This is a genomic window from Flexibacter flexilis DSM 6793 (genome assembly GCF_900112255.1).
Classification (GTDB): domain Bacteria; phylum Bacteroidota; class Bacteroidia; order Cytophagales; family Flexibacteraceae; genus Flexibacter; species Flexibacter flexilis.
Genome location: NZ_FOLE01000007.1, coordinates 57672 through 115342 on the forward strand (window position 1 = coordinate 57672; position 57671 = coordinate 115342).

Sequence of the window (57671 nt, forward strand, 5' to 3'; positions counted from 1 at the left end):
GCACGAGACTTTTTAAACATATTACACACACTTCACTAAACTTAAACTTCTGTAATAACCACAAAAACAGTAAGTTAGTTTCGGTGCAGTCAAAATTATTTTACTTCTTCGTAGTTTACGTCCGTAACGTCCGAATCGGCGTTTTGCTGTGCACCGCCCGCTTGTGCACCTGCACCTGCGTCAGCACCACCCGCATTGTACATTTCTTGGGAAGCAGCTTGCCAAGCAGCGTTAAGGGCTTCCAAAGCCGTGTCAATACCTGCCACGTCTTGCGCCTGATGTGCTGTTTTAAGCGTAGCTACTGCGTTTTCGATAGCCGATTTGTTGCCAGCCGAAAGTTTATCGCCGTATTCTTTCAATTGTTTTTCTGTCGTGAAAATCATTGAATCAGCAGCATTTAACTTCTCAACTTTTTCTTTTTCGGCACGGTCTGTCGCTTCGTTTGCTTTCGCTTCGTTGCGCATACGTTCAATTTCGGCATCGCTCAAACCGCTTGACGCTTCAATACGGATTTTTTGCTCTTTGTTCGTGCCTTTGTCTTTGGCCGAAACGTTCAGGATACCGTTCGCGTCGATGTCAAAAGTTACTTCGATTTGAGGCACACCGCGTGGCGCAGCAGGAATGCCGTCCAAGTGGAAACGTCCGATCGTACGGTTTTGGTTAGCCATTGGGCGTTCGCCTTGCAACACGTGGATTTCTACGGACGGTTGGCTGTCGGCTGCCGTCGAGAACACTTGCGATTTTTTGGTCGGAATAGTCGTGTTCGATTCGATGAGGCGCGTCATTACACCACCCATTGTTTCGATACCCAAGGAAAGCGGCGTTACGTCCAAAAGCAACACGTCTTTCACTTCACCTGTCAATACACCGCCTTGAATGGCTGCACCGATGGCAACTACTTCGTCAGGATTTACGCCTTTAGAAGGTTTTTTACCAAAGAATTTTTCTACTTCTTCCTGAATGCGCGGAATACGTGTAGAACCACCCACCAAGATTACTTCGTCAATTTGCGAAACGTTCAAACCTGAGTTTTTCACCGCGCGGCGGCAAGGCTCAAGGCTGCGTTGAATCAAATCGTCGCACAATTGCTCGAATTTGGCGCGAGTCAGTTTGCGAACCAAGTGGCGTGGCACGTTGTCCACTACCGTGATGTATGGCAAGTTAATTTCTGTTTCAGAAGAACTTGAAAGTTCGATCTTCGCTTTTTCGGCTGCTTCTTTCAAGCGTTGCAAAGCCATTGGGTCTTTGCGCAAATCCATTGAGCCGCCTTGCTCTGTTTTAAATTCTTCGGCCAACCAGTTAATGATTTTTTGGTCGAAGTCATCGCCGCCCAAGTGCGTATCGCCGTCAGTAGATTTTACTTCAAATACACCGTCGCCGAGTTCAAGGATAGAAATATCGAAAGTACCACCGCCCAAATCGAATACCGCGATTTTCATGTCGCTGTCTTTCTTGTCAAGGCCGTAAGCCAAAGCGGCTGCGGTAGGTTCGTTAATGATACGTTTCACGTCCAAGCCTGCGATTTGACCCGCTTCTTTGGTGGCTTGGCGTTGTGCGTCGTTAAAATACGCAGGCACTGTGATAACAGCTTCTGTTACAGTAGTTCCCAAATAATCTTCGGCAGTTGATTTCATTTTTTGAAGTACCATTGCCGAAAGTTCTTGTGGTGTGTAGTGGCGGTCGCCGATGCGCACGCGAGGCGTGTCATTAGCACCTTGTTCTACTTTGTAAGCTACGTGTTGTGCCTCGTTAGCTACTTCCGAATAACGACGCCCCATAAAACGTTTAATAGACTGGATAGTGTTCGTAGGGTTGGTAATAGCCTGACGTTTAGCGGAATCACCTACCTTACGTTCGCCATTTCCGTTGTCTAAAAAAGCAACAATCGAAGGAGTAGTTCTGCGACCTTCGCTGTTAGGTATTACAACTGGTTCGTTGCCTTCCATTACAGCCACACAAGAGTTAGTGGTTCCGAGGTCAATGCCTATAATTTTTCCCATTTTAATATTTATGATTTGTTAATGATTATGTTCAAAAGTCTGCAACATATTTTGTTGTCTGAAACTACCTTTACAAGCCTTGTGCCAAGTGTGGATAAATTTTTAAGCAAAAAAAATAACACACTGATTTGTAGTGTGTTATGAGCGTATTGAGTAAAAATGAAACTATGACAACTTGGCAGTTTTGCAAAAGACTGCCGCCAAATAAAAGACATATTGTTCGTTAAGATATTCAAATTCTGTCATTTTGGAAGTTCGGTTTGTGGCAATACAATGGTAAAGGTTGAGCCTTTGTCTTTGCCTGCGCTTTGTGCCGTAATCGTTCCGCCGTTTCTTTCCACTATATTTTTACACAAATACAAACCCATTCCCAACGATGGTTCGCCTGCCGTACCCACGCGCGAGGCCTTGAATTGCCCGAATAATTGCTTGCTTAGAGCCTCATCAAACCCGATGCCTTTGTCTATGACCGAGATATAAATATGGTTATTGGCGGCTTTGGCCACAATATTTATTTCAGTATCTGGTTGCGAAAATTTGATGGCGTTTTGCAGCAAATTAACCAAAATATGCGCCAACAAATCTTTTTCAAACACAACCACCAGCAGTTTGTCTTCTTGCGTTACGGTTATTTTAATATTTTTCTTCTCGATATTGATTTTGAGGTTATTGCAAGCCTCTTCGATAACGGAACTGATACCGATAAGCTCAGTAGGAAGCATGGGCGCATCCAATCCATTTCCCAATTTCATTTGCGTGATAATGAGGTTAATGAATTTTTGCTGTTGCAATGTTACAGTTTTGATGTGTTGTGCATATTCCAAAATCGGTTCTTTGGGTTTTTCGGCAATAATGAGTTGCGCCATAGATTGTGCGCCTGCTATGTAGTTACGTAAATCGTGGGTAAGCAAATAAATAAAGTCTTTCTTTTCTGTAAGTAGGTTTTCTATTTTTAAGGTAGTGTGCTGAATGTTTTTCATTAAAACACCGATTTCGTCCGTATATTCTGTTGGCAAATTCGGTATCGTTCGGTTTGCGATATAGTCGGCTAAGGCTTTATTGGCCAAATGGACAGGCAGCAACAATTTTTTGAGAATAAGCAAAGCAATGCCCGTTGCCACAAGCGTAAAAAGCAACGTGAGTAAAATAATAGACCACGTGGAGAGCGTATGCGTTCCGAAAGACGTATATACGATGATGCCGATTAGCGGAACATGAATCCCTACAAATGTGATAGACAATACTTTAAGTGTATAACTATCTTTTAAATACTTAATATTGGAGAGTGTTTTGTAAACTTTCATTAGTCTGTAGTAATTTGGGGTGCTGGTGTTTCTGTTTGATAGATAAGATGGGAATTAAAATATATTTAAGTGTTATGTTGTAATAAAACAAAGTTCCCTAACGTGAAGATATTATAATAATCGCTACTTTGTATCAAATACTTTTTGAGATATGTTTAATCTAAGAACAAAACGGCTAAATATTCGTGAATTTCTTGAGTCCGATACCAAATTTGTAATCAATCTGTTGAATAGCCCTACATGGATAAAAAATATAGGCCAAAGAAATATTCAAAATGAAGCCCAAGCCCAAGTCTATATCCAAATGTTGCGGCGCAACTATCAGGAGCAGGGTTATGGATTTTACTTGGTAGAACGCCATGAAGATCAAGTACCTGTGGGAATGTGTGGCCTGATTAAGCGCGAAACATTGCCCCATACGGATATTGGTTTTGCTTTTCTTCCCGAACACGAAGGCTGCGGATATGGTACGGAATCAGCCCGTACAATGCTCGCCTATGCTCAACAGAGCTTAGGATTAGAAACTATTGCAGCCATTACACTCCCCGACAACACGCAATGTATCAGGCTTTTAGAAAAAATTGGATTTGCATTTCAACAACAAATTATTCATAATAATGAACAATTATTGCTTTTTATTACACACTAATATTTTTGGCTGTTATACAACAAAAATTCAAAAACAATGAGTTGTATTTTCTGATTATCCGCTTTTGTGCGTTATACTTGCAGGCTTTTTCGAGTGTAAAAAATAATTGTTGTATTATACTTCTTTTTCAATGAGAGTTGTTTCAAAAATATTCTGGGTAATCTCTTGTGTGGGCTTTTTGTTTGCCTTGTTTACCTCTTACGGCAATGCCGCCGAAAAACTTTGGCTGGGCTTTGACGAACTTAATCAATTTGCAGTAAGCCGTAATGCTTACTTTTATGGAGCAGTTGCCATCTTTTTGTTGTTTAATCTGCTCTTTGTGGCAGTAGCCAACTTGGTGATTGCCTTGCCCAAAGCGTTTCTTTTTATCCCCAAAAAAGATTTTTGGTTAGCCAATCGCGACAACCGCAAAGACCTAAACACGATTTTGCAAAGCTGGGTTTATTTTTCGGCATGCGTACTCAATACTTTGTTGATAACGGTTTGTATTTATTTTGGAGAAAAAAACCACGCCAACTACTTAGTTACTTTTGAAAGGTATTGGCTTTTCAATGTGGTTTGGATAATGGCCTTTTCGTTGATTTTGCCGTTTTTTAGGCTCTTTATCCCGAAAGGAAATCTACTGGACAACAGCGAACAATAAAACAAAAAAGGCCTTGCAAGTTTGAAGTTGCAAGGCCTTTTTTTATGGGCTATTTATTCTCAGCCAAATTGTTGTTTTGTTGTTGCGCAGCTGCTGCTGCCGCTGTTCGGATTTGTTCCAATAGCTTGGCGGCTGCGGCTTGTTCGGCTTTTTTCTTGCTAAAACCGTTGCCTGTCATGGCTGGCTCGCCGTCTATCAAAATCTGTATAATAAATTCTTTGTGATGATTGCTTCCTTGTTCGGCTATGACCTCAAAGCGCACTTGTTTGTTTTCGCGTTGCGCCCATTCGATAAGTCGGCTCTTGTGGTTAAGTTCTGACTGAACGATTTGTTCTAAGTCAAAATGATTGGCTATCAACCTATTGAGCACAAATGATTTACATTCATAAAAACCTCTATCCAAATAATATGCTCCTACAAATGCTTCCATGGCATCGCCATACATAGACTTATGCGAGTAATGTACGCGGCGTTTGGCATCAAATTCGATGAGTTCGCCTATACCGATTTTGCGGGCTAAGTCGTTGAGCGACTCCCGATTTACGATTCTGGAGCGAATTTCCGTAAGGAAACCTTCGTCTTTGTAAGGAAATTTTTTGAAGAGGTATTCGGCCACGATAGCACCCAAAATAGCGTCGCCCAAGTATTCGAGTCGTTCGTTGCCATTTTTGCCCGAACCCGAAACCTCAGCGGCGGAGGCGTGCCGAATGGCCAATTTGTATAGCTTGAGATTCAGGGGTCTGCGACCCGTAATCTGTAAAATGGCAATAGCAAGCCTTTTATCTTTTTCATTATAAAAGCGAAAAAGGCTTGCTATTTTTTTAAGAACTGAAGGCACTATTCTTCAAATTTGCGGAAAATGATAGAACAATTATGCCCACCGAATCCGAATGTGTTGCTCAACGCTACATTGATAGTACGTTGTTGTGCTTTGTTAAACGTAAAGTTTAGGGCAGCATCAAAGCCTTCATCGTCGGTGAAGTGATTGATGGTAGGTGGTACAATTTGGTTTTTAAGAGCCAAAATCGACGCGATACCTTCAATAGCACCAGCAGCACCAAGTAAGTGGCCAGTCATGGATTTGGTAGAACTGATATTGAGTTTATAGGCTTGCTCGCCAAAAACGCTTTGAATCGCTTTCACTTCGCTAACGTCGCCGAGCGGGGTAGATGTACCGTGTACATTGATGTAATCTACTTCGCTTGGGCTAATTTGTGCATCAGCTAAGGCATTTCTCATTACGTTGAGTGCACCCAAACCTTCGGGATGTGGGGCGGTGATGTGGTGAGCATCAGCCGACATACCTCCACCAATCATTTCGGCATAAATTTTCGCGCCACGCGCTTTTGCGTGTTCGTATTCTTCCAATACGATAGCTCCAGCACCCTCGCCTAACACGAAACCATCACGGTCTTTGTCGAACGGACGAGAGGCAGTGGAAGGGGAGTCGTTGCGTTCTGAAAGGGCTTTCATTGCATTGAACCCGCCAATACCAGCTTCTGTTACAGCCGCTTCCGAACCACCCGACAAAATAGCGTCGGCTTTGCCTAAGCGGATATAGTTAAAGGCATCTACCAAAGCGTTAGTCGCTGAAGCACACGCCGATACCGTAACAAAGTTAGGACCACGGAAACCATACTTAATAGAAATATGTCCTGCGGCTATATCAACAATCATTTTAGGAATAAAGAACGGGTTGAAGCGTGGCGTACCATCTCCTTTGGCATAGTTGACAACTTCTTCCTGAAAAGTTTGAAGTCCACCAATACCCGAACCCCAGATAACGCCAATGCGGTCTGGATTCACTTTATCGGTAAGCAAACCCGAATCCGCTACGGCTTGGTCAGCTGCGACCAATGCGTATTGGGTGAAAGGGTCTATCTTACGCGCCTCTTTTTTGTCTAAATAGTCGGTAGGATCAAAGTTTTTTAGCTCACAAGCAAATTTAGTTTTGAACTTGCTGGCATCAAACCTTGTAATGGGCGCAGCTCCACTCACTCCGTTTATCAAACCGTTCCAAAAATCAGGAACGGTATTGCCCAACGGAGTAAGTGCGCCAAGTCCTGTTACTACAACTCGTTTTAAATTCATAAAAGAATTTGTAAGGGAAGTGATAGGCTTATTTTGCGTTTGCTTCCAAGTAGGCAATAGCTTGACCTACAGTAGCAATGTTTTCAGCTTGGTCATCAGGAATAGAAACGTTAAATTCTTTTTCGAATTCCATGATAAGCTCTACAGTATCAAGAGAGTCTGCGCCAAGATCGTTAGTGAAACTTGCTGTTTCTACTACTTCTGACTCTTCAACACCCAATTTTTCGATGATGATACTTTTAACTTTTTGTGCAATTTCCGACATTTTAGTAAAAATTTTAGTTTAGAACACAGCCGCAAAGAAATACATTTACTTCAAAATTATCAAACAAATTATTGATTAGTCCCTTAATAAAAAAAATAAAAGCCTCATTAAGAGGCTTTTATTAAATATTAAAGATTGCTGAATTAAGCATCAAATCCTTTTTTTATCTTAGAATTGCGCAATTGCACAGGGCGTTTGGAGCGTTTGCGCACTTGCATATTCAACAATTCAACTATCAAACTGAAGGCCATGGCTACATAAACATAACCTTTTTCTACGTGGATTCCGAAGCTGTCGATCACCAACAAGAAGCCTATCATAATCAAAAATGAGAGTGCCAACATTTTGATAGAAGGGTGTTTGTTTACAAAATCACTGACGTTTTTAGCAAACAACATCATCACAACCATAGACAATACAACGGCCATAATCATAATGATAATTTGTTCGGGTGGTACAAGGCCTACCGCCGTCAGAATTGAATCAAAAGAAAAAACAATATCAATCAGCACTATTTGGAAAATAACTTTCGCCAACGCATCTGATGTTTTAGGCTTATCAGAAGTATCTTCTTCCTCGCCTTCTAATTTTTCATGAATTTCCGAAGTTGTTTTGGCTATCAAAAACAAACCACCAGCCAACAAGATAATGTCGCGACCGCTAAAACCATGTTCCATCAGTGTAAAGACTGGTTCGGTCAGGCCAATAATCCACGTAATACCAAAAAGCAAACCTACGCGCACCACTAAGGCAATAAGCATCCCAATACGTGTTGCTTTTGTTTGCTGATTTTCAGGAAGTTCGGAGGCTACAATAGAAATAAAAATAATGTTGTCGATGCCCAACACGATTTCCATAAGCGTTAGGGTAAGCAGACTGATAAGCCCCGCCGACGAGAATAATACGTCCATAGATTTGTTTTAGTTTAAAAAAATTTGAGTAAATATTTCGCAAATAAATGAAATTTTAAAATATGCTTGCCGTATTTGACAATATCATAAAAAAATAATGTAGTAATAATAGAATTTAAGTGAGGCAAAAATGATAGCAACCACCGAATCCGTATTTTTTGGCTACCTTTGCTCCACAATTTTAGAATAATCAATCGGTAGAGATGATAGTGATAGAAAATACCATCGTGAGCGATGATATTGCCGAAAAATTTTTTGTGTGCAACATCGAAAAATGTAAAGGTGCTTGTTGCATAGAAGGTGATGCGGGTGCGCCATTGCTGGCCGAAGAACGCCAAATTTTGGAAGATATTTATGACACGGTTGCGCCATTCCTGACGGCCAAAGGCCGCGAAGCCATCGAAAAACAAGGTACTTGGGTCATAGACCAAGAAGGCGATTTTTCTACGCCAACCATCGGTGGCCGTGAGTGTGCCTATGCCCTTTACGATCAAAAAGGCGTACTCAAATGCGGCATAGAACTGGCGCATAAAGCGGGCAAAATTGATTACAAAAAACCAATTTCTTGCCATTTGTACCCGATTCGCATCAAAGAATACGAACATTATCAGGCAGTTAATTACGATTCGTGGCATATTTGCCGCGATGCCTGCCATTTGGGTAAAGATTTGGGCGTGCCTGTCTATCAATTTTTGAAAGAACCGCTTATCCGAAAATATGGCGCAGAATGGTACGAACAACTCGAACAGGCCATTGCTTTCAAAGACCGAAAGTAGCTTTTTGAAATCTTTAGCTTATTTGTATCTTTGCTCAACTATTTAAGTTAAACGACTTATTTACAACATTTTATCAACTATATGAAATACAAGCGCATACTCCTCAAACTAAGCGGCGAAGCTCTTTTGGGTAAGAAAAAGTTTGGTATAGACCCCGATATGCTCCAACTCTACGCTGGCGAAATTAAGAAAGTAGCAGAGAAAGGCGTACAAGTAGCGGTGGTCATTGGTGGCGGCAACATTTTCAGGGGTGAAGATGCCGTAGAAGCTGGCATAGACCGCGCACAAGGCGATTATATGGGCATGCTTTCTACGCTCATGAATGCCATTGCCTTGCAAAGTGCTTTGGAAAAAGAAGGTCTTTTCACGCGCCTGATGTCTGCTATCAAAATCGAGGAAGTTTGCGAGCCATTTATCCGCCGCAGAGCTGTCCGACACCTTGAAAAAGGCCGTTTGGTGATTTTCGGGGCAGGTTTGGGAAGTCCGTATTTTACGACCGACTCAGCGGCCAGCCTTCGCGCCATCGAAATCGGGGCAGACGTAGTGCTGAAAGGTACGCGTGTGGACGGTATTTATAACGCCGACCCAGAAAAAGACCCAATGGCGATTCGCTACAACAACATTTCTTTTGATGAAGTGTACAAAAAAGGCTTGAACGTAATGGACATGACCGCTTTCACGCTTTGCAAAGAAAATGAGTTGCCGATTATCGTGTTCGATATGAACAAACCCGACAACTTGTTGCGCTTGGTAAGCGGCGAGGAAGTGGGTACATTGGTTACAATGTAATCGTTTGGAGGTTTTAAAAATTATAACATTAGCGCAATTTGCCTTTGGGTGAGTTGCGCTTTCTTTTGTTTTACACTATAACTATATGTGCCAAGTTTATGCAAACAAATATATTTGGTGAGCCACACAGTAACGGACTGACCATAGAACAAGCCGCATATAAAGCCAATGTTTCTACCGCCACCATTCGCAACTGGATAAAAACAGGCTATTTGGAGCAAGCGGGCAAAGGGCTGATAACCAAGCAATCGCTTGAAAATTTCATGTGCAACGTGGCTGGGAAAGAAAAATTAAATGCAAGGGCAAACAAGCATTTAAAGGATAGCCATCAACATGAATTGTTACAAAATGTTGTTGAAAAGTTGGCGCAAGAGCATGAAGGCGAGCAAATTGGTATTGCCTATGAAAAAAAGCTTTCAGAATCGTACAAAAATCAGGAAGGCATTTATTATACACCTTCGTGGATTGTAAAAGATATGTTGGCCAATATTAAAATCGAACCACATTACACATTTTTAGACCCATGTTGCGGCTCTGGCAATTTCATTTTGGAGGCTTTACGATTGGGCATTGCAGTTGAAAATATTTATGGTTTTGATACTGATGAGAATGCCGTTTTTATCACCAAAGAGCGTATTCGTCAAGAGTTTGGCGTAGAGGCAAGCAATATTGTTGTGGGTGATTTTTTAGAAAATGCGTCGGCATTTTATGATAAAAATATGAGCTTTAATTTAATTTTTACCAATCCGCCTTGGGGTAAAAAAATAGATAAATCTGCCAAAGAAAAATATGCACAAATGTACGAAACGCATAAAAGTGTAGATACAACTTCACTTTTTATGGGAGCGTGTTTAAAAATAATAAGCCCAAATGGTTTGTTAGGATTTCTTATTCAAGATGCTTTTTTTAATATCGCTACTTTTGAGGATATAAGAACAAAAGTACTGGACAAAAAAATATTAAAATTAGTGGATTATGGCAAAGCATTTAAGGGGCTAATGACAAAAGCGCAGGCCATTATTTTAAGCAATAATACTGTTGAAATAACTGGAAATATTGAATGTAAAAATAAAGAAAATAGTTTTTTTAGAACACAAAAATCATTTCAAAATAACCCTAAAAAAATCCTTAATTTTGGTGCACACCAGCATGAGGCAGAGGTAATAACGCAATTGTATTCAGTTGAACATACAACCTTGTCAGGGAAGGCAAAATGGGCTTTAGGTATTGTTACTGGCAATAACCAAAAATTCTGTAAAGATACTTTAACCGAGGGTTATGCACCTATTTTAAAAGGTACTGACATAACTAAACATGGAATAAAACAGCCAACTACATTTATTCCCTTAGATTTTTCAAATTTTCAACAAGTAGCACCTTTGGAGATGTATTTAGCTCCTGAAAAAATAATTTATAAATTTATTTCGTATGATTTATGTTTTTATTGTGATAACCAGCAACAATATGTTTTGAATAGCGTTAATTTTTTTATTCCTTTGGAGATAAAAATTACTAATAACCAATTAACAAATTTGCTGAATAGCGAAATAATTAATTGGTTATTCAATAAATTATTTGCAACACATAAAATATTGCGTGGAGATTTAGAATTACTACCTATTCATACATCTTATTTTGAGCAATATTCCGAATTTTCAGAAGAATCATACTTACAATTTTTAAACTTAATAAAATTACCTAATAGAACTTTTAGAGTTAAAAACTAAAATTATTGAATCATTTTATAGAAATATTTTTAAAATACATTACAAATAATAATACCTTAAAATAAGCTATTAATTAAAGTTTTTTATAAAAAAAAATGAACACCGAACAGTTACGTGTTTTTTTGGACGAAAAAGCCGCACAATACAACCGTCCCGCGTTTATCGAAAACGACCCTATTTCAATTCCGCACCGTTTCAGCCGTTTGCAAGACATTGAGATAATGGGGTTTTGGGCGGCTATGTTAGCGTGGGGGCAGCGGCCTGTTATTATCAAAAAATCGTTGGAATTGATTGCGTTCATGGACGGTGCGCCTTACGATTTTGTCCGCAACCACACCGAAAGCGACCTAAAACCATTTTTAAAATTCAAACATCGTACTTTCAACGACACGGATACGCTTTATTTCTTGGCTTTTTTTCAAGATTATTACCGAAAAAACGAATCACTGGAAACTGCTTTTAGTCAGCATATTAGCCCCGCAGACGCGGACATCGAAAAAGCTTTAATCGGTTTTCATCAACAGTTTTTTGCGCTGGATTTTGCACCAGCACGCACGCGCAAACACGTGTCCACGCCAGCGCGAAAGTCGGCGTGTAAACGGCTTTGTATGTTTTTGCGGTGGCTTGTGCGCCGCGACGACAAAGGCGTAGATTTTGGTTTATGGAAAAATATTAGCCCCAGCCAGTTGGTTTGTCCGTGCGATGTACACGTGGACAGAGTCGCGCGAAATTTGGGATTGCTCAAAAGGCAGGCTACTGACTGGGCAGCGGCACAAGAACTGACAGCTTCATTGCGACTTTTTAACCCGCAAGACCCTGTGTTGTATGATTTCGCGCTGTTCGGTTTGGGCGTGGAAGGGGAAATGTAGATTAGCTTTGTTGTTGGCGCAATAGCTGTATTTGTTCAACTGTGAGGCCTGTTCCTTGAGCAATAGAACTATTGTCTAAACCCATTGCAATAAAGTTTTTCGCAATCTCAACTGAGTTTTTGAATTTCTCGTCTTGGCGTATTTTGTATTCGGCCTCTATTTTGAGCGAAAGGGCTTCGCTGGCTTTCACGTGCAAATAGTCCAAATAGCGATTGTAGCCGTATTGTTGCTCCTTGTTGAGGCGCATGATGTCTAAGGCTTCTTTGGCTTCGGCCAATCCTTTGGCCTTGAACTCGTCTTTTACCTCGCTATTTTTCAGAAAATAAACCCATTCGTCCAGCGTGTCATTGGCCACGTCGTTGAACTGATTTACTTTAATGATATAATATTCAGGGAAAATATCAGCTACATTTTGCTGCGAAAACGTGTCTTTTTGCTTGGCCGAAAGTTGTAACACATCTTTTTTATGTAAGCCCAAAAAATTCGTAGTGCCCTGATAAACATAATCTTGGCCTTGCCCCAAATCAAAATACACGATATTAACCGAGATGATTTTCTTTATTTCAGAATAAGACTGTCCCAAACTTAAATTTTCGGTCAGGGCTTTGGAAACGCCATAAATCATGCGATGAAAATAATCTATCTCATAAGTATTTTGTATTTCGATGATAACCAATTCATTTTTACTGTTTTGGGTCAAAATGTCCACGCGATTGTATTTGTCTTCGTCGTGTTCCTGATTGCTTTCACTTTCCAAAATCTTTTGGATTTTGATGTCCTCAAACAGTAATTCCGACAAAAAGCCTTCCAGCACCACAAAATTAGTTTTGTTGCGAAGTAGCTTTTTCACGGCCCAATCAAAACGAATTAGTTTTTTGCTCATATACTTGCCTGATGCTCAACATAGTAAAGGTATAAAAATGGGCGCAATTGCCTGCGCCCAAGTTCGTATTTTTAATGAATTTCTTTTTCCTGAAACACAATACCCATACTGGCCAGTTCCGCCAAAATAGGTTTGTAAAATTCCTGACTTACAGGCACAAGTACGCCACGTGCTTTTATTTTATCTTGCAAAATAAGTTTGGCCGCAATGCCCAACGGTAGCCCAACAGTATCGGCCATTGCCGTATAAGTTTCGTCTTGCCCGATAGTTACCAACGACGAGTGGATTTGTTTGGTTTGGCCGTTTTGCTCATACTCGAATTGGTGTTGCATCACAATCATGTCTTTGTCGCCTGCTTCGAGTTTCCATTTTTGCTCCAATAAATGTTGTAACACTTGCGCAGGTGTGGCGGGTTGCGTCAGGCCGATTGGCGTTTCGTCCAGAATACCCGTCCATTTGATTTTGCGGATAATCTCGGCACTGCTAATGCACTGGAACACACTGGCCAAGTGCATGGTAAGTGGCGTTTGTGGGTTTTTCTTTGGCAAAAAGGACATGATAAAATCCGCGTAAGTCATTTCCGCGATATTTTCTATCAGATAAGAATCGTCTGTAATGCCCAATTGCACAAAAATATTCCAAGCCTCGCAATAGCCAGCTTTGCGGAGTGTTCCGCGCAAAATCGTCGGGATATTGTCCAGCCCGTACACCTGCCTGTACGACAGCGAATCGCGGTTGGCGTAGGCATCAAATTTGCCAAAACCTTCTATTTCTACGCATTCGGTTTCGGCAAAAAGGCGATGATATGGCAAATATTTATATTGATTATCAATGAGATACTTTACTGTTCCTTGTCCTGCCAAAATTACGTTGCGCGGATTCCAGCTAAATTTGTAGCCCCACGGATTGTTATCGGATTCGGGAGCAACCAAGCCGCCGCAATACGATTTGAACGAAAGCATTTTGCCGCCTTTGGCGTGAATTTCGTCGATTACCTGCATGGCGGACATGTGGTCAATACCTGGGTCTAAGCCGCATTCGTTCAAAAAAACCAAATTTTTAGCTTTGGCTTCTGCCTCAAAACCTTTCATTTCAGCACTTACATACGAGGCCGTAATCAAATGTTTTTGGTGTTTGAGGCAAAGTACTGCCGCTTTTGGGTGAATAAAAGCGGGCAACATCGAAATCACCAAGTCGGCGGCTGCGATGAGTTTTTCGGAGGTTTCCGTATCGTTTATATCAAAAGCTACTGCCGTAACGCCTGTAAGTCCTTGTGTTTTAGCTTGCGCTAAATCCAACGAAGCATCCGCAACGGTAACGCTCCACTGTTCTTGTGCGGCGTTGGCGTGCAGGTAGCGGATAAGCGAAGAGGCCGACCGCCCAGCACCGAGCAAGAGAATATTTTTCATGTTTTTGATTGTAAATGGTTATCTATGAAGGTGTATTATCTGAATTGAGGTATCAGGCTTTCGGCAATGCGACGCGCTTGCGCATCACTTTCCACATAATCCTGATAAGTGGGTTTGGTAATAAAATCGGCTTTTTGCATGGTTTCGGCAATAAGGTCAGAAATTCCCAAGAAAGAAATTTCGTCTTTCAGAAACGCCGCTACCGCTATTTCGTTGGCCGCATTGATAATACAAGGCATATTGCCGCCTTGTGCCAAGGCCTTAAACGCAATTTTGAGATTTTGGAAAGTTTCCGTATCGGGCTGCTCGAAAGTAAGCGAACCGTATTGACTAAAATCAAAACGCGGGAAATTGTTGGGCAAGCGATGCGGGAAACCCAATGCGTATTGGATTGGCAAACGCATATCTGGCAAACCCAATTGAGCCTTTAAACTTCCGTCCGTGAACTGCACCAGCGAGTGAATGATAGATTGCGGGTGAACCACCACGTCTATTTGTTCGGCGGTCAGGTCAAAAAGCCATTTGGCCTCTATTACTTCCAGCCCCTTGTTCATGAGCGTAGCCGAATCAATGGTGATTTTTGCGCCCATGCTCCAATTTGGGTGTTTGAGGGCTTGGGCTTTAGTTACGGTTTCCAAAAAAGCGCGGTCTTTGCCTCTGAACGGGCCGCCCGAAGCTGTCAGGATTATTTTTTCGATAGGATTATGAAATTCACCGACCAAACATTGAAATATTGCAGAGTGTTCAGAATCAACGGGATAGAGGTTTACGCCTTTTTCGGCAGCCAAAGCCGTAACCAATTCACCCGCCACTACCAACGTTTCTTTGTTGGCCAAAGCAATGTGTTTGCCTGCTTCGATGGCGCGTAAGGTTGGTTGCAAACCTGCGTAACCGACCAAGGCGGTAAGCACCATGTCTATTTGTTCCATTTCCACTACCGAAGCCACAGCGTTTGAGCCTGCGTACACTTTGATGGGATAAGCGGCTAAAGCCGATTGTACTTTGGAATAAAGGTCTTCGTTGGCAATTACGACGGCGTTGGGCTGAAACTCAACTGCCTGATTAATAAGCAAATCCGCGTTGTTTTGAGCGGTAAGAACTTCTACGATAAAGGCTTCGGAATTGGCCCGAACCACGTCTAAGGCTTGTGTTCCGATAGACCCCGTAGAGCCGAGTATAGCGATATGGCGCGACATTCTATTTTTATAATTTGATTTTTGCAATAACAGATTTCTGGTGCATAGCGCGGCGGGCACTTTGCACAAATGGCAATAATCGTAGTTCTGTGGGGCAATTGCAAGAAATAATCCCGAAAGATTTGGGTTTCAACGAAAAGCAATCGGGCGGCCTTGCAAAGCAAGGCCGCCCGATATGAGTTTATGCTACGAAAAACGTAACCAACAAGATTATTTTTTCTCTTCTGCTGGTGGTGTCGTTGGAGCAGGAGTAGCAGGTGTTTCTGCTGCTTTTGCAACCTTTGTTACTTTAAACTCTGTACGACGGTTTTTCTGATAATCTTCTTCTGTAGCAGCATTTTCGATAAGAGGGTGAGTTTCACCATAACCTTTAGCTGTAATACGTGTAGCTTCTACGCCATTAGAAACGATGTAAGCCACCGCCGATTCAGCACGTTTTTGCGACAAGTTTTGGTTGAATTTGTGGTCACCACGGTCATCGGTGTGTGAGCTCAACTCGATACTTACGTTCGGATTGTCTTTCAACAACTGTACCAACACGTCAAGTTCTGGTTTGGCATCGTCACGAATATCTGCTTTGTTGAAATCGTAATAAATGTTATTCAACACGATTTCTTTATCCACTTTGATTTTGTCCATCAACACTTTTGCGTCAAGTGTAACGGTCGTATCGCGGCGCAATTCTTCTTGAGCAGGTTGTTTACCAATAGTAGTGATTGCATCACGTTTAGTAAAATACTCTGGCTTCTCAGTAAGAAGGTTATAGTTACGTGAGCGGTCTAATGGGAAAGAGAATTTGCCATCTGCGCCAGTTGTAACTTCAGCCAATGTTTTGCCGTCGTTGTCTGTAAGAGCTACTTTAGCATTCGAAACGACTACTTCTTCGCCTTTATCGTTTTTCTCTACGGCAGTACCAGCCAATACGAAACTTACATTTTTCACGATAGATTTAATATCAGAGAATGCGTAAATATCGTCATCGCCTTTGCCGCCTTCACGATTAGAAGAGAAATAACCATCCAATGGGCTGCGGAATGTAATACCGAAATCGTCGCCAGTAGAGTTGATAGGTGCACCTAAGTTTTCTACCGTTGTTTTCTTGTCTTTGTCGCGCGTCGCTACGAAAACGTCCAAATTACCCAAACCTGGCAATCCGTCTGAAGAGAAATATAGTTTACCATCTTCCGATACATACGGGAACAATTCGTCACCCGAAGTATTGATTTGGTCGCCTAAGTTTGTGATTTTCGACCAACGGCCATTAGCATCCAATTGTGCGCGGTACAAATCCACGCCACCTTTACCGCCTTCGCGGTTAGAAGCGAAGTAAAGCGATTTGCCATCTGGTGAGAAAGCTGGGGACGAAGTCCAAGCATCTGGCTTGTTGATTTCTGTCAAAGGCTCAGCATCTGTCCATTTGCCGTCTTTGTAACGCGAAACGAACAAGTTTACTTCGCGCAAACCTTTTTTACTACCATCATTACTACGAGCAAACACCATTGTTTTGCCGTCGCGTGAGATAGTGGCACTTGCGTCGTGTACGCTTGGGTCGTTGATCGCTTTGTCTAATGGCGTAACAGTTCCGCTGTTTTTGCCTAAGCCATCAAATTTTAATTTATAAATATCTGTAAAACCTGTTCCTGTGCCAGCATACATTTTGCTTGCGCCACGTGATGAGGTAAAATACAATTCACCGTTTTGGAGTGATGGGCCATATTCTGCAGCAGAAGTGTTAAGGCTATCCACGTTTTGTACAGCGTAAACAGGCTGCTTGCGCAAAATTTCTTCTACTTTTCCGTAGTTGGCTACTTCGCGTTTTGCTCTTTCTACCAAAGCTGGTTTTGTACCATTTTGGGCGTATTGGCTAAATGCGTTTTTCGCTTCCTCGTATTTGCCTTTCGATTTGAGGGCATAACCGTAGTGGAAAAGCACTGAATCCGCTTTTACGCCAGCGTCAATAGCTGCTTTGTAAAATGGTTCAGCATCAGCCACTTTATTTGATTGCCAGTAGCTTTCGGCAATCTGATTGTTCAAATAACCAGCATTGCCATTTTTGGCGAGTGCTTGTTGATAGTATTCAACGGCTTTTGCGTATTCGCCTTTTTTGAATGACTTATCACCTTTTTTCGCGTATTTCTGAGCTGGCGAGGCACAGCTACCCAACAGAGCAGCTAAAGCCAAACATTTTAAAAAAGATAGGTTGTTCATCACAATTATAAGATAGGTATTGGGTTTTTCCATTAAGGGCTGCAATCTAATTAAAAAAAGAAAAAAGTCCTATGAATTTTGAACTTTTTACACACTAACGGTATCAAAAAAACGTTTTGCCCACGTATTTTTAGCCGCATTGCGCCAAGAATTACGCCAAACCCCCAAACTGACACAAGTATTATCAAATAAAACAGTGTCGGGTTGTACTGCGCCTTCTGCAATTTTTTGCTTTAACCCCGCCAAACTTACCGTTTGTACTTGGTCGTTGTGCAGGTATGCCACTTGGCTGCGGTCAAGCAATGTTACGCCTGTTTGCTTTTCAATTTCGCGAATAGCACCCACCGATTTGTCTATCGAACAGCCCGAAGCCGCCGTTACGGTTTCGTCGGCACTAATGATAATAAATTGATTATGTTCTATACTGAAAGAAGCCAAAATGCCTTTGCCATGGCTGTCCCAAGTGTTCGCGAAGTCGGTAAGTAATTGATTTATAGTTTGTAGCTCTGTAGCCGTAAACGCTCTGTTGGCCTGATACACCCATACGCGGGCGTGGTCGGGCATCGTCTGAAAGCTTTGATACATAGTTTTTAAATGTTTTGCTTTGGGTAAAAATAAAAGAAAAAACCTTTACTCCGTACTAAACTTACAAGCTCACACACTGTTGTTTATCTTTTTATTGTGGGATAATAACAATGTGTGAGACTTGGTTTCTGTCTTTTTTGCAAACACTTTTCTTCCGAAAAAAATTTGCTTTTAGGCCACTGCGCCTGCTTTACTTTTGCCGTATTCCAATATTTTGTCAATGAACTGGTAAGGCTTGTAGCCGTTGATGGCGCATTGATGGAAAATACAAGTGGCTGGTGTCATGCCGGGCAGCGAATTGATTTCGATAATGATGGTTTCGGCGCGTAAATCGTCGTACACACGTACAAACGCATCTATGCGGCAATAGCCTTCTACGTTCAGAATCTTGGCCACGCGCTCCAGCTCGGCACGCACTTGCGCCGAAACTTTTTGTTGTGCGGCAGCGTCTTTGTGGAAACGTGCAGGCGTAATGTTTTGGCCTTCACCTGCTAAGAATTTTTCTTCCAAAGAAAGCACTTCGCCCGAAGCAAGTGTTTCCGAAGGCTCGAAAACCTCGTACACACGCTCGCCGTTGCGGTTGTGCGTAAGCATTCCGCCCGTAATTTCTAAGAAATGTGCTGCGCCATTGGCCGAAATCAGCGTTTCAACCATGAAATAACGTTTTTGTGGAAATTCCTCATTGGGGCGAAGGTTTAGCACTTGCGCCACCGACGATTCCAATCCTTCTATTTTGCGGAACATCAAAGCGGCGAAGGCTTCCAATTCTGCACGATTTTTAATTTTTTTCACCGCCGAACTGCAACCGTCATCGGCTGGCTTAGCGATAAATGGGTACTGGAATGTTTTTTCCAGACGCGCCACTTCTGCGGCGGTGTCGGCTTGCCACGCGGTTTCGTGTACCAACGTGTGTTGCGCTACCAAGATGCCGTGTTGCGCCAAAATCTCGTTGGTTTCGTATTTGTTGATGGTGATTTGCGAACTGCCCACGCCCGAACCGTTGTAAGGCAAACCTACTTTTTCGAGTTGTTGCTGTACAGCTCCGTCTTCCCCTGGGCGGCCATGCAGCGCAATGAACACTTCATCTACTAAGGTTGCTAACTTTTTATAGGTAATTTCTTCGGCTTTGCTGATGTGGTTGGACACGTATTTGCCCGTAATGTTTTGGGCTTCCTCGCGAATCTGTACCAACGCTTCATGCGGTTTGTCTTTGCTTTTTACTTTCTCGCGAATGTCGTCGGCATTGTCTTTGAGCATGATATTAATTGGCATTACATAAAGTTCATGCTTTTGTTCGCTGCCCGTCAGGAATACGGGAACGGGTTCATATTTGCCCGAAGAAGCCAATTTTTCGTAAATGTTACGGCCACTTTCTACTGAAATATGTCTTTCCGAAGAAAATCCGCCCATGATAATGGCCACGCGCGTTTTGGCGGTTGGGTTGTTGTGCAAATGTTCTAAAGCACTATCCAATTTGTTCAAAACTTGTTTGAAAACCGCTACTTTTTTGCCTGTACGAATACGCTCCGCCAACGAAGTGCGAATAATATAAGTCAGGAACTGCGACGGATTCAGGCCGATTTCGGCAGCCTGATGGAAAAAGAACGACGATGGCAACATTCCAGACGTAGTGTTGGGGTCGTTGAGGAACACGTCCCCTGCTTCGTTAATAAAGCCGTCGATGCGTGCGTAAACACTGAATTGTAATTTATTAAAAAGCTCAATACATTCTTCTTTGATGCGCTGAATGTAAGGCGTTTGGATATTGATAGGTGTAATCTTGCGGCTCATGCCTGGCAAGTATTTGGAACGATAATCGAAAAGCGTTTGGCGTTTGACAATCTCGGTTGGCGGTAAGGCGATGGCTTGGCCGTATTCGTCTTGCACCACGATACACGAAAACTCGCGGCCTTCAATGAAGCCTTCCATAATAATCATTTCTTCGCTGTCGGTGCTTTCTAAGAGCAAAGACGCGCCATAATTTTCATTATCCAAAAAGGCTAATAGTTCGCTTGGGCTATAAATGACATGGTTGTCGAACACGCCGCCGCGCACGGTTACGGGCATTCCGATACCTTCCCGAATGTCGGTAAGGGTACGGATAAAGTTTACTTTTTGCTCACGCGAAAGGGTTTGCCATTGGCTGCGCTCAATGTGTTGCAAAAAGAAGCTTTTGTTGATGGCATCGGTGAAGGCTTGGGCGTTTTTTTCTTGCAAAACCGTTACGCCAATAGACGAACCTTGGCACGGTGCTTTGATGACAAAAGGAAATCCAACAATGGCACTGGCCTCAATCAGCAACGTATTTACGTCGGTGGTTTGTAGCCATTTATCTTTGGAAAGTGTTAGGCTTTGCGGGCGTTTGAAGCCCGTTTGGGTCATCAAATCTTTTTGAATAAGTTTGTTGATGCCGATAGCCGAAGGCAAAATACCCGAACCTGAGTACGGGATTCCGTACCATTCCAAAATGCCCTGAATGTTGCCATCTTCGCCGTAAGGGCCATGCAAAGCCAAGAAAGCAAAATCGAAAAGGCTACCGAACTCGTCGGGGTTGAGGCGGCAACCCACTTGGCTAATGAGTTGGTCTTGCTCTGTGCGGCTCATTTCGCCCAAAGACTCTATATAAATTTGAAATTCTGCATTTTTGATGTCCAGTACGCTGGCAGGTGGATAGAAATCCCGAATCGTGCCTTTGTAGATAAACTCCCAATTGAGCAAAATAAAATTGCCCAAACTGTCCACAAAAACAGGTACGGCCTCAAACAAATCTTTGTTGAGGTTGTCATATACAGTGCGGCCACCCGCAAAGGAGATTTCGCGCTCGCGCGATTGTCCCCCAAAGAAAATACCGATTCTAATCATAGATGTAAGCGAGTTAATCGCTGTTACTGGGTAGGGATAAATTCCTCAAAACTCGCGACAAAGATATAAGGTTTCGTATCAAATCGGAATAGGGGCAAAGATTCGTGATACAATGTTTGTTGTGTAGGAATTGCGAGGCTTGGATATTTAAACCCCTCCTAAATCCTGTGTTTCAAAAACCCCTCCTAAATCCTCCCCAAGGGGGAGGACTTGAACAGAAGTCGCAGGGAGGATAACAGGAATTGCGGGTCGGATAACAGAAGTCGCGGGTTGAATAACAGGAATCCACAAAGCAATAACAGGAATCCACAAAGCAATAATAGAAATCCACAAAGCAATAACAGGAATCCACAAAGCAATAACAGGAATCGCAGATGGGAAATATTAAAACCCCTCCTAAATCCTCCCCAAGGGGGAGGACTTGAACAGAAGTCGCAGGGAGGATAACAGGAATCGCAGATGGGAAATATTAAAACCCCATCTAAATCTTCCCCAAGGGGAGGACTTTAACAGAAGTTGCGGGTCGGATAACAGGAATTACAGGTGGGAAATATTAAAACCCCTCCTAAATCCTCCCCTTGGGGAGGACTTTTGCAGAAGTTGCGGGTCGGATAACAGGAATTGCAGGTGGGAAATATTAAAACCCCATCTAAATCCTCTCCAAGGGGAAGACTTTAACAGGAATTGCAGGAGCAGAATATTCAAACCCCTCCTAAATCCTCCCCAAGGGGAGGACTTTAACAGAAGTCGCAAGTAGGATAACAGGAATTGCAGGTGGGAAATATTAAAACCCCTCCTAAATCCTCCCCAAGGGGAGGGCTTTTGCAGAAGTTGCGGGTCGGATAACAGGAATCGCAGATGGGAAATATTAAAACCCCTCCTAAATCCTCCCCTTGGGGAGGACTTTAACAGAAGTTGCGGGTCGGATAACAGGAATTGCAGGTGGGAAATATTAAAACCCCATCTAAATCCTCTCCAAGGGGAGGACTTTTGCAGAAGTTGCGGGTCGGAGAACTCTTGTTATACAGAAGAGATATGAACTTTCATTGGTCGCTACACTGTATATAGGTGGGCGGTGGCTCAGGGAGCAGTTTTTTATCCGCTAAATCCTGCCTACTTTCGCAAATTGATTTTTACCAACCCTAACTTATTATTTTAGTTGTCGTTATGCCACACCAACAGGCCAGCCCCAAAGATTATTTGCACTTGCATTTTTTAGTATTGATTTGGGGATTTACGTCCATTTTGGGCGCGTTAGTCAGTATTCCGAGTGTAGAATTGACTTTTTATAGAACTCTTACCGCTTGTCTGCTCATGCCTTTGGTGTTGGTTTTGCGCAAAGTTTCGTTTCAGTTGCCGCGCAAAGCGATGTTGCAAATGATGGCCGCTGGCGTGCTGATAGCCATTCACTGGATTTTGTTTTTTGGTGCGGCGCGTGTGTCGAACGTGTCCACGTGTTTGGCGGGTATTTCTACGAGTTCGTTGTGGACGAGTTTGCTCGAACCGCTGATTACCAAACGAAAATTTTTGTGGTTCGAACTCATTATCGGCGTGGTGGTAATGGCTGGGCTATACGTGATTTTTTATTATGAATTTGATAAAGCGATTGGTTTGGCGATGGGCATTGTGTCGGCACTTTTTGCCACGATATTCAGTATCTTGAACGGTAATTTTACCAAACATCATAACTCTTTGGTGATTACGTTTTATGAGATGGCGGGTGCGCTGCTGGGGATTGTGTTGTTTTTGCCTGCTTACGCTTACTTTTTTGCTGAAAACCAAATTTTACAGCTTGTCCCGACGGCGACGGATTGGGTTTGTATCCTGATTTTGGGCGGCATTTGTACGGTGTATGCCTACGCGGCAGCCGTGAAGCTGATGCAAAAGTTTTCGGCTTTTGCTATGAACCTGACAATCAACTTAGAACCTGTGTACGGAATTATCTTGGCTTTTCTTATTTTTGGAGAAAAAGAGAAAATGACATCGGGCTTTTATATCGGTACGATGATTATTTTGGTGTCGGTGCTTTCGTACCCCGTCATTAACCGCCGCCTTCGCAAACACGAATTACTCAAATAACAAAACAATTTGTAGGTACAACGAATCGTTGTGCTTGCAAGATAGTTTACCTCGTCAAAATAACCTTTAAAGATATGCTCAACTTATTGACCATGATAAGTTTTTCGCGCCAAAAAATGTATTTCTGTTTGTTGGCTTTGGGCTTGTTTTTTGGACAAGTTAATGCCCAAACAGTTTACGAACTTCGTTGGGAAAGTGCGCGTGCTGTGCCGCGTGTGGAAACGGCTACATTAGCTCCTGCGCTTACGTTTGAAAACAGCGTTAATTTGCCCGAAAACCAATATTTACCCCAAAAAAGCATTACGCTCAACGGAAAAATACAGGCTGCAACGCTTCAAAAAGCGGTTTACGCGCCACTTTCGACGGCAGAAAAAGCAAGTTCGGATACGGCATTTATTACTTCTGAGCCAGCGATTAGTTACGCCGTAGGCATAGAACGCGGCCAACATAAAACAGATGTTCGCATTGTGCCGCTGCGCCGTAATACCACCACGCACAAGCTCGAAAAACTCGTGCGCTTTGAGCTGAAAACAACCGTTATTCCAACCAAAAAAGCAAGCTATAAAACCGCCAAAACCTTAGCGCAAAGCAATTCGGTATTGTCGTCGGGAACGTGGCATAAGTTGGGTATTACGCAAAAAGGACTTTACAAAATAGACCGCAGTATGCTGGCCAATATGGGTTTTAATGTGGGAAGTCTTGACCCTCGCAAAATTAAAATCTATGGCAACGGAGGCGGTTTGTTGCCGCAATCTAACGCGGCGGCACGTGCCAACGACCTGACGGAAAATGCCATCGTGGTAGTAGGGCAGGAGGATGGCTCTTTTGATTCTGGTGATTACGTGTTGTTCTATGCGCAAGATGCCTATCGTTGGGCGTATAATTCTGCTAATAAGATTTTTATGCGCGAAAATAATTTCTATGCGGATACGGCTTATTATTTTCTGACGGTGTCGGAGACGGAAGGTTTGCGCGTGCAGCCGCGAGCAACCGAAACGCTGGGAACTTCGCACATTAACAGTTTTGACGATTATCAGATTTACGAGCAGGATAAATATAATCCGTATAACACGGGGCGTGTTTGGTACGGCGAAAATTTTGACCTCACAACGCAGCGCGATTTTAGTTTTTCTGCCTCAGGTATAGATGGTACGCGTTCGGCCAAAGTGCGTGTAGCAACGATGGCGCATTCGTTGAATGTTCCGACTTCATTTACGGTGAATATTAACGGGTCGAATCAAAGCAGCCTTCTGAACTTATCAGGATTTGCCAATAGCGATTATCCTGTTTATGGCGTAGATGCAACAGGTATTTATACATTGAATTTGCCCGACGGTTCGGATAATGTAGCCGTAAAGCTTTCTTACAATAAAAATGGCAACAGCTCCGCCATTGGGTATTTGAATTACATAGAAGTAAATATGCCTCGCAAACTGGCTTTGTATGGCGAACAAACCGCCTTCCGTCGGGCAAGCACACTGGGAAGTAATGGCGTGCTTACTTATGCTTTAAAGGCGGCTTCAGGCTCAGTGATTTGGGATATTACCAGTCCTCAAACAGCTGTCGGCCAAGAATATGCAGCGAATGGAGATTCGTTGTTATTTGCCGTAAATAATGAAGGCTTGTTGCGGGAGTTTGTGGTATTTAATAAAAATGCCTCTATTCCTGCACCTACTTGGGTGGGGCGTATCGCCAATCAAAATTTACATTCCTATACTACGCCTGATTTGGTGATTATTACACCCCCCGTTTTTTTGAGTGAAGCGCAACGCTTGGCCGCTTTCAGAAATAGTAATGACGGTTTGGACGTACAAGTAGCCACTACCACAGCGATATACAATGAGTTTTCGTCTGGGGCGCAGGATTTGGTGGCCTTGCGGGACTTTGTGAGAATGTTGTATCTGAATGATTCGGACAAACTCAAGTATGTCTTGCTGTTTGGAGATTGCTCTTTTGACTACAAAGGACGCACGATTAACAAAACTAATTTTGTCCCAACCTATCAGTCCAACAGTTCTATTGCGCAATTGTACAATACTTTTTGCTCGGACGATTTTATTGGCCTCATGGATTCTACGGAAGGCACTTGGACAGATGCCAGCAACGAAAGAATGGATTTGGGTGTTGGTCGTTTGCCTGTTAGGTCGCAGACGGAAGCCAAAGCCATGGTAGATAAGTTTATTAGCTATGCCACCAATAAGAAAAGTTTGGGAACGTGGCGCACGCGATTGGCTTTTGTGGCCGAACAAGACAAAGCCGCGAATATCAACTTTTTACAACAAGCCGAAGGCGTGGAGCAACCTATCGAAACGTCTAAGCCTGCTTACAATCTGATGAAGGTATATCAGACGAGTTATCCAACGGTGGCTACTCCTTCTGGCCAACGCTCTCCAGCTACGGCAGCCGCCATCAACGAAGCAGTAGAGCGTGGTTCTTTGATAGTCAGTTATTTAGGGCATGGTGGTGAATTGCAGTGGGCTAACTCTTACATCTTGACGCTCGACCAAATCAACGCGTGGAACAATCCAGACAATATGCCATTTTTTATCACGGCAACCTGCGATTTTGTGGCACACGACAACCCTGCCATTACCTCAGGCGGAGAGTCTATTGTACTGCACCCCAACGGTGGCGGTATTGGTATTATCGGGGCGAGTAGGCCTGTGTTTTCAAGTTCTAATGAGTCTTTTAACAATGCTTTTTATGCTACTATTCTTCAAAAAATAGAAGGCAAATACCAGCGTTTGGGCGATGTGATGCGCACGACCAAAAACAACAGTATGGCAGGACTCTATAACAAGAGTTATGTGTTAATGTCTGACCCGTCGGCGCGTTTGGCTTATCCGTCAGAAGATATTGTCATTACAAGCATTAACGGCAAGCAGCTTACCACTACGACTAGCGACACCATTAGTGGCTTGGAAAAAGTTACGATAGAAGGAGAAGTGCAGAGCCTTGGTACGAAAATGAATAACTTTAACGGAACAATTTATTGTACCGTGTACGACCAGCCAACGACCATGAACGGATATGATGGCATTAGTACACCTATCACCTACAAGGTACGACGCGACATTATTTTTAAAGGAGAAGCCCACGTGAAAAATGGCGCGTTTTCTTTAGAGTTTATAGCACCCAAAGACATTAGTTATAATTTTGGTGATGGGAAAATGAGTTTTTATGCCAAGCAAGATAGCAGTATGACAGATGCGACTGGGGCAGCGGCAGGCCTGACCATTGGCGGTAGTGCCGAGGCTATTACAGACGAAAATCCACCTGTCGTAGAATTGTTTATGAACGATACTACATTTGTGAATGGCGGTATTACAGATGCCAATCCTTTGTTTTTGGCCAAGCTCACCGACGACAATGGCATCAATGTTTCTACCAAAGGCATTGGGCACGAAATGACATTGGTGATAGATGGAGATGATAATAATTTGCTCATTGTCAATGATTATTATCAAACGGTAGCAGGTACTTACCAAAAAGGATATGTGCGTTATCCGCTTTCAAATCTTTCGGACGGTACGCACACGGCACGTTTTAAGGCTTGGGATACGCATAACAATTCAGCGGAATCTGTCATTCACTTTGTCGTAACTAGTTCGCCAAATTTGGTAATAGACGAGCTGTTTAGCTATCCAAACCCGTTTACTGACTTTACTAATTTTGGGTTTACGCACAACAAAGCAGGCCAAGACCTGACGGTAAGTGTAGAAATATTTGATGTGATAGGGCAAAAAGTAAAACATTTGGAGACCACTCTTGTAGCAAGCGATGCGCGTGTGGGACTTAGTTCGCAGTTGCGTTGGAATGGCGACACAGACAATGGCTCAAAACTGCGGTCGGGTATGTATGTGTATCGCCTGAAGGTGAGCACCAGCGACGGAAAATCGGCGCATAAAACCGACAAATTAGTTTTAGTCCGATAAATTTTCTATCTATGCCTCTTTAAAAATAGCGTGTTTGGTGGTTGTAAAAAATTATTACGATACAAACAACTATTTGCATATCTATTCGTTAGTAAGCAATATTACCTATATTTGTAGCCTCAATTTTTTCATAAAATGTATATGTCAAATAAATCAGTTTTGGGTTGCCTTTTCTCGTCGGCCTTACTACTCTCCACTTATAGTGCAACGGTTGCACAAAACGAAACAAAGACTATTACAACAGCAGTACCATTCTTGACAATTACGCCTGACTCGCGTGCTGGCGGTATGGGTGAGGCGGGATCAGCTCTTTCGGCTGATGCCAATGCAATGTATTGGAACACAGGCAAATTAGCCTTTAATACACAAGATTTTGGGGCAGCAGTTTCTTATACGCCTTGGCTCAAATACTTAAATATGAATGATTTGTTTGTTTCGTATTTGAGTGGCTACAAAAAATTACGCAAAGAAGATGCTATTGGCATTTCGATGACTTATTTCAGCTTGGGCGCACTTCACCTAACAGACGAAAGTAACAACCCGTTAGGCGATGTCAATTCTAATGAATATGCAATTTCGGCAGCATATTCGCGCCAATTGAGCAAAACATTTGGTGTGGGTGTAGCACCTAAATTTATACACTCCAATTTAGCAGGCAACGGCAACTATAACGGTAGCTCAATTCGCCCCGCCAATACCGTAGCCGTGGACTTGTCGGCTTTTTATACGAAAGAAATAAACTTGAATGGCCGCCCTGCACAAATGAATTTGGCAGGCTCTATCACCAATTTTGGCCCTAAAGTGTCGTATTCGGACAACAACCGCCGCGACTTTATCCCAACTACTTTGCGTTTGGGCGGTAGTCTTACTTCTACGCTTGATGCCTACAATACCATTACGTTTTCTTTGGATTTGAGCAAACTCATGGTGCCTTCTCCAGACTCGTCCAAAAATCTGAATGATAAGAGTTTTATTAGTGGCGCGATGGGGTCGTTTACGGATGCTCCAGGTGGCGGCAAAGAAGAGTTGCAAGAAGTAATGATTGGGGCAGGTGTAGAATATTGGTACGACAAACTTTTTGCGTTGCGTGGCGGCTATTTCCACGAAGCTAAAGAAAAAGGTAATCGTAAATATTTCACGGCAGGTTTAGGCCTTCGTTACCAACGTTTTGGCGTGGATTTTGCGTACCTTGTTCCTGTGGCACAAAACAGCCCATTGGCCGAGACCTTGCGTTTTAGCTTGTTGTTCGACTTCGAGAAAGCGCAAAAAGTCGTAGAATCTGTAACAGACTAATTTTTAATAAAATACATTATAAAGTAAAAACCCCCGCAGAGTTTTAGCTTTGCGGGGGTTTTTATTTATTTAGAAACTCTTCTTTGTCTTTTTATCGTATCAATATAAGATCTTGCTTAGGTGCTACCATTATTGGTGCTTTTCCTGTTTTTACAATTGTTTGAAGTATAAAATCAAGTGCTTTTGTTTTAGGTTTGAGCGATATATACGGAATATCAACAAAAGAACTGTCTCTTATATCACCAGGAATAACGGGCCATTCTGTATAGTCTGTAATTGGTGTGCCTTTACTATCTTTATAAAAACATTTTGCTTCTATAGGAGAAGAACTTTTATTAGCAAAAATATAATAACGAGCCCCTTTATTTCCAACAATTTGGGTTCCGTGGGAATAGCTTGGCATAAAAATTTTTTTTCCACTTATCTCGTTAATATAAATAACACATGGTGGTGAAAAAAACTCTATTTTATCTCCTACTTGTAGCCCCCCTTTAAATGTTTTGATTACTTGTAATTGGACTACCTGCCATTTTGATATTTTATCTGGTTTGAATTTTGTTTCATTGGATAATACTATTCCCTCAAACACATAATTACTGCTGTTGAAGTTTGATTCTATATCTTCCAAATCTGCTTTGAAATTGGGCGATGTTAACTGCTCCTTTAAAAATAAGTCAGCCGATTGAGCATAAGCCATCTGAAGCAGGCATAAGAGCAGTCCGCTTAGAATTATTGTTTTTTTTATCATATTTCTTTGTTTTAGGTTTGAATTAAACTAACATCTAAACTCTATTGCAACAATTTTATTGTTTGATAATCAGTAAAATACATTCCAAACAAAACCCCCGCAGAGCTGATACAACTCTGCGGGGGTTTTGTTTGTTTACTATCGAATATTTTTAGCCGTTAAGCCACTTTTCAAGTTGTTGGTCGGCGTATTCTTTCAGTTCTGGAATCGAGATTTTTTCCAAAACGTCGGCAGCAAAGGCATGAAGCAACAAGGCGCGAGCCGTGTCTTCGCTTAGGCCACGCGCACGCAAATAAAATAGCGGCTCTTCGTCCAATGTCCCGACAGTGGCACCATGCGAACATTTTACGTCGTCGGCAAAAATTTCTAATTGCGGCTTGGTGTAAGCGTTGGCATCGTCGGAAAGCAAAATATTTCGGTTCGACTGAAACGCATTTGTTTTTTGCGCGTCGGGTTTTACAAAAATTTTACCATTAAAAACGCCCGTTGCGCGGTCGCTCAAAACGCCTTTATAAAGTTCGTTGCTCTCGCAGTTCGGGAAACGGTGGTCGGCAACCGTGTGGTTGTCTATCAGGCTTTTACCTTTCCCCAAATACAAACCGTACATGTGGCCTTCGCAATGTGGACCATTAAGCAAAAGTTGCAAATTGTTGCGGGTAATTTGGCCGTTGGCCGTTACGGTCAGTGCCGAAAAATTCGCGCCAGTGGCAATAGAAACCGCCGTCGTGTTAATGCTCACGCGGCCTTCCAATTGCATCTGATACCATTCTACCAAAGCTCTTTCGCTTGCCACGATTTCGGTTACGCCATTGCTCAACACGTGGTTTTCGCCAGCCGTAAGGCCGATTTCAATCCATTTGGATTGGCTGTTTTCACCCAAAACGACCAAAGAACGCGGCTGAACCAGTACGTTTTCTTGCGTGGCATCTACCAAATAATAAAATACGACAGGCTGAGCCAACACTTTGTTTTTAGGCACGTGCACAAAAAGTGCATTGCTCGCAAAAGCAGTGTTAAGAGCTGTAAAAGCCTCTTTTTCGCTGTCGGCGTGACGCGCAAAATGCGTTGTTACGAGGTCTGGATATTGCGCAAATGCTTCTTGCATCGGCAAAATCACTAAATCTGTTTCGGGCGCAATCACTTGTGAGGCTGCCGACGAAAACACGCCATTGATAAAAACCAATACGTTGGCTTCGAGGTCAAAAGGCAAGTTTGGCACGGCTTCCACGTCGCTGGTGGCCGCTACTGCAAACGAATTTTTGAGGGTGCTGGCAAGGTTGGTATATTTCCATTCCTCGTGCTTGGTGGTGGGCAAACCCAAACGCTCAAAATTTTCGATGGCTTGTTTCTGAATAATATAAGTAGCCTGATTTTGAGCTTGTTGCTCAAAACTGGCAAGCAAATTATTTTTCAAATCGGTGTTATCCGTTGTTGTTTTCATGGATTGAAAAAATAGACAGTTGGCACAAAAAACTACACTAACGAATCGGCTTCGGCTTTAATCCAGTCATAGCCTTTTTCTTCGAGTTCGAGTGCTAACTCTTTTCCGCCCGACTTCACGATACGGCCATTGTACAACACATGCACGAAATCAGGAACGATATAATCCAACAAACGTTGGTAGTGTGTTACCACGATAGAAGCCGTTTGCGGTGTTTTGAGTGCATTTACACCGTTGGCCACGATGCGCAACGCGTCAATGTCCAGACCCGAATCTGTTTCGTCCAGAATCGAAAGGCGCGGCTCAAGCATGGCCATTTGGAACACTTCGTTACGTTTTTTCTCACCACCCGAAAAACCTTCGTTCAGTGAGCGGCTCAAAAGTGATTGGCTGATTTCCACCAACTTCATTTTTTCTTTCATCATACCCAAAAACGAAACGGCATCCAACGGCTCAAGTCCGCGATATTTGCGCACTTCGTTTACGGCAGCTTTCAGGAAATTGGTTGTGCTGACACCTGGTATTTCTACGGGGTACTGGAACGCCAAAAATACGCCTTCGCGTGCGCGGTCTTCGGCTGGCATTTCGAGCAAATCTTTACCCAAAAACTCCACACTTCCGCCCGTAATTTCGTAGTCTTCGCGACCTGCCAACACCGAAGCTAAGGTACTTTTGCCCGAACCGTTTGGCCCCATGATGGCGTGTACTTCTCCTGCTTTTACCTCCAAATTGATTCCTTTCAGAATCTGTTTATCGCCAATTTTGGCTTGTAAGTTATTTATTTTTAACATTTTAGTTGTCGAATTTTATTGCTAAGTGAATCGTTACGTGGATTTGATTTTTCATCTAAGAAAATGAAATCTATGTAAACAAAATGGCCTACATGAGTTGCGTAGGCCATTGTTTGTATCTGATAGGAGGGATTAACCTACGCTTCCTTCTAAGCTCACGGCCAACAGTTTTTGGGCTTCTACCGCAAACTCCATTGGCAACTGGTTCATTACTTCTTTGGCAAAACCATTTACAATCAAAGCCACGGCTTGCTCTGTGCTGATGCCGCGTTGGTTGCAATAGAAAATTTGGTCTTCGCCGATTTTGGACGTAGTAGCCTCGTGCTCCACTTTAGCACTGCGGTTGCCAACTTCCAAGTACGGGAACGTGTGCGCACCGCATTTGTCGCCCAACAACAACGAATCGCATTGCGAGAAGTTACGCGCATTTTCAGCACGCTTCATCACTTGCACCAAGCCTCTGTAAGAATTTTGGCTTTTTCCTGCCGAAATACCTTTTGATACGATGCGGCTTTTGGTGTTTTTGCCGATGTGAATCATTTTCGTACCTGTGTCGGCTTGCTGCATATTGTTGGTTACGGCTACCGAATAAAATTCGCCGATGCTATAATCGCCTTTCAGGATAACCGACGGATATTTCCATGTAATGGCCGAACCCGTTTCTACTTGCGTCCAAGAAATTTTGGAATGGTCGCCCAAGCAAATGCCGCGTTTGGTTACGAAGTTATAAATCCCGCCTTTTCCGTTCTTGTCGCCAGGGTACCAGTTTTGCACGGTCGAATATTTAATTTCTGCTTTTTCGTGCGTAACTAACTCAACCACAGCGGCGTGCAATTGGTTTTCGTCGCGCATTGGTGCGGTACAACCTTCCAAATAACTCACATAACTGCCTTCGTCGGCGATGAGTAATGTGCGTTCAAATTGGCCAGTTTCGGCGGCATTGATACGGAAATAAGTGGAAAGTTCCATCGGGCAACGTACGCCTTTCGGGATATATACAAACGACCCGTCGGAGAAAACCGCCGAGTTGAGAGCCGCAAAATAGTTGTCGGTGATAGGCACTACCGAACCGATATATTTTTTCACCAAATCAGGGTGATTGTGTACCGCTTCGCTGATAGAACAGAAAATAATACCCAATTCGGCCAACTTAGATTTGAAAGTGGTAGCAATCGAAACGCTGTCGATAACGGCATCAACGGCCACACCTGTAAGGCGTTTTTGTTCGTCGAGCGAAATACCCAACTTCTCGAAAGTTGCGCGAAGTTCGGGGTCTATTTCGTCCAAAGAATTGATTTGTTTTTTCTGTTTTGGGGCAGAATAATATTTAATGTCTTGATAGTCAATTGGCGGATACTGTACGTTTGGCCATGTGGGCGCGGTCATGCCTTGCCACATACGAAACGCCTTCAAACGCCATTCGAGCATCCATTCTGGTTCATTTTTTTTGGCAGAAATGAAACGAACTATATCTTCGTTGAGGCCTTTGGGAGCTTCGTCGGCTTCGATGTTCGTTACAAAACCATATTTATATTCAGAATTGGTGATGTCTTCTAAAAGGGCTGCGTCTTTGCTCATAGCTTTTATGCTTATTTAGAATGAGTTTAATTATTGCAAATGTAACGCCCAATCCCTTTAAATGCAAAAAAAAGCGTAAATAACGCGCACAAGGCTTGTAACAAATTTAGCTTCATAATCAAGTTTTTATAAAAAATGTAGCGATGAGCAGGTTTGTTATTTTCGCGCCAAAGATTTTGGGTAAAAGCAAACAAAACATATCTTTCGCGGTGGCATGGCCGCAACACAACATAACATTGCTTTCTGCTTGCGGGCAAAAGCGTTTTATTTTCCTTTTTTCTGACGAATGAAATCATCCTTATTACAAACAGAACCTTCGCTTTACAAAAACCTGACGGGAACGGTACAATTGCCTTCTTCCAAAAGTGAAAGTAATAGAGCTTTAATAATCAATGCTTTAGCTGGTTTCAAATCTACTTTACAGAATTTGTCGGAAGCCCGCGACACCCAAACGCTTCAGCGACTTTTGGCCGATACCGACGCGCCCGTTTGGGACGTGCTGGACGCGGGAACTACCATGCGTTTTCTGACGGCTTACGCCGCACTGCAAGGTTTGCACAAACAACTGACAGGCACAGAGCGAATGTGCCAACGCCCCATCGGGATACTCGTGGACGCGTTGCGTGTGTTGGGTGCACAAATCGAATACAAAGCCGCCGAAGGCTTTCCGCCAATACAAATTACTGATTTCCAGTATTCTGGTAAAAATAAAATCCAAATCGTGGGTAATGTAAGTAGTCAGTACATTTCGGCCTTGGCGATGGTGGCACCGCTGCTCCCCGACGGACTGACTATCGAACTGACGGGTGCGGTAGGTTCGTGGCCGTATATCCAAATGACGCTGGATTTGATGAGCCATTTCGGTATAAAACTAATTGTCGAAAACCAAGTTATTCGGATTCCTGCGGGTCGCTATAACGAAAACACTGCTTTTGCGGTAGAGTCCGACTGGTCGGGCGCGAGCTACTGGTACAGCATGGCGGCATTTGCGCAGCAAGCCAATATTTTATTGAAAGGCCTAAAAGCTAATTCGTTGCAAGGTGATAGCCAAATAGTTACGTTTATGCAGGAGTTGGGCGTACAGACGTATTTTGAGGCCGACGGCGCAAGACTTATCAAAACCCATGAGCCAACGGATTTGGCCACGATGACTTGGGATTTTACGGATTGCCCAGATTTGGCGCAAACCGTTGTGGTGCTGGCTGCGGCCAAAGGCTACCCAATTTCGTTTACGGGTTTGCAGAGTTTGCGCATCAAAGAAACCGACCGCATCAAGGCGTTGCAACAGGAGTTAGAAACTTTTGGGGTAAAATTAACGGAAACAAGCCCTTCGGTATTTGGTTTGGTGGGCAAATGGCAAGCTCCGCCACATTTGCCACTGATTCACACCTACGACGATCACCGAATGGCAATGGCTTTCGCGCCTGTGGCTTTGCGCCAAGCCGTTCGTATCGAAGATATTGGCGTGGTGGCTAAATCATATCCGCGTTTTTGGGACGATTTGCGCAGCATGGGTTTTAGGCTTTCAAATTTGTAATCCAATGAAAATCAAGAATTTCAGCTTAACGTTTAGCACGCAACTGTTCAAAGCCCTGAGCGATGAGGCGCGTGTACGCATTTTGTTTCAGCTCTACCACAACCAACAGATGTGTATTGCTGATTTGGAATTGGTGCTGGATTTTACCCAAACCAAAACTTCTCGGCATTTGCTGTACCTGAAAAATGCGGGTTTGCTGCATTCGCGTCGGACAGACCAATGGATTTTTTATTATATAAAAGACGAAATGCGCGACGTGGTCAAGTATTTTTTTAGGTACATGGAAAAAGAAACACAACTTAACCGCGACCTCGAAGTATATCGGATTATGCTTTCTAACCGCGAGCTTGCCGCCTACAAAGTAGCTGTGCTTCAGGAACGTAACCGCCAAAGCAGCCATTTCGGAGACTAAAATAAAAAAGCCTTGCAACGTTGGTTACAAGGCTTTTGAGTAAGATTTAAAGAGCTTAAAGCATTTCGGCCTAAACTCTGGTTTTCTTAGTGGTGAGCTGGTGCTTCAGTGTGAGCAGCAGTGTCAGCAGCTGGAGCAGCAGCAGTGTCAGCAGCTGGAGCAGCAGTAGTATCTACAGCTGGAGCAGCAGTAGTATCTACAGCTGGAGCAGCAGTAGTGTCAGCAGCTGGAGCTTCAGTTTTTTTAGCTTCGCCACAAGCAGCAAAGAAACCAAGAGCAAGAACGAAAAGAGCAACTTTAGTAGCTTTCATAATTGAAATTTTGTTTTTTAAAATTTGATAAATGATTAGATTCTATTTTGATATTTGAGCTTAATAAAGGAATATCTCCCAAGTAACCCAACCGACTCAAAAACTTTTTCAAAAAACAATAAATATTTTTTAATTAGCTCTTAATCAAATATTTGAGTACGAAAATTTTCTCTTTATTTGGCATACTATTGTTCAGTACACCGTCTATTAATAAGCAAAAGCCTTGCAACGTTGGTTACAAGGCTTTTGAGTAAGATTTAAAGAGCTTAAAGCATTTCGGCCTAAACTCTGGTTTTCTTAGTGGTGAGCTGGTGCTTCAGTGTGAGCAGCAGTGTCAGCAGCTGGAGCAGCAGCAGTGTCAGCAGCAGTAGTATCTACAGCAGGAGCAGCAGTAGTATCTACAGCAGGAGCAGCAGTAGTGTCAGCAGCTGGAGCTTCAGTTTTTTTAGCTTCGCCACAAGCAGCAAAGAAACCAAGAGCAAGAACGAAAAGAGCAACTTTAGTAGCTTTCATAATTGAAATTTTGTTTTTAAATATTTGAAATGATTTTAAATTCTAATCTTGAGATTTGGCTTTAATAAAGGAATTTGCCCCAAGTAACCCAGCCACCCGAAAAAAAACTTAAAATATTTTTCATTATTCTTTAAAACTCTGACAATCAGCGTATTTTTTCTTTTAAAAAATTTCAGAAAAAGTAAAATACCTTTGAATAAATAGCCGAAACAAAAAAAAAATCAGGTTTTTATGAGACAAGCATAGCCCCAAAACGATTTTTGCTGTAAGTTTATGCCACCAAAAAATATTGGTATTTTTATTTTCAATCGTTCAAAGCCTAAGACAATGCTAAAAGTAGCTATTAACCAACAGACATTTGCCATCGAAGGCAACACGCTCAATGGCGAGTTGCATGGCGCAGACATTTCCGTAATCAACGAAAATACTTGGCACATTATCCGTAACAGCCGTTCGTTTCGTGCCGAAGTGGTAAGTACTGACTACGAAACCAAAACGTTTACCGTAAAAATCAACGGCCATTTGTACCAAGCCAACGTAAAAGATAAGTTTGATTTGTTGCTCGAAAGCATGGGCTTGAGCGGTGCAAACTCGTCGAAAGTAAACGACCTGAAAGCTCCAATGCCAGGTCTGATTCTGGACGTGAAAGTAACCGAAGGCCAAACCGTACAAAAAGGCGATGCCCTCATGATTTTGGAAGCCATGAAAATGGAAAACATCATCAAAGCCGCAGGCGAAGGCACTGTAAAAAGCATCAAAGTACAGAAAGGCGACAAAGTAGAGAAAAATCAAATTTTGATTCAGTTCTAAACTGTTGCGTCCAAAAATTGCAGATGAGAGTATTTATTTAATGTTAGAATCTTATTTTTTAATTAATAGAAAAAGCCGCTCCAAGCATTTAGAGCGGCTTTTGTTTTGGGAAGAAATCCAGCAATTTTTATTTACTCAAATACAAATTTCGTTCGCCATATACTTTCACGAAGAAATCGTCTTGAAGGTCTTCAATAAAATACAGTGCCTCGCCTGTGGACTTCATTTCGGGGCCAAGTTCTTTGTTTACGTTCGGGAATTTGCTAAACGAAAACACAGGTACTTTAATCGCAAAGCCGTCAAGTTTTGGCGCAAAGTTGAAATCCGTCACTTTCTTTTCACCCAACATCACCTTCGTAGCGTAATTTACATACGGTTCGCCGTAGGCTTTGCAGATAAACGGAACGGTACGGCTCGCGCGTGGGTTGGCCTCGATGATATACACGATTTCGTCTTTGATGGCAAACTGAATATTGAGCAAGCCCACCGTGCGCAAGGCAACGGCGATGGCCTTCGTATGGCGTTTGATTTGGTCAATCACGTTTTCGCTCAAATCGAAAGGCGGTAACACGGCGTTTGAGTCGCCCGAATGGATACCCGCAGGCTCTATGTGTTCCATAATGCCGATGATATACACGTTTTCACCGTCGCAAATCGCGTCGGCTTCGGCTTCGATGGCGTTTTCCAAGAAGTGGTCGAGCAAAATTTGGTTGTCGGGCATTTCGCGCAAAATATTGACTACGTGCTGTTCCAACTCCTCTTCGTTGATTACAATTTTCATGCTTTGGCCACCAAGCACATAACTCGGACGCACCAACAACGGGAAGCCCAATTCGCGCGCCAATTCGATGGCTTGTTCGGCATTTTCGATTACGCCAAATTTCGGATAAGGAATGTTTTGTTCTTTCAAAAGATTAGAAAAACGTCCTCTGTCTTCGGCCAAATCCAAAGCCTCGAAACTTGTACCCAAAATTTTGATGCCATAACGCTCCAACTTCTCGGCCAATTTCAGGGCAGTTTGTCCGCCCAATTGCACGATTACACCTTCGGGTTTTTCGTGGAGAATAATGTCGTAGATATGCTCCCAGAAAACAGGCTCAAAGTACAGTTTGTCGGCGATGTCAAAATCCGTAGAAACAGTTTCGGGATTACAGTTAATCATAATCGTCTCGTAACCAGCTTCTTTGGAAGCCAATACGCCATGCACGCACGAGTAATCAAACTCAATGCCTTGCCCTATGCGGTTGGGTCCGCTACCCAAAACCACTACTTTTTTGCGGTCGGTAACTACCGATTCGGTTTCTTGCCCGAAAGTAGAGTAGTAATACGGTGTTTGGGCTTCAAATTCTGCCGAACACGTATCCACCATTTTATAGACACGCTTAATGCCCAAATCGTGGCGTTTGGCGTGTACTTCGCTTTCCAAGCAGCGCAACAAATGCGCGATTTGGCGGTCGGCGTAGCCTTTTTGCTTGGCTTTAAGAAGTAATTCATCCGAAATAGAGGCCAGCGTATGGCGTTGTATTTCTTTTTCTAATAAAATCAGTTCTTCGATTTGGCTCAAAAACCACTTATCAATTTTGGTAAGTTGCTGAATGGTTTTGAACGGAATGCCCAATTTGAAAGCGTCGTACACATGGAAAAGTCTGTTCCACGACGGATTTTTGAGGCTGTGCAAAATTTTTGCTTGGTCGGTTACTTCTCTGCCGTCTGCGCCTAAGCCGTTGCGTTTGATTTCCAACGACTGACAGGCTTTTTGCAAGGCTTCTTGGAAGTTGCGACCAATGCCCATTACTTCGCCTACGGACTTCATTTGCAAACCCAAACTGCGGTCTGCGCCTTTGAATTTATCGAAATTCCAACGCGGAATTTTAACAATTACATAGTCTAAGGCAGGTTCAAAACACGCGGAAGTTGTTTTGGTAATGGCGTTTTTCAACTCGTCCAGATTATAGCCAATGGCTAATTTGGCCGCGATTTTGGCAATCGGATAACCCGTAGCTTTGGAAGCCAGTGCCGACGAGCGGCTTACGCGTGGGTTGATTTCGATGGCGATAATGTCTTCTGTGTCAGGATTTAAGGAAAACTGCACATTGCAGCCACCCGCAAACTGACCGATGCCATTCATCATCTTGATAGCCAAATCGCGCATACGCTGATAGGCCGTGTCCGAGAGGGTCATGGCTGGGGCTACGGTGATGCTGTCGCCCGTGTGAATGCCCATTGGGTCAAAATTCTCAATCGAACAAATGATAATCACATTGCCTGCGCTGTCGCGGAGCAGTTCGAGTTCGTATTCTTTCCAACCCAAAATACTTTGTTCTACGAGTACTTCGTGGATAGGCGAGGCGTGCAGGCCGTTGCCTAAGGCTTTTTCGAAGTCTTCGGGCTTTTCCACAAAGCCGCCACCCGTACCGCCAAGCGTGTAAGATGGTCGGATAACTAACGGAAAACCAATAGCTTGTGCGATTTCTTTTCCTTCGAGCATGGACTTAGCCGTAGCACCTTTGCAGACACCTACGTTGAGTTCAATCATTTTCTTGCGGAAAAGTTCGCGGTCTTCGGTCGTTTCGATGGCTTTGATGTCCACGCCGATAATCCGAACGCCATGTTTTTTCCAAATCCCCGCTTTGTCGCATTCGATAGCCAAATTCAAGGCAGTTTGGCCGCCCATAGTCGGCAACACTGCATCAATTTTGTGCTTTTCCAAAATGGTACGAATGGATTTTTTCTCCAGCGGGAGTAGATAGACATGGTCAGCAGTAACGCTGTCGGTCATGATGGTAGCAGGATTGGAATTGATAAGAATCACTTCAATTCCTTCTTCGCGGAGCGAGCGCGCCGCTTGCGAACCAGAGTAATCAAATTCGCAGGCTTGTCCTATTACGATGGGGCCACTGCCGATGATAAGTACGGACTTAATGCTGTTGTCTTTGGGCATAAAAAAGATTGCAAAAAACGGTGAGGCAAAAAACCCGCGGGTTTCGGGCGCACAAAAGTAACGCCGTGAGCTATTTTTGCAAATAAGATTTTACCCTTTTATTCAGCTTTTTAACAGAAATTAACACGTAGCTTTCTCAAAAAGCCATATCTTAGCCGCCCACTTGCACTGCCTTTATGTAGAATATTTATTTAGGTAGTTGCTTCTTGTTTTTTTCTTAAAAAAATTATGTCTGTAAATCTTATTTCGGCGGAAAGCATCGCCAAATCTTTTGACGAACGTAAACTTTTTAGCCAACTGAATTTTGGCATTTCGCAAGGCGACAAAATCGCTTTGGTTGGCGCAAACGGCGCAGGCAAATCCACACTGCTAAAAGTGTTGGCGGGACAAATAGAACCCGACGCGGGACAGGTGAGTATTCGCAAAGGCATACGCGTTATTTATTTGCCGCAAGAGCCTTCGCTCAACGACGACCAAACCGTTTTGGATAATATTTTTGCGCTGAACACACCTGTTATTCAGGCGATTAAAGAATACGAAGCCGCCCAACACGCCATAGATTTGCCAGCCGAAAAAATGCAGGAAATTCTTGAACGCCTCGACGAGTTGCAGGCTTGGGACTTTGAAGACCGTGTGCAACAGATACTTACGCATTTGGGCATTACGAATCTGGAACAGTTGGCGGGTTCGCTTTCGGGCGGGCAACGCAAGCGTATCGCTTTGGCCAAAATGCTACTTTCTGACCCTGATTTGGTGCTGCTCGACGAGCCAACCAACCACTTGGATTTGAATACGATTGAGTGGCTGGAAAATTACCTAACTTCCCAAAATACAACTTTGCTCATGATTACCCACGACCGTTATTTCTTGGACAATGTGGCCAACGAAATCGTGGAATTGGACAGAGGTAAAATTTATAGATACAAAGGCAAATACGCTTATTTTTTGGAGAAAAAAGCCGAACGCGAAGCCATGGCGCAAGCCAGTGTAGAGAAAGCTCGCAACCTGATGACCAAAGAGTTGGAATGGATGCGCCGCCAACCTAAAGCGCGTGGTACAAAAGCCAAATATCGCATTGAGGCGTTTTATGACCTGAAAGAAAAAGCCTCGCAGAATTTTACGAAAGACGAGCTACAAATCAATATCAAGGCCGCCCGACAAGGCAGTAAAATTATTGAAATAGAGCATATTACTAAAAATTTGGGCGGTAAAAATCTGATTGAAGATTTTTCGTATGTGTTCAAAAAACAAGACCGCATCGGCGTGGTCGGCAAAAACGGGATGGGCAAAACCACGTTATTGAATTTGCTTACAGGCGTTTTGCAGCCCGATAGCGGCACGATAGAACGCGGCGAAACCACCAAAATCGGCTATTACACGCAGGAAACCAACAACTTAAATCCCGCAAACCGCGTCATTGACGAGGTGAAAGCCATTGCCGAATACATCACGCTGGGCAACGGCGAAACGCTTTCGGTGTCGAAGTTTTTGGAGCAATTCTTGTTCCCATCGGCCATGCAATACAGTTTTATTAGCAAGTTGAGTGGTGGCGAACGCAGGCGTTTGCAGTTGCTTAAAGTGTTGGTGGACAGCCCTAATTTCTTGATTTTGGACGAACCGACCAACGATTTGGACATTGATACGCTCAACGTGTTGGAGGAGTTTTTGGAGCAATATCAGGGTACTTTGATGCTCGTGTCCCACGACCGTTATTTTATGGACAAACTCGTAGAGCATTTGTTTGTGTTTGAGGGGGCTGGCCAAGTCCGCGATTTTTATGGCAACTATTCGGACTACCGCGACGAGCAAGACGAGTTGAACAAGCAACGCAAAGCCGAGGAGAAATCTACAAAAAATACAACACCAGAACCTGTTGTTCCTGTGGTTGATAACAAAGTAGAGGCAGCGTCTAAGCGAAAACTTTCGTTTAAGGAACAAAAAGAATATACTACGCTCGAAACCGAAATCGCTAGCATCGAAACCAAGAAAGTTGTTTTGGAACAAAATTTGGCTTCAGGCGAAACAGACCACCAAAAAATTGAAACGTGGGCCAAGGAGTTAGAGCAGCTAAATGAACAGCTCGATGAGAAAGTTTTGCGTTGGATGGAATTAGGCGAATATTTATAAAGTTAATTTAAAATATGGCTAAATAATTCTCGTTGTTTAGCCATATTTTCAGTCAATAAATTTATTCTAAAGTTAAACCTAAATTCTTTAATTTTATCTTGTTAATTGCATAAAAAATGCAATCATCATGCCGCTTCATTTTCTTTTCATGAATTACTAATCTTTTCCAATTTTTTAAGTTTATGCTAACAAACCTTTACAAAAAATCTTGGCTATGGCAAAGCGTTATGCTTTTGCTTGGCTTGGGCACATGGCAGCAGGCGCAGGCACAATGTCCTGTTTCGGCGAGTTGTACGCCAAGTGCCGCTACTAATACGAGTATTCCTGGAACTGGGATTTTCACAGTAACCCTCAACACCTTGAGCAATACAACGGGTGGAGCTTCGCAAGGTTACGGCAACTTTGCTTGTACGGTGGGTACGTCTTTGCTTAAAAGTTCGCCTTACACGCTTTCGGTTACGACGGGTAGTGCCGAGAATTTGCGTGTGTGGATAGATTATGATAACAACGGAACATTCGACCCAACCGCCGAATTAGTTCTTTCTTCTAATAATAAAAGTACGCATAGTGGTACGGTAACAGTGCCTACTACGGCAGTAGCAGCCACGCCCTTGCGTATGCGTGTGTCGTCGGATTTGATTACAGCAACGATTCCGACCCCTTGTTCTTCGCCAGTGTATTCGCAGGTGGAAGATTATTATATTATCGCAACCGAAAACGCACAACCTCCGTTGGCGGCGTTTGGAGTACAAGGCACTCCTAATACTTGCGACGGCGTGGTTCAGTTTCTTGACCAGTCGCAAAACAGCCCGACATCTTGGTTCTGGAATTTTGGAGATAACAGTAATTCTACTGACCAAAGCCCTTTGCACGTTTATAACCAAGCGGGCAACTATACCGTAAAATTGGTGGTAAGTAGTGCAAATGGAATAGATTCAGTAATAAAAGAAAATTATATTGTATTTAATGATACAGTACCGCGTTTAGCTTCTTGCAACCCCATTACGTTGAGTGCTTGTTGCGGTTATGGTATTACGAATTTTACGTTTAATACGATCACGCAAGCTTCGGCGGCAGGTACGGCAGGTTACGAAAATTTTACTTGTGCACGTCGCACGTATGTATATGAAGGTATGAGTTATCCTGTGAGCGTAACCACCAGCCAAAACGACGCGCAAGACACTCGCATTTTTATTGATTATAATGACGACGGCATTTTTACGAGTGATGAATTAGTATATCAAAGTTTATCTTCTACGGGTAATGTTACGGGTAATATTTTGATTGCGGCAAGTGCTGTAAAAAATAAGGCGTTGCGTATGCGTGTGTGGTCAGATTATGCAGGGGCTACTTTTGCCGATGGTGCATGTACCAATCCAAGCAAAGGCCAAGCCGAAGATTATACCGTGATCGTGTTGCCGAATGCTTTTCCGCCTGTGGCAAACTTTACGGTAAGCAGCCAGCCTTGTAATGCTACATTTACGTTTTCTAATATCTCTCAAAACCCTGTGGATTCTTCATTCTGGAGTTTTGGCGATGGCAGTACTTTGGCTACCAATTCACTTGCCAACATTACGCACACCTACACGACATCTGGCACATACGACGTACAACTAATTGTAAAAAGTCCTTATGGTACAGATACGTTGCAGAAAGTTGGAGCTGTGATCTATGTAACTGCGCCCATAGCTTCAAACTGTACTGCACCTGTGGCTTTGCAATTTAGTGGATTGGGAATCAGACAAGTAACATTCAACACAATAGATAATGCAACAGGAAATAGCACGGAAGGTTATGGGGATTTTACTTGTACGAATGCTACACAAGTATATTCGGGTAATATATATCCATTGCAAGTACGCAGCAATTCAACAAGCATACAGGAATACGTAAGTGCTTGGATTGACTATAACAATGATGGTACTTTTGCCAGCAGCGAACAAGTAATGGCAGCCTCTGGCGTAATGTATAATAATCCTGTAACAGAACTTGTAACGATTCCGAGTAATGTGGTATTTAACCAAAATCTTCGTATGCGTGTGGTGTCTAACTACCAAAGCCCAAGTGCTTGTGCGAGTGGTAGTGGCGGACCGAGTGGCCAATTCTTTGGTCAAACAGAAGATTATGGGGTTATTATTCTGCCCAATACGATGCCTCCTGTCTCTGATTATTATATTACAAGTATTACAACTTGCAATACATTGGAATTCACTGATATGTCAACTAATGTGCCAACTTCTTGGCTTTGGGATTTTGGTGATGGCACTACCTCTACAGTTAAAAATCCAACCCATACGTATTCTAATACAGTGCAAACAGACTATACGGTTAGCTTGACAGCATCTAATGCGTATGGTTCTGATACTTTTACACAAGTGGTTAGTGTAGCCGCCTCACAAGGACTTTTGTTGGCAAGTTGCAAGCCTGCCTCGTTCTCACCCCAAAATTATGAGATGGGTATTTATAACGTCACTTTGGCAGGAATTAATAAGACCTCTTTTGGAGCTGCTTTGGAAGGTTATCAAGATTTTGCTTGTGATGAAAGAGCCCAAGTAACAGCAGGTAATACTTACAACATTAGTGTTACAACGGGTTCAACCTATGGCGAGCAAGTAAAAGTTTTTATTGATTATAACAATGATGGCACTTTTGCCACGTCTGAATTAGCCTTTACTTATACAGACAATAATACACCTGTTAATCCAAAAATTGGTACAATCACTATCCCTAACACTGCCGTAGGTCTAACAGCGTTACGTATGCGTGTGTTCTCGGATTATTATACCCAAACGATCTCGACGGCTTGCCAAAATTCAAACTTTAGCCAAGTGGAAGATTACAGTGTTTATGTACAGCCCAACGGCCAGTTACCAGACGCGGCATTTACGAGTGCGGCGGTTTCTACGTGTAGCCGAGTGTATCAGTTCTCGGATGTGTCTAGCAATCAGCCAAGTACTTGGACTTGGAATTTTGGCGATGGTACAACTTCTACGATGGCCAATCCTTCACATACGTTTGCCAGTGCGGGCACTTACCCTGTAAAATTAAAAGTAACCAATGCGGCTGGTGTTGATTCCATTACACAATCTGTAACGGTTGCGACTACTGCTACTTCGACTATGTTGGCAGCCCCTTGTAAGCCTACTACGGCTCAACCACAAGGGAATACCATTGGTATTTTTAATGTACAATTAAGTACAATAAATAATACAACTAATGGCAGCATAGATTCTTATAAAGATTATACTTGTACGCAAGCGGCTACGCTCACGGCAGGTACGGCTTATACTTTGTCTGTGAGAGTGTCCACAACCGTACAACAAAATATTCGTGCTTGGATTGATTATAATTACGACGGTGTATTTGACAATACAACGGAACTTGTAATGACCAAAAACAATGTAATTGGTACGCAAACACAAACTATTACGCCATCTGGTACGGCTGTGACGGGTCAGGCTTTACGGATGCGTGTAGCTTCGGACGCTTCTTCTGTGGCATGGACAGGCTTGCCTTGTGCCTCGCCGATGAATGGACAAGTAGAAGATTATGCCGTTACAGTAGTTTCAAATACGCAAGCAGTGCAAGCAGGCTTTACAGTGTCTAATGCTGGTATTTGCTTGTCGGAAACTATTGCTTTTGCGGACACCTCTAAAAATATTCCAACTTCATGGACTTGGGATTTTGGTGACGGCAGCACTTCTACGCTCCAAAACCCAACTTACACCTATGCGGCTGTTGGTACTTATACTGTTTCGCTTACTGTAACTAATGCTTTTGGCGTATCTTCTGCTATCCAAACGGTTACGGTATATCCAAGCATTACGCTTACGGCTATTTCTTGTACTCCGAACTCTACAGCTCCTAATGCTAGTACTGGTATTTTTAGCGTACAATTTGGTAATATCAATAAAACCAGTGTTGGCAGCACCGACCAATACCAAAATTATGCTTGTTCGGCGCATACCGACCTGACCATGAGTATGGCTACGCCTATTACCATCAAGACAGGAACAAGCCAAAACGAAAGTGTACGCGTGTGGATAGACTATAACAACAATGGTTCTTACGAAACCAACGAAAATGTATTTAACTCTATCAATAAATTGACTAACCATGCGGGTAATATAACGGTACCAACCACTGCCGTTACGGGCCAATATTTGCGTATGCGCGTAGCTTCGGAAGTAGCTGCAACCACTGGCGGTATCAATAGTGCTTGCCAAAACAGAACTTCTGGCCAAGTGGAAGACTATGCCGTAAGAGTGCAACTTGTGGGCGTAAAATCTAAGCTGCTAACGCAAAAACTACAAGTGTATCCAAACCCTTCGGTGGGAGAATTCAAACTTAATTTGACTTTGGACAAACAAACCAAAGCCACTGTTTCGGTAACAAATTTGTTGGGACAAGAAGTTTATAACCAGCAAATTGAAGCAGAAAAAGAACTAAATCATACGGTTCGTTTGCAACGCACAGCAGGCATTTATTTGGTAAAAGTGGCTACAGAAGAAGGCTATGCCATCGAAAAAGTAGTAGTAGAATAACCAATATTTGCTTAACCATAAAAAAGGACAAACTCAGCGATGGGTTTGTCCTTTTTGCTTTTATGTATTGCTAAAAAAATAAATGCTGCTTATTCGTGTGAGGCGTTGGCCATGTCGTACCACTTGAGTACTTCGATGTTGAGTGTGTCCATCCAGCCACAGGCTAATTTTCTATTTTCAGACTGTTCGCCGCGTAGCGTGGCTTCTTGTTTGTCCCACGAACCGCGCGTGATTTTGTACTCAAAATTATTTTCAAGCGGATTGGCCAATGTGAGCGAACAATGCGTAGCGTCTTGTCGCACAAATTTGTATCGTGGGTCTTGCAAATTCCAGCCGTTTTGGTCGCAAGCCATATAAATATCTTCGTTGCGCGGTGTGTTGGCGGGTATTTTGGCTATTATCGTAATGGTTGGATTGGTGCAAGGCTTGAGGTCTTTCCAATTGTCTATGTGCACGCGAAGCGTATCGGTTTTTCCAAACATAAAGTTTCGGTTTTCGATTGTTTCCCCCAACTGATTTACTTCTTCTGTATCCCAAGAGCCTCGCGTAAACTTAAACGAAAGTTCTTGCCCAGAACGCGGTATGCGGATATAATACTGCCCTTTTTTATTCTGTACAAGTTGGTATTCCTTGTCAGCATCACCCCAATCATTGAAATTACTGGCCATATAAATCGGCGCGTTGGGTGGCGTAGTGGCTGGCAATTGGTCGATAATAACCGTTACATGCGGGCAATGCGTAGGCCCCACATCCGCCCAACTTTCCACATCCACAAACACCGAATCTTGCGCCCCATATTCCAAACTTCTATTATCAATGTCTTGGCCGCAAGCGTCTTGCTCTACGGTTTTCCAGTCGCCGCGCGTCAATTTATAATCCACAAAACCAAGGCCGCGCGGCAAGGTGATGGTATAAAAGCCGTTGGCTTGCTTTTCGAGTATAAATGTTTTGTCGCTCGGATTCCAGTGGTTAAAATTTCCTGCCACAAAAATATTGCCTTCGGCGGGGGTGTTTTCGGGCAAATTGCGCACTACAAGCGTGACGTTATTGCAGGAAAAAAGCCCAAAAACCAACAGCCAGATTAGCCCCGTATTTTGCCAAATATTATTTTTCATTATTTATCAAAATTATCTACCCAACCATTGCATAAACTGTTGCACGCGTGCCCGACTCACCAAAATTTCTTCGGTGGGTGTGGGTGCCAGTGCGATTTTCAGGCGACTGTTAAAATGCTTCGTAATCTCGCCAATAGCCTGAATATTAGTAATGTAAGTTCTGTTTATTCTAAAAAAGTCCTGCGGATTGAGTTGGCATTCCAGTTGGTCGAGTGTGTAGGCGATGGCATATTTTCGTTTGTCGGTGGTCACCAAACAAACCATGTCGCCATCGGCAAAGAAATAGGCGATTTGCTCGGCGTTTACGTGTCGGATTTTTTCGCCCAAACTCACCATAAACCGCGTTTTGTATTGCTGCTGATTCAGGTTGAGCAGCTGCTCTATTTGATGCAATTGCAAAGTGGGTTGAGGCGTAGCAGCTGGCGTTTGCGCCGTGCTGCGGTAATGTTCGCCAAGCTGTTCGTATTTGAGCAAAGCGGCATTAAGTGCTTCTTTTTCAATGGGTTTTAGCAAATAATCGATGCTATTTACTTTAAATGCTTTGATGGCGTATTCGTCGTAGGCGGTCGTGAAAATGACAGGGGCTGAAGGATTTATTTTGCTAAAAATCTCAAAACTCAGGCCATCGGAAAGCTGAATATCCATGAAAATCAGGTCGATGTTTGCTTTCGGAATTTGTTCGGTGGCCTCTTCCACGCTGTCGATGCAGTCCACTACCTCGATGTCGGGGCGGCACAAAAGTAGCAGCCTTTTGAGTTCGAGTTGTGCAAATGTTTCGTCTTCGATGATAAGCACTTTCATTGGTGTAAAGTTTTGATTTTTAATTGATTAGTAGCAAATTAACGGCACAAGTACCCGAAATTCTTCGCGGCTCTGGCTCACGCAAACGGGTCGGTCGGTCAGGTAGGCGTAACGGTTGGTAATATTTTTTAGCCCCAAACCCGACGAATATTCTTTGGTACTTTTGGGCTGCAAATTATTGATTACTTCCAAGAAATGGTCTTCGGTTACGCGCAAATGAATGGTAAGTGGTTTCTTTTGAGATAAAATATTGTGTTTAATGGCATTTTCGATGAGCATTTGCAGGGTCATGGGCATAATTTGAGCGTTTTTGTAGCTGTCGGGAATGTCCACGTCAAAATGCAGATTGGGCGCAAAGCGCATTTCCACCAAATAACGATACGAAGCCAAAAACATCATTTCTTCGGCCATCGTGATAAGCTCTTTGTCGCGGTTTTCCAGCACGTACCGATACACTTTGGCCAGTTGGCGCACGAACTGCGCGGCGGTTTCTTGGTCGGCAAAAATCAAGGACGAAAGCGTATTGAGGCTATTAAACAAGAAATGCGGATTCACTTGATTTTTAAGCATTTCAAACTGAAATTCAATGTTTTCTTTCTTGAAACGCTCCAATTCCGAAACCGAATCGCGCCAGCGTTTGAGCAAAAACACGCCCATATCAATCCCGACTACTATCATGGTAAGTGTAACGGAGACCGCCGCCACGACGATTTCGTCGCGTAGGCTAATGAAGGTTTGCCCTACACAATACCAGTTGAAAAGATTACGCACCACCGACACGCAGAACAAAATATATGAAATATCCATTAGTTGCTGTACGATGAGCCGCCGCACGGGATTGGCGTTCCAAGCCATGCGTTTGTCCAGATGGTCGTTGATGGTGCGCAAGCCTACCATTACCAAAAAAGTCAGTAAAATTACCCAGAAATAAGCCGCCAAAGTATTGTTCTTGTCTTCCACATTGGCGGGGCTATACGGATACAAAAGCCCGAAAATCAGATTCATTACCACGTTCAACAAAATTCCCAAACCTGCGGGGCTGGCAAGCCGCCACCAGTTAATCCGAGCAAAGAATAAAGAGATGCGTTGTATCATGGAATAATCAATGGGGTTTTCGGGCTTGCGGGGCAAAATTATTGAATTACGAGTTGGCGCGAAAATACTTCGTCTCGGCGGCTTAGCACAACTTTGTACGTTCCTTTTTCGAGTTTGTCCAGCGAATAATGCTTAATGCTCGACCCCAAATCCGATATATTTGCCGATATAACCGCTTGACCCGTAGTGTCTTCTATCCGAAATTTAACGGTGCTGTTGTCCGCTTTTTTCATCATTACCACCAACTCATTTTTGAGAGATGGATACATTCCCACCGTAAAAGAAGTGTTGGTAGAAACGGCATTTTCGGTACTTACGACGGCGTTGCCTTCGGCTTTACTAATGCTTGGGCTGGCCAAAATTAATGTTGCGGCTAAAATTAAAGCGGAGATTTTCATTTTGATAAGATGATTTTTGTGAAATAATATTTTTGAAGCAATACCTTGATTAGTAGGTTATTATTTGATAGTAATTTCTCTGGTGAACAGCTCGTTTCCGCGTGTCAATTTGACCATATAGCGGCCTGCGGGCAGTTGGTTGAGGTCGTAGCGTTTGAGGATGTTGGTGTGTTTGCTTTCCTTTTCCTCAAAAAGATATTGTCCTTTTTCGGTCAGAATCGCAATGCGCACGGGTTCTTTGTCTTCTTTTTGAAGAATAACAGCCAATTGGCCGTTGGCATTAACGCGCACATTGGCCGCAAATGAAGTGTTCGTATTTACGCCTTGTGCGGCTAATTCGGCGTTTGTTTTGGCGGCAAGCGGTGAGGTTACTAAAAGCATGAGGGCAAGTACTTGCCATTTGATTGCGGAGAAAAGAGATGTGTTCAGCATTTTTTTTGATGATTTAATAAATTGATAATGAAAAGTTTGTGTCTTTGTGGTGATTTATTGATACAAACTTAGTGTGCGGCGGTGTGCTGGCCAACGGCTGTGCGGTCAGTTGTCAAAACGGCGGCGTGAATGGTTGTGCAAGCAAGTTGGATTGCACGACCATTCACGCCGCCGAACGAAATAAGAACCAAACTTTACAGATTTTTAGAAACCGCCTACCGTGGCCTGTGAAGACACAGGCCACAAAGAGCAATATTTTTACAATGAACCGCCTTCTATCAGAATTGAATCGACGATAAGTGTTTGGGCAAAGCTGCTTCCCGACAAACAGGCCATCATACGGCTAAAAGCCAGTTTGCCGAGTTTGTAGCCGCTGGTTTCCACGTAGGTAATTTCTGGAAAATACAGTTGCGGAATAAAACCGTCGCTAATGGCAATAATGCCGATGTCGTCAGGAAAACGTAACGTAGTGCGTTGCTGCGCCTTCATTACACCAATCAGAATTTCATCACTCATACAAAAAATAGCGTCGGGCATTGGCTCATGGCCGAGCACTTGCGCCACTACTTGCCGCGCAGTTTCCGAGTTTACCACATGCCGAATATCTACTTGAACCTCTGGAGCTTCCGCCGCAAAAGTAGCCAAAAATCCTTCTAACCGCGTGCGCGTAATGGACATCTGGATACTATCAAAAATCGCCAAAACACGTTTTTTCTTTTTCTGGATAAGTGCTTGGGCGGCCAACACTGCCGCTTTTTTGTCGGCTACGCAGGCGCGGTTGTAGGTGTCTTGGTCGGGCACTTTATCAAAAAAAATGACAGGCACGCCCGTACTCTCAAGGCGTTTGAACGATACCGTGTCGGTGGTGGCGGGCGTAATGGCCACGAAAATACCTGTCATGCGTTTTTGGCGGCAACGCTTCAAAATGTCGTTTTCTAAGGCTGCATCATCATTACTACAATAAATACTGACCGAATAGCCGTATTGTCGGGCTTCTTCTTCTACCGAACTGATAAACGAATGATAGAATCGGTTGGAAAGAATCGGGACGATAATGGCAAATTCCTTGCTGTTGCTGGTACGCAAATTAATGGCGTAAGGGTTGGGGTTGTAGTCAATGAGTTCGGCCAACTCTTTTACGCGGTTGCGAGTCTGCTCCGAAATGTCGGGGTGGTCTTTCAAGGCTCTGGACACGGTCGCAATGCTCAAATTCAGCATTTCCGCCAACTTTTTGAGGGTGATGGTTTCTTTCATTGGTGTAGTTTTGTTATTTTAACCAAATCTAAATTAATTATTTATCAACATCAAACGTTTTCGCAAATGTTTACGAAATCGTTTGCGCATATAACATCGTTTACTGGCAAATTTCATATATTAAAGTAGGCTACTTTCGTAACAGTTTCTGACACCAAATTATATAACTGATATGAAAAAACTAATACCTTTTGCCGTGCTTCTACTGGCAGCAGAAGTGGCATTTGCTCAAAACACACGCAAAATCAGCGGGAAAGTAAGTGATGTAACTGGTTTTCCTGTGATTGGCGCAACGATTTATGCCCCAGATCTCAAAAATGGCGTGATTACTTCCGATAGCGGTACGTTTCGCATTTCGAACTTGCCCGCCAAAATGGTTAAATTGCGTTTTTCGTTTGTGGGTTATGAAAGCAAATTAGATTCGTTTGATTTGAGCAACGGCGATGTACAAGATTTGAAAATCGCACTCCGCGACGAAGGCATTGCCTTAGATGGCGTAATTGTAACGGGTGTGGCTAACCAATTAACCAAACTAACCTCCAGTGTATCAGTAAGTACCATGCGCAGCACCGACATCGAAAAGGCTGCACCGCGTACTACTGCCGAAATTTTCCGTTCTATCCCTGGTATTCGTTCCGAAGCCACAGGCGGCGACGGTAACACCAACATTACGGTTCGTGGCGTTCCGCTTTCGACGGGTGGTTCTAAATATTTGCAACTCCAAGAAGACGGCTTGCCCGTGTTCCAATTCGGGGATATTGCCTTTGCCACTTCCGACATTTTCTTGCGTGCCGACCAAAATGTTTCGCGCATTGAGGCCATTCGCGGCGGTTCGGCTTCCAGCATGGCCACCAACTCGCCCGCAGGTATCATCAATTTTATAAGCAAAACAGGCACGACCGAAGGCGGTAGCATTACCAATTCATTTGGTTTGGATTATCAAAATTACCGCACGGATTTCGACTACGGCGCACCGATGGGCAACGGCATGACTTTCCACGTAGGCGGTTTTTATAGAGTAGGCGAAGGCCCTCGCACGGCGGGCTACAATGCCAACAACGGTGGCCAGTTCAAAGCCAATTTTACGAAAGAATTTAAAGGCGGTTACGCTCGCGTGTATTTGAAAGTGCTCAACGACCGCGCCGCCGCTTATATGCCAGCTCCTGTGCAAGTTACGGGTAGCAACGCTAACCCAACTTACAAATCTTTGGCAGGTTTTAACGTACAAAGAGGCACGTTGCTTTCTTCGGAACTGTTGCAAACCGTTAATTTGAGTGGAGATGGCTCGTTGGCTACCACCAACATCGCCGACGGAATGCACCCACTTTCTAAATCAATTGGTACAGAATTTTCTTTTGATTTGGGTAATGGCTGGCAACTCGAAGACCGCGCCAAAGCTGCCTTCAACAGTGGTTCGTTCATTGCGCCATTCCCTGCGGCAGTGGGCAGCACCAGCGCGATTTTGTCGCAAATCGGAACGGCTGTAAACGCCAACCTGACAGGCGCAACGCTCACGTATGCAACTACTGGTCAGACTTATACGGGCGAAAATGCAATGGTTGTTCATTTGTTTAATACAAAACTCAACAACTTTAACAACTACATGAACGACCTACAACTCAAAAAAGAATTTGGTAAAAACAATTTGCTTTTGGGTGTTTACAAATCCAACCAAAATATCAACATGGATTGGTTGTTCTCTTCGCACCTGATGACGGTGGACGGCAAAAAAGCGCGCTTGCTCAACATCACCGACGCAAGCGGCGTGAGCCACAGCAGCAACGGCATTTTTGCGTATGGCTCGCCAATGTGGGGCAACATCAACCGCAACTACAATCTTAACTACGACATTATTGCACCGTATGCCGCTTTCAACTCAAGCCTAACCGAAGCCCTTAATTTTGATGCAAGCGTGCGTTACGACATGGGCAGAGTGCGCGGCACGTATGCAGGCAACACCCAAACTTCCGCAGACATGAACAACGACGGCACGATTTCGGCTTACGAACAAAGCGTTTCGGCGATAGATTACGCACATACCAAACCCGTAAATTACAATTATGGTTATGTGTCGTATTCGGCAGGTCTAAACTATATGCTTGACGAAAACAGTGCCGTGTTTGCACGTTATAGCAGTGGCGGTTCGGCACGTGCAGACCGTCTTGTTTTCACCCCAAATCTTTTTGGAGATGGTAGTGCAGATGGCAAATACGACCGCCTCAACCAAGGCGAGTTGGGTTACAAACTCAAACATGACATTGGTAGCGTGTTCCTGACGGCTTTTTATGCCCAAACCAAAGAAGCGGTACAATACGAAGTGTTCAATACCACGACGCGCGTCATCAAAAACAGTTATCAGTCGATGGGTTTGGAGTTGGAAGGCGTAATTTATCCAGCTAAAAACTTGAGCATCAAAGGCAACGCGACTTATACGCACGCACGCATCACCGAAGGCACGTACAAAGACAAAACGCCAAGAAGACAAGCTCCTTTGATTTATGCCCTTACACCAACGTATGAGGCGGGCAAATTGTCGGTTGGTTTTAGCCTTATCGGAACGACGAAATCTTATACCCAAAATGATAATTTGTTAGTAATGCCTGGTTACGCTTACGTGAATCCGTTTGTGGCCTATCAGTTTAGCAGCAAAATCCGCGCTTCGCTCAACGGCAACAACATTTTCAATACAATGGGCTTTACAGAAGCTGAAGAAGCAAGCATTACAGAAAACACGACCAATATCGTGAGAGCACGTAGCATCACAGGCCGCACGGTATCTGCTTCTGTTTCATTTAGTTTCTAAGAAAAATAAACCTTTTTTACTTCCTTTCGCAAGACGACGCGCGGCAGGCTTGTGGCCAAATTCGGCTTCTCATCAATTCTACTAATACGCTTGCAATCAATTACTTTTATTCATCATAAAAATTGGTTGCTTTTTATTTCAACAAAAGAATTGGCCACAAGAACCGCCGCGTAATTATCACCCAACACCAAACCAAGAAACACCATGAAAGCGAAGTTTAATTTTTGGCAAATCATTAGCATGAATATCGGATTTTTGGGTATTCAGTACAGCTTTGGTTTGCAACAAACGAACATGACCCCGATTTACTCGTATTTGGGGGCAAATCCCGAACAAATCCCTTTGCTGAATCTGGCCGGCCCCATGACGGGACTTATCGTGCAGCCTATCGTGGGCGCGATGAGCGACAAAACCGTAAGTCGTTTTGGGCGGCGCAGACCTTATTTTGTGGTGGGTGCGGTGCTGTGTAGTTTGTGTTTGTTCCTGATGCCGCATAGCAGTTCTTTGTGGATGGCGGCAGGTTTGCTCTGGATTCTGGACGCGGCCAACAACATCACGATGGAGCCCTACAGGGCTTTTGTCAGCGATATTTTACCCGAAAAACAACACCCTGTTGGTTTTCTTACGCAAAGTTTTTTTACGGGATTGGGCATTACACTGGCCAACCTGACACCGAGTTTGCTAATCATGTTGGGCATTTTTGGCCAAACGGCACGCACCGCCAACAATATTCCTTACGCTACTTTGGCAGCGTTTAGTATCGGCGCGGTGGTTTCGATTGCCTCTGTCATGTATTCGGTTATTTCTACGCCAGAGCCAGCCCTTACCGCCGAACAAATCACTGAAATACAGGCACAACCCAAAGGAATTGTGTATGTGTTCCGAGACATTGTGCAGGCCATTCGCACCATGCCCAAAGTAATGCGCCAATTAGGTGTGGTGTATTTGTTCAACTGGTACGCAATGTTTATTTATTGGCAATTCGTGACGCTGTGCATGGCCAAAAGCATTTTTCATACTTCAGACCCCAACAGCGTAGAATTTGTACAAGCCGAGTTGCTCACGGGCCAAATCAATGGCACGTACAATGTCGTAACTTTTTGCGTGGCCTTTGTGCTGGCGTGGCTTACGAGCAAAACGCAGGCGCGTTATGTGCACAGCATTAGTTTATTTCTAGCGGCGGCTGGGCTGATGGCATTGCCTTTTATTTCGGATAAAATTTGGCTTGTCGTCCCGATGATTGGTTTCGGAATCGGTTGGGCAAGCATGATGGGAACGCCTTACGTGATGTTGGCGGGCAATATTCCACCTGCGCAAACGGGGATTTACATGGGCATTCTCAATATGTTTATTGTGCTGCCGATGATGCTCCAAACGCTTACGTTTCGCTGGATTTACCAAGCCTTTTTGCACAGCAACGCCCAACACGCCATTGTGTTTGCGGGTGTGCTGATACTCGTGGCGGCAACGCTTACGCTATTCATCAAAAAAAATCATTCAATCAGCTAATTATTTATGTTAAATATTCAGGCATACGAACAGAGTATCAGTCTTTTGCGAAAAGCCGCTACGCCTTACGGGTTTGTGGCATCGGTGCAAAACCTCGACAACTACAAACGCATTTGGGCAAGAGATGGCATTATTTGCACGTTGGCGGCTTTGTTGAGCGGCGACGCGGGGCTTATTGCCACAGGCAAAGCCAACATCGAAACGCTTTTTGACCATCAGCACCCGACGGGATTTATCCCGTCTAACGTAACGCCACACACGCAAGCCGTCAGCTATGGCGGAACGGTTGGCCGCGCCGATACGCCTTGCTGGGCAGTGATTGGCCTATGCGCGTATGTGGCACATACACAGGATTTTGATTTAGCAGAAAAATATAAACAACACGTAGAACGCAGTTTTTGGGTGTTGGACGCATGGGAATTTAATGGCCGCCATTTGGTTTATGTGCCGCAAAGTGGCGATTGGGCAGACGAATACATCCAACACGGCTATATTTTGTTTGAACAATTGCTTCGGGTTTGGGCGTTGGAATGGGCGGCTCAGATTTACCAAAATGCCGATTGGCAGGCCAAAGCCGCACAGATTAGAACGGTCCTTGAGCAAAATTTTCACCCACAAACAGGACTTAACAATCCGTACAGCCCCAATCTGAAGCATCAGAGCCGCGAGGCTTCGGCGCAATATTGGTTGATGGGATTTAATCCTTCGCGTATTTACACGTATTTCGACCTGCAAGCCAATTCGTTAGCTATTTTGTTGGGTTTGGGCAATGCCTTGCAAGAAAACACACTTTTGCAGTTTTTGACCAAGCAGTTACAAGAAACTACCACGATTTTGCCGTCGTTCAGCCCTGCCATAGAAGCCAACGATACGGATATGCGCGAGTTGCGCAACAATTACGCTTACGAGTTCCGTAACAAGCCACACCATTTTCATAACGGCGGTTTGTGGCCTGTTTGGAATGGTTGGTTGGCGATGGCTTTGCACAAAGCAGGCAAAAAACAAAATGCCCAAATGCTGACTCAGCGCGTACACGCGGCTAACCAACTCGCTGATTTTGAATTTAATGAATGCCTAAACGGTGCAAACGGTGCGCCTTGCGGTGTGCCTCAATGCACTTGGAGTGCGGCGGGGGCAGTGCTGGCCGAACACGCCGCCGATTTCGGGTTATTATTTCCCCAAACCAATCAAAAAACAAGTAAGAATTTATGCTAACTAACGATAAATATGTATTGGCAATGGGAGAATTGCTGATAGATGCCATTAGTAGCACACAAGTGGACGACCTCTCGCAAGCCCGATACCTGAACATACACACGGGCGGAAGCACGGCCAATTTTTGTCGCTATCTCAAACGTTGCGGTACGCTTGGCCACATTGTGGCGGCGGTGGGCGAAGATGGTTTTGGTAAAATTTTGTTGGAAAAAGTAGTGCAAGAAGGCCTGGAAACCACGCACATACACGTTACGCCCAAGCATTTTACTTCGCTGATTGTGGTGGGGCGCACGGCGCAAACGCCCGATTTTATTCCGTACCGCGATGCCGACAAATTCATTCCTGCCATTGATGAAGATTTACTAAAAAATGCGGCTTGGTTGCATACGTCTTCGTTCGCACTCAGTGCCGAGCCTGCCCAAACCAATATTTTGCGCAGCATCGGCAAAGCCGTGATTTTTGGTGTGCCTGCTTCGGTGGACTGGAATTATTCCGAAAAAATATGGGATTCGCATGAGCAAGCCTTGCAGATATTCAGGCAGTTACTGAATTTTAATGTTTCTTTCAAATTTAGTCTGGACGATGTGAGCCGTTTTTGGCAACATCCTGACATAGACATTCCGACGGCTTTGGCGTATCTGGAACAGGTACAAGCCGCGTTCGTGTGCCTGACTTGTGGCGGCGATGGCGTGTATTACAAAAACGGACAGGCGACCACTTGGGAATACGCCGCCGTGCAACCTATCAAAGTGCAGAACGCTACAGGCGCGGGCGACTCGTTTTGGGCGGGTTATATTCATGCGCGTTTGGCGGGCGAAGAAA

General features: G+C 43.6%; 44 protein-coding genes (1 of these 44 only partly in view). 18 read left to right on the top strand and 26 right to left on the bottom strand.

Features of this window, described 5'->3' with window-relative positions:
• Positions 1-95 precede the first annotated feature (95 nt).
• Together dnaK and BM090_RS11870 are read right to left on the bottom strand one after the other, a co-directional pair.
• Positions 96-2000: a molecular chaperone DnaK gene (dnaK, locus tag BM090_RS11865; protein WP_091513049.1), complete on the bottom strand. Its 1905-nt coding sequence runs from the start codon at positions 1998-2000 to the stop codon at positions 96-98.
• 242 nt (positions 2001-2242) lie between these two features.
• Positions 2243-3304 carry a sensor histidine kinase gene (locus tag BM090_RS11870; RefSeq protein ID WP_091513051.1) on the bottom strand — a complete coding sequence of 354 codons (1062 nt, stop codon included), beginning with the start codon at positions 3302-3304 and terminating at the stop codon, positions 2243-2245.
• A 151-nt stretch (positions 3305-3455) separates the two neighbouring features.
• Here BM090_RS11870 and BM090_RS11875 point away from each other — a divergent pair, with 151 nt between their 5' ends.
• Together BM090_RS11875 and BM090_RS11880 are read left to right on the top strand one after the other, a co-directional pair.
• Entirely contained in the window at positions 3456-3953 is a 498-nt protein-coding gene (locus BM090_RS11875; RefSeq protein WP_091513055.1) for a GNAT family N-acetyltransferase, read from the top strand.
• Positions 3954-4083: 130 nt separating this feature from the next.
• Positions 4084-4596 carry a hypothetical protein gene (locus tag BM090_RS11880; RefSeq protein ID WP_143083958.1) on the top strand — a complete coding sequence of 171 codons (513 nt, stop codon included), beginning with the start codon at positions 4084-4086 and terminating at the stop codon, positions 4594-4596.
• Between the two features lie 49 nt (positions 4597-4645).
• Here BM090_RS11880 and rnc read toward each other — a convergent pair whose 3' ends face one another.
• The 4 genes from rnc to BM090_RS11900 all read right to left on the bottom strand — a co-directional run bounded on the left by rnc (position 4646) and on the right by BM090_RS11900 (position 7863).
• Positions 4646-5434 (bottom strand): ribonuclease III, encoded by a 789-nt coding sequence (rnc, locus tag BM090_RS11885; protein WP_317040742.1) that lies wholly within the window; start codon positions 5432-5434, stop codon positions 4646-4648.
• The gene (gene fabF / locus BM090_RS11890) at positions 5434-6687 is read right to left on the bottom strand and encodes a beta-ketoacyl-ACP synthase II (protein WP_091513584.1); all 1254 of its coding nucleotides are present in this window, start codon (positions 6685-6687) and stop codon (positions 5434-5436) included. Before fabF ends, rnc begins: the two co-directional genes overlap by 1 nt.
• A 28-nt stretch (positions 6688-6715) precedes the next feature.
• The gene (locus BM090_RS11895; RefSeq protein WP_091513064.1) at positions 6716-6952 is read right to left on the bottom strand and encodes an acyl carrier protein; all 237 of its coding nucleotides are present in this window, start codon (positions 6950-6952) and stop codon (positions 6716-6718) included.
• A 143-nt stretch (positions 6953-7095) separates the two neighbouring features.
• Positions 7096-7863, bottom strand: coding sequence for a TerC family protein (locus BM090_RS11900; RefSeq protein ID WP_091513068.1), 768 nt, complete (start codon positions 7861-7863; stop codon positions 7096-7098).
• Between the two features lie 203 nt (positions 7864-8066).
• Between BM090_RS11900 and BM090_RS11905 the strand changes: the two genes are divergently transcribed.
• The 4 genes from BM090_RS11905 (at position 8067) to BM090_RS11920 (ending at position 12024) form a co-directional block, all read left to right on the top strand.
• On the top strand, positions 8067-8639 hold the full coding sequence (locus tag BM090_RS11905) for a DUF3109 family protein (RefSeq protein ID WP_091513070.1): 573 nt from the start codon (positions 8067-8069) through the stop codon (positions 8637-8639).
• Between the two features lie 81 nt (positions 8640-8720).
• On the top strand, positions 8721-9428 hold the full coding sequence (gene pyrH / locus BM090_RS11910; RefSeq protein WP_091513074.1) for a UMP kinase: 708 nt from the start codon (positions 8721-8723) through the stop codon (positions 9426-9428).
• A gap of 98 nt (positions 9429-9526) precedes the next feature.
• Positions 9527-11155, top strand: a complete 1629-nt coding sequence (locus BM090_RS11915; protein ID WP_091513077.1) for a TaqI-like C-terminal specificity domain-containing protein — start codon at positions 9527-9529, stop codon at positions 11153-11155.
• Positions 11156-11250: 95 nt separating this feature from the next.
• A complete protein-coding gene (locus BM090_RS11920; RefSeq protein ID WP_091513080.1) occupies positions 11251-12024 on the top strand; it encodes a TIGR02757 family protein in 774 nt (257 codons plus the stop codon).
• Position 12025: 1 nt separating this feature from the next.
• Here the strand turns inward: BM090_RS11920 and BM090_RS11925 are convergent, their stop codons facing one another.
• The 6 genes from BM090_RS11925 to BM090_RS11950 form a co-directional block, all read right to left on the bottom strand.
• The gene (locus tag BM090_RS11925; protein WP_091513085.1) at positions 12026-12907 is read right to left on the bottom strand and encodes an Rpn family recombination-promoting nuclease/putative transposase; all 882 of its coding nucleotides are present in this window, start codon (positions 12905-12907) and stop codon (positions 12026-12028) included.
• Positions 12908-12978: 71 nt separating this feature from the next.
• Complete coding sequence (locus tag BM090_RS11930; protein ID WP_091513089.1) at positions 12979-14316, bottom strand: saccharopine dehydrogenase C-terminal domain-containing protein; 1338 nt, start codon at positions 14314-14316, stop codon at positions 12979-12981.
• Between the two features lie 35 nt (positions 14317-14351).
• On the bottom strand, positions 14352-15512 hold the full coding sequence (locus BM090_RS11935; RefSeq protein ID WP_091513090.1) for a 1-deoxy-D-xylulose-5-phosphate reductoisomerase: 1161 nt from the start codon (positions 15510-15512) through the stop codon (positions 14352-14354).
• Positions 15513-15722: 210 nt separating this feature from the next.
• Entirely contained in the window at positions 15723-17693 is a 1971-nt protein-coding gene (locus BM090_RS11940; protein WP_221405395.1) for a CHU_0125 family OmpA-like outer membrane integrity protein, read from the bottom strand.
• 114 nt (positions 17694-17807) lie between these two features.
• Positions 17808-18305: a hypothetical protein gene (locus BM090_RS11945; protein WP_091513092.1), complete on the bottom strand. Its 498-nt coding sequence runs from the start codon at positions 18303-18305 to the stop codon at positions 17808-17810.
• A 171-nt stretch (positions 18306-18476) separates the two neighbouring features.
• A complete protein-coding gene (locus BM090_RS11950; protein ID WP_091513093.1) occupies positions 18477-21167 on the bottom strand; it encodes a D-alanine--D-alanine ligase family protein in 2691 nt (896 codons plus the stop codon).
• A 1167-nt stretch (positions 21168-22334) separates the two neighbouring features.
• On the opposite strand from BM090_RS11950, the gene BM090_RS11960 reads away from it, so the two are divergent.
• From BM090_RS11960 to porV, 3 genes are all read left to right on the top strand, one after another.
• A complete protein-coding gene (locus tag BM090_RS11960; RefSeq protein ID WP_091513095.1) occupies positions 22335-23246 on the top strand; it encodes a DMT family transporter in 912 nt (303 codons plus the stop codon).
• 74 nt (positions 23247-23320) lie between these two features.
• On the top strand, positions 23321-27181 hold the full coding sequence (porU, locus tag BM090_RS11965; protein ID WP_091513098.1) for a type IX secretion system sortase PorU: 3861 nt from the start codon (positions 23321-23323) through the stop codon (positions 27179-27181).
• A 141-nt stretch (positions 27182-27322) separates the two neighbouring features.
• On the top strand, positions 27323-28474 hold the full coding sequence (gene porV, locus BM090_RS11970; RefSeq protein ID WP_245756722.1) for a type IX secretion system outer membrane channel protein PorV: 1152 nt from the start codon (positions 27323-27325) through the stop codon (positions 28472-28474).
• A 91-nt stretch (positions 28475-28565) separates the two neighbouring features.
• Here the strand turns inward: porV and BM090_RS11975 are convergent, their stop codons facing one another.
• The 4 genes from BM090_RS11975 to sufB form a co-directional block, all read right to left on the bottom strand.
• Complete coding sequence (locus BM090_RS11975; RefSeq protein ID WP_091513106.1) at positions 28566-29222, bottom strand: hypothetical protein; 657 nt, start codon at positions 29220-29222, stop codon at positions 28566-28568.
• A gap of 151 nt (positions 29223-29373) precedes the next feature.
• Positions 29374-30663: a Fe-S cluster assembly protein SufD gene (gene sufD, locus BM090_RS11980; protein WP_091513109.1), complete on the bottom strand. Its 1290-nt coding sequence runs from the start codon at positions 30661-30663 to the stop codon at positions 29374-29376.
• Positions 30664-30695: 32 nt separating this feature from the next.
• Positions 30696-31454 (bottom strand): Fe-S cluster assembly ATPase SufC, encoded by a 759-nt coding sequence (gene sufC / locus BM090_RS11985; RefSeq protein WP_091513113.1) that lies wholly within the window; start codon positions 31452-31454, stop codon positions 30696-30698.
• Positions 31455-31586: 132 nt separating this feature from the next.
• The gene (sufB, locus tag BM090_RS11990) at positions 31587-33032 is read right to left on the bottom strand and encodes a Fe-S cluster assembly protein SufB (RefSeq protein ID WP_091513116.1); all 1446 of its coding nucleotides are present in this window, start codon (positions 33030-33032) and stop codon (positions 31587-31589) included.
• 286 nt (positions 33033-33318) lie between these two features.
• Here sufB and BM090_RS12000 point away from each other — a divergent pair, with 286 nt between their 5' ends.
• Both BM090_RS12000 and BM090_RS12005 read left to right on the top strand, forming a co-directional pair.
• Positions 33319-34569, top strand: coding sequence for a 3-phosphoshikimate 1-carboxyvinyltransferase (locus BM090_RS12000; protein WP_091513123.1), 1251 nt, complete (start codon positions 33319-33321; stop codon positions 34567-34569).
• A gap of 4 nt (positions 34570-34573) precedes the next feature.
• A complete protein-coding gene (locus BM090_RS12005) occupies positions 34574-34981 on the top strand; it encodes an ArsR/SmtB family transcription factor (protein ID WP_091513126.1) in 408 nt (135 codons plus the stop codon).
• Between the two features lie 86 nt (positions 34982-35067).
• Here BM090_RS12005 and BM090_RS12010 read toward each other — a convergent pair whose 3' ends face one another.
• The gene (locus BM090_RS12010) at positions 35068-35292 is read right to left on the bottom strand and encodes a hypothetical protein (protein ID WP_091513129.1); all 225 of its coding nucleotides are present in this window, start codon (positions 35290-35292) and stop codon (positions 35068-35070) included.
• A 297-nt stretch (positions 35293-35589) separates the two neighbouring features.
• Positions 35590-35805, bottom strand: a complete 216-nt coding sequence (locus tag BM090_RS12015; RefSeq protein WP_091513131.1) for a hypothetical protein — start codon at positions 35803-35805, stop codon at positions 35590-35592.
• Positions 35806-36132: 327 nt separating this feature from the next.
• Between BM090_RS12015 and BM090_RS12020 the strand changes: the two genes are divergently transcribed.
• On the top strand, positions 36133-36615 hold the full coding sequence (locus tag BM090_RS12020) for an acyl-CoA carboxylase biotin carboxyl carrier protein subunit (RefSeq protein ID WP_091513587.1): 483 nt from the start codon (positions 36133-36135) through the stop codon (positions 36613-36615).
• A gap of 127 nt (positions 36616-36742) precedes the next feature.
• Here the strand turns inward: BM090_RS12020 and carB are convergent, their stop codons facing one another.
• Complete coding sequence (carB, locus tag BM090_RS12025) at positions 36743-39556, bottom strand: carbamoyl-phosphate synthase large subunit (protein ID WP_091513134.1); 2814 nt, start codon at positions 39554-39556, stop codon at positions 36743-36745.
• A gap of 228 nt (positions 39557-39784) precedes the next feature.
• On the opposite strand from carB, the gene BM090_RS12030 reads away from it, so the two are divergent.
• Positions 39785-41683: an ABC-F family ATP-binding cassette domain-containing protein gene (locus BM090_RS12030; protein ID WP_091513137.1), complete on the top strand. Its 1899-nt coding sequence runs from the start codon at positions 39785-39787 to the stop codon at positions 41681-41683.
• 182 nt (positions 41684-41865) lie between these two features.
• Positions 41866-46227 (top strand): GEVED domain-containing protein, encoded by a 4362-nt coding sequence (locus BM090_RS12035; RefSeq protein ID WP_091513140.1) that lies wholly within the window; start codon positions 41866-41868, stop codon positions 46225-46227.
• A gap of 89 nt (positions 46228-46316) precedes the next feature.
• Here BM090_RS12035 and BM090_RS12040 read toward each other — a convergent pair whose 3' ends face one another.
• From BM090_RS12040 to BM090_RS12065, 7 genes are all read right to left on the bottom strand, one after another.
• Positions 46317-47342, bottom strand: a complete 1026-nt coding sequence (locus tag BM090_RS12040) for an early set domain-containing protein (protein ID WP_091513143.1) — start codon at positions 47340-47342, stop codon at positions 46317-46319.
• Positions 47343-47354: 12 nt separating this feature from the next.
• Positions 47355-48143, bottom strand: coding sequence for a LytR/AlgR family response regulator transcription factor (locus BM090_RS12045; RefSeq protein WP_091513146.1), 789 nt, complete (start codon positions 48141-48143; stop codon positions 47355-47357).
• A 27-nt stretch (positions 48144-48170) separates the two neighbouring features.
• Entirely contained in the window at positions 48171-49238 is a 1068-nt protein-coding gene (locus BM090_RS12050; RefSeq protein WP_143083959.1) for a sensor histidine kinase, read from the bottom strand.
• Between the two features lie 38 nt (positions 49239-49276).
• Positions 49277-49636 (bottom strand): T9SS type A sorting domain-containing protein, encoded by a 360-nt coding sequence (locus BM090_RS12055; RefSeq protein ID WP_091513153.1) that lies wholly within the window; start codon positions 49634-49636, stop codon positions 49277-49279.
• 60 nt (positions 49637-49696) lie between these two features.
• The gene (locus BM090_RS12060; RefSeq protein WP_143083960.1) at positions 49697-50068 is read right to left on the bottom strand and encodes a T9SS type A sorting domain-containing protein; all 372 of its coding nucleotides are present in this window, start codon (positions 50066-50068) and stop codon (positions 49697-49699) included.
• A 68-nt stretch (positions 50069-50136) separates the two neighbouring features.
• Positions 50137-50259, bottom strand: coding sequence for a hypothetical protein (locus tag BM090_RS18845; protein ID WP_262487666.1), 123 nt, complete (start codon positions 50257-50259; stop codon positions 50137-50139).
• A gap of 67 nt (positions 50260-50326) precedes the next feature.
• Positions 50327-51322: a LacI family DNA-binding transcriptional regulator gene (locus tag BM090_RS12065; protein ID WP_091513160.1), complete on the bottom strand. Its 996-nt coding sequence runs from the start codon at positions 51320-51322 to the stop codon at positions 50327-50329.
• Positions 51323-51494: 172 nt separating this feature from the next.
• Between BM090_RS12065 and BM090_RS12070 the strand changes: the two genes are divergently transcribed.
• The 4 genes from BM090_RS12070 to BM090_RS12085 form a co-directional block, all read left to right on the top strand.
• Positions 51495-54125 carry a TonB-dependent receptor gene (locus BM090_RS12070; RefSeq protein WP_091513163.1) on the top strand — a complete coding sequence of 877 codons (2631 nt, stop codon included), beginning with the start codon at positions 51495-51497 and terminating at the stop codon, positions 54123-54125.
• 204 nt (positions 54126-54329) lie between these two features.
• A complete protein-coding gene (locus tag BM090_RS12075; RefSeq protein WP_091513165.1) occupies positions 54330-55634 on the top strand; it encodes an MFS transporter in 1305 nt (434 codons plus the stop codon).
• Positions 55635-55640: 6 nt separating this feature from the next.
• On the top strand, positions 55641-56849 hold the full coding sequence (locus BM090_RS12080; RefSeq protein ID WP_091513168.1) for an amylo-alpha-1,6-glucosidase: 1209 nt from the start codon (positions 55641-55643) through the stop codon (positions 56847-56849).
• Positions 56843-57671, top strand: the 5' portion of a protein-coding gene (locus BM090_RS12085; RefSeq protein ID WP_091513172.1) for a PfkB family carbohydrate kinase. It continues 68 nt past the right edge of the window; only the first 829 of its 897 coding nucleotides appear in the window; the start codon lies at positions 56843-56845; its stop codon lies off the right edge, out of view. The genes BM090_RS12080 and BM090_RS12085 overlap by 7 nt, the downstream gene beginning before the upstream one ends.

What these genes read in the sequence shown, in the direction of transcription:
- BM090_RS12005 (WP_091513126.1), top strand. Translation starts at nt 34,574, where the DNA reads ATGAAAATCAAGAATTTCAGCTTAACGTTTAGCACGCAACTGTTCAAA.
- BM090_RS11975 (WP_091513106.1), bottom strand. Translation starts at nt 29,222, where the DNA reads ATGATAAAAAAAACAATAATTCTAAGCGGACTGCTCTTATGCCTGCTT.
- BM090_RS11935 (WP_091513090.1), bottom strand. Translation starts at nt 15,512, where the DNA reads ATGTCGCGCCATATCGCTATACTCGGCTCTACGGGGTCTATCGGAACA.
- BM090_RS12060 (WP_143083960.1), bottom strand. Translation starts at nt 50,068, where the DNA reads ATGCTGAACACATCTCTTTTCTCCGCAATCAAATGGCAAGTACTTGCC.
- BM090_RS11945 (WP_091513092.1), bottom strand. Translation starts at nt 18,305, where the DNA reads ATGTATCAAAGCTTTCAGACGATGCCCGACCACGCCCGCGTATGGGTG.
- BM090_RS12045 (WP_091513146.1), bottom strand. Translation starts at nt 48,143, where the DNA reads ATGAAAGTGCTTATCATCGAAGACGAAACATTTGCACAACTCGAACTC.
- BM090_RS12010 (WP_091513129.1), bottom strand. Translation starts at nt 35,292, where the DNA reads ATGAAAGCTACTAAAGTTGCTCTTTTCGTTCTTGCTCTTGGTTTCTTT.
- BM090_RS12065 (WP_091513160.1), bottom strand. Translation starts at nt 51,322, where the DNA reads ATGAAAGAAACCATCACCCTCAAAAAGTTGGCGGAAATGCTGAATTTG.
- sufC (WP_091513113.1), bottom strand. Translation starts at nt 31,454, where the DNA reads ATGTTAAAAATAAATAACTTACAAGCCAAAATTGGCGATAAACAGATT.
- BM090_RS12015 (WP_091513131.1), bottom strand. Translation starts at nt 35,805, where the DNA reads ATGAAAGCTACTAAAGTTGCTCTTTTCGTTCTTGCTCTTGGTTTCTTT.
- BM090_RS12000 (WP_091513123.1), top strand. Translation starts at nt 33,319, where the DNA reads ATGAAATCATCCTTATTACAAACAGAACCTTCGCTTTACAAAAACCTG.
- BM090_RS12035 (WP_091513140.1), top strand. Translation starts at nt 41,866, where the DNA reads ATGCTAACAAACCTTTACAAAAAATCTTGGCTATGGCAAAGCGTTATG.
- BM090_RS11925 (WP_091513085.1), bottom strand. Translation starts at nt 12,907, where the DNA reads ATGAGCAAAAAACTAATTCGTTTTGATTGGGCCGTGAAAAAGCTACTT.
- porU (WP_091513098.1), top strand. Translation starts at nt 23,321, where the DNA reads ATGCTCAACTTATTGACCATGATAAGTTTTTCGCGCCAAAAAATGTAT.
- BM090_RS11875 (WP_091513055.1), top strand. Translation starts at nt 3,456, where the DNA reads ATGTTTAATCTAAGAACAAAACGGCTAAATATTCGTGAATTTCTTGAG.
- BM090_RS11930 (WP_091513089.1), bottom strand. Translation starts at nt 14,316, where the DNA reads ATGAAAAATATTCTCTTGCTCGGTGCTGGGCGGTCGGCCTCTTCGCTT.
- pyrH (WP_091513074.1), top strand. Translation starts at nt 8,721, where the DNA reads ATGAAATACAAGCGCATACTCCTCAAACTAAGCGGCGAAGCTCTTTTG.
- fabF (WP_091513584.1), bottom strand. Translation starts at nt 6,687, where the DNA reads ATGAATTTAAAACGAGTTGTAGTAACAGGACTTGGCGCACTTACTCCG.
- BM090_RS12020 (WP_091513587.1), top strand. Translation starts at nt 36,133, where the DNA reads ATGCTAAAAGTAGCTATTAACCAACAGACATTTGCCATCGAAGGCAAC.
- BM090_RS11895 (WP_091513064.1), bottom strand. Translation starts at nt 6,952, where the DNA reads ATGTCGGAAATTGCACAAAAAGTTAAAAGTATCATCATCGAAAAATTG.
- sufB (WP_091513116.1), bottom strand. Translation starts at nt 33,032, where the DNA reads ATGAGCAAAGACGCAGCCCTTTTAGAAGACATCACCAATTCTGAATAT.
- sufD (WP_091513109.1), bottom strand. Translation starts at nt 30,663, where the DNA reads ATGAAAACAACAACGGATAACACCGATTTGAAAAATAATTTGCTTGCC.
- BM090_RS11905 (WP_091513070.1), top strand. Translation starts at nt 8,067, where the DNA reads ATGATAGTGATAGAAAATACCATCGTGAGCGATGATATTGCCGAAAAA.
- BM090_RS12080 (WP_091513168.1), top strand. Translation starts at nt 55,641, where the DNA reads ATGTTAAATATTCAGGCATACGAACAGAGTATCAGTCTTTTGCGAAAA.
- BM090_RS11870 (WP_091513051.1), bottom strand. Translation starts at nt 3,304, where the DNA reads ATGAAAGTTTACAAAACACTCTCCAATATTAAGTATTTAAAAGATAGT.
- BM090_RS11950 (WP_091513093.1), bottom strand. Translation starts at nt 21,167, where the DNA reads ATGATTAGAATCGGTATTTTCTTTGGGGGACAATCGCGCGAGCGCGAA.
- porV (WP_245756722.1), top strand. Translation starts at nt 27,323, where the DNA reads ATGTCAAATAAATCAGTTTTGGGTTGCCTTTTCTCGTCGGCCTTACTA.
- BM090_RS11880 (WP_143083958.1), top strand. Translation starts at nt 4,084, where the DNA reads ATGAGAGTTGTTTCAAAAATATTCTGGGTAATCTCTTGTGTGGGCTTT.
- BM090_RS11960 (WP_091513095.1), top strand. Translation starts at nt 22,335, where the DNA reads ATGCCACACCAACAGGCCAGCCCCAAAGATTATTTGCACTTGCATTTT.
- BM090_RS12040 (WP_091513143.1), bottom strand. Translation starts at nt 47,342, where the DNA reads ATGAAAAATAATATTTGGCAAAATACGGGGCTAATCTGGCTGTTGGTT.
- carB (WP_091513134.1), bottom strand. Translation starts at nt 39,556, where the DNA reads ATGCCCAAAGACAACAGCATTAAGTCCGTACTTATCATCGGCAGTGGC.
- BM090_RS12070 (WP_091513163.1), top strand. Translation starts at nt 51,495, where the DNA reads ATGAAAAAACTAATACCTTTTGCCGTGCTTCTACTGGCAGCAGAAGTG.
- BM090_RS12055 (WP_091513153.1), bottom strand. Translation starts at nt 49,636, where the DNA reads ATGAAAATCTCCGCTTTAATTTTAGCCGCAACATTAATTTTGGCCAGC.
- BM090_RS12050 (WP_143083959.1), bottom strand. Translation starts at nt 49,238, where the DNA reads ATGATACAACGCATCTCTTTATTCTTTGCTCGGATTAACTGGTGGCGG.
- BM090_RS11915 (WP_091513077.1), top strand. Translation starts at nt 9,527, where the DNA reads ATGCAAACAAATATATTTGGTGAGCCACACAGTAACGGACTGACCATA.
- BM090_RS12075 (WP_091513165.1), top strand. Translation starts at nt 54,330, where the DNA reads ATGAAAGCGAAGTTTAATTTTTGGCAAATCATTAGCATGAATATCGGA.
- BM090_RS11900 (WP_091513068.1), bottom strand. Translation starts at nt 7,863, where the DNA reads ATGGACGTATTATTCTCGTCGGCGGGGCTTATCAGTCTGCTTACCCTA.
- BM090_RS11920 (WP_091513080.1), top strand. Translation starts at nt 11,251, where the DNA reads ATGAACACCGAACAGTTACGTGTTTTTTTGGACGAAAAAGCCGCACAA.
- dnaK (WP_091513049.1), bottom strand. Translation starts at nt 2,000, where the DNA reads ATGGGAAAAATTATAGGCATTGACCTCGGAACCACTAACTCTTGTGTG.
- BM090_RS12030 (WP_091513137.1), top strand. Translation starts at nt 39,785, where the DNA reads ATGTCTGTAAATCTTATTTCGGCGGAAAGCATCGCCAAATCTTTTGAC.